Here is a 57,671-nt window from a genome sequence, read left to right on the forward strand (position 1 = left end):
GAAATCTTAATATCTTTAAAGATATTAAGATTCATCAGGAAGTACGGAAACGGAGGGATTCGAACCCTCGCGCCGCTCTCGCGACCTACACCCTTAGCAGGGGCGCCTCTTCAGCCAACTTGAGTACGTTTCCATGGCTCCACAGGTAGGACTCGAACCTACGACCGATCGGTTAACAGCCGATAGCTCTACCACTGAGCTACTGTGGAATAATTATTAATTTTTTCGAGCACAAGTATTATTATAACAATAGTATGGCATATTTCAAGGATTTTCTTAAAAAAATTAACGGAAAATTTACACTTCCATGATAAAATTCCCGTTAACTTTACAACTTGAATTAAATCTTCATATTATTAAGATTGTAAGATGGAATAATGCGTCAACGCTTCAAATAAATTGAGTTGTGATTTGGAGTAATCAATCGAGTTATCAGGATCGTTCTTCAATAATCTCGCATGTTTATCCATTAAATAGTAGTAATAGATACAGTTCATGTACTGATGTCTCATGCTATGATACGAAATATTAACATTGATTGATTCTAAATTTGAGAAGTAAACTTTGCATTTAGCCCCTTTTAATGGCTTAATGTCTTCGAGATAATGGATATTAATCCATGTGTTTTCAAATGAGCGGTCTGAATGTGTAGGAAAGAAATAAGTAGGAAATAATGGCGTTAATAAGATTGGGGTTTTGTTCGAAATTTCAGTGAGCCGTTTCGTCTGCATTTTACGACCTAGATATGTGTCACCATAAAATTTGCACGATCGTTCAATAATACGTCTCACTCTCGAATCAACGATTTCATGGTGCTTAGAGTAGCGCATCACTTCTGTTTGATGACTTGGTATATGCCCGATAAACACTGGCCGTACAACCATATCCCCACGCCGAATAATATAGCCCATGGGTATTCGCCCTCCTTTCGAAAAGACTCGAATATAAAAAGGTACAGCCACATACACCCTTTTATATTCTAATTTAATTTTATAATCAAATTAAATAAAGTCAAGCGAAACTTTTAGTGTTATATTACAACTTAAATATTCGAAATGTCAGAATATTCATTGATTTTAGAATATAGCGCTTGTATAATATCAATAAATAAAGAAAGGAGCTTTTGCTAATGAATCACGAAACCAATGTTAAATATAATACGCTAGAAACCTTTGTCACAACGATAAACGATTTAGGGGTTGAACTTATCATCGAAGCATCTTTAAAGGAAGTACGTAAGAAGCAATTACGTCAGCTTATCGATGACGCTTTAGTCGAAAAGAACGAGCAAGATTTCAATCGTTATACAAATGAATACAAGCAATTGGAGGCTACTCAAATTGGATAACTCATGCTCGATTTCCAAATTATAAAAGGTCTATTCACTGACGACTTACAAGTGAATAGACCTTAATTTATTATGATATCAATTCAATAATCTCGTCGCGATCGATATCCCCAAAGTAATGGTATAAATCATAAGACTGCCATGCTTGTTTAATATCTTGATATGAATGTGGCACTTCAATTAATGCTTCCTCAAGATCATTGACATCTTGTTCACCAAAGAAGTCACCAAATATCTTCGCATGTTTAATTTTACCTTTCTGTACATCAAGTTTCACTTGTAAAAAGCCCTTCTCAAACTTATGTGCACGCTCGAAATTGTATTTCGGATTCTTACCATAATTCCAATCCCAATTACGATACTTTTCATTACTTAAAGCTTCAATTTGAGCCCAATCTTCTTTCGTAAGCTGATACGTCTCAACTTCACGCTCGCCGAAAATCGTCTTGATAATGATTGCTTTGAAGTCATCGATTGTAATTGGTTCTTCTAGAAAATCTACAATATTCGCGACACGTTTTCGAACAGACTTAATCCCCTTAGATTTAATCTTCGCTGGGTTTACAGTTAACGCTCTTGAAACTTCATCAAGATTACTGTTTAACATTAAAGTCCCGTGACTAAACATACGTTTCTTTACCTTTACCATCGCATTACCAGATATCTTCTGATCGCCAACTTGAATATCATTGCGACCTGTAAGTTCCGCTTCTACACCAAGCTCATTCAATGCCGTTACAATAGGCTCTGTAAACTTCTTAAAGTTATGGAAGCTGTTACCATCATCATCTGTAATAAAACTAAAATTTAGATTACCGAAATCGTGATACACAGCGCCGCCACCTGAAATACGACGCACAACATCAATACCATGTTCTTTAATATATGCTTGATTAACCTCTTCAATCGTATTTTGGTTCTTACCAATTATAATTGATGGTCGGTTAATGTAGAACAAGAAATAGTCATGGTCACTTGGTAAATGTTTAAGCACGTATTCTTCCATAGCTAAATTTAGCGTTGGATCTGTTATATTTTCGTTATCGATGAATTTCATCTTGACCACTCCTTTATAAGTCTTACTTCTATTTATGACTCAAATCCCTTAAAAAAGCCAATTTTAAACATTCACATTTGACAAATCTTTAAAAATCTGATTTTAAGGTGTAAAAAAGACGGATTATAGTTTATTTACCAGAACTTTTTTAGTACAATATAGATTAGTTATAAATTTTAGGAGGACGCAAAATGACGATTGCAGAAGTTGGAAATATTGTAGAATTTTATGATGGTTTAAGAGGTCGTGTTGAAAAGATCAATGATAACTCAGTTATAGTAGACTTAACAATTATGGATAATTTCAATGATTTAGAGCTACCAGAGAAAACTGTAATTAATCATAAGCGTTATAAAATTGTAGAACAAGAAGGATAATTACATGAAGCACATCACAAAACCATTGATTTGGTTTATCGTAAGTTTTATCATTTTTCATATTATATTAATGTTGATGCACGGTGAACACAAAGTATATTGGTTCTTGTATACCGGCATCATGTTAATCGTTGGTATTAGTTACATTTTCTATCAACGTGATATTAACTCGAAACGCCTACTACCTTCAATTGGCGTCGGGTTTCTAGCAAGTATAGCGTTAATTCTATTACAAGTTATACTATCATTTATCACGAAATATTTGAGTTATAATTCACTTATCAAAACGTTAGCTTCTACTGGCGTCATTTATAAATGGCAACTTTTAATTACGCTATTATTTGCGATTCCATGTCATGAATTATACATGCGCACAGTACTTCAAAAGGAGCTTATCAAGATTATTCCAAACAAATGGATCATTATGGTCATTGTAGCCATAGCTTCAAGTTCATTATTCATCTATTTAGATAAATGGTGGCTTGTGCTATTTATCTTCGTGTCACAACTACTGTTAGCGTTTAGCTATCATTACACACGTCGCATTATCACAACAGTTATCGCTCAAGTTGTGTCCGTAATACTTATCCTGATGATCCATGGATTATAGTATGTCATTCACACGAAACTTTCTCTTTTTTGAAAAGCCATTTCAAATAAACAAATCTTAAAGCATTCAAATATGTCTTCTATTCATGAAAAGTCCTTGCGTTAAAATGATACATACGCAAGGGCTTCGTTTTATATCTAAAGCTTTAATTAAGGTACAAAGTTCATTCAGTGAGGTAATTATTATAGATAATACAATTCCTAAACAGCTGACTCCTAGACATTTATTAAACAAAGTAGCATTGCTACTTTGTAAGTCCAACTAACAAACTGAAGTTTGAGTTGGACTAAACAGGAAAGCAAGCTATTTAATGAAATTGGTTAATATCTTATAGGGCTTTTCAAAAAGGGGGACGCTACTCAACTTATATAAAGCATTCTGACTTAAGCGTTTCCTTAATTAACTCAGGCATTGACTTCTTGCCATGCTCATGAATCACATGGTCCTGGAATAAATGCGCGTAATTACGATAACAATAATCCGTCATACTGATACGGTAGTGATGATCCAGATTAATATTCTTCAGCGTCACGCGGTTAAACATCGGTTTATCGAGGTCGACATCATACGTTACGCCTTCGAAGAACGGAAATAGCGTCGTATCCATATGATTCAGCACAACCTTGCCTGCCTCGTTCTCTTCAATATGCGACACAGCATACTCAAGCATTGTTAGAATGCTCTGACCGCTAATCGTAATATCAAGCGGCTTATCAGGATGTGGATACGAATTATAAATATCCTCATTCGTAAGCTTACCTGACAGGCCCTTCACGTTTGAGTTTGCGACGTGAACGCATGTAATATTACGGTCGAATTGACGACGCATACTCTTATGAAGCAGCTGAATGAATGCATGCGACGATTTAAACAGGGCATCAAAGTCATCTACACTAAAGTTAATATGATTCATCGTGACATATTCCTGAGACCAGTGGCGAACCGCTTTACGATCAAAGTACGTTAGGTCCAACAACGTTTCGTCCTCTTCATACGCATTTAAATCGACAATTTTCGGCTTTACTTCAACGAGTTCAATTGAATTCGTACGTTTCTTAAATAGGATTTCGACGTGAATAAGATGTTCGGCATTCTGACCCGCTTGTACATAAACAGTGCCTTGGTCTTCACCAATCGTTGTTTCGTGTTGATTGCCGGTGATAATCAAGTCGATAACACCTATTTGATGCATGAGCTTCTCAGCTTCGTTAATCTTACGTTCGCGCTCCGTGTCGTGTCGACGCATCTTATATAGGCCACCGTGATACAAGACAATCATGTAATCCGGTTCTTCTTTCTCATGAATATAGCGTAACCATTGCTTCGCGATAAACATCGTCTTCTCAATCTTAACGTCTTCCACCATTTCGGCATATTCTTTCTCCATTAAACCATCAGACGTTAAGCCAACTATAGCGACCTTAATGCCGTCAAAATTTTTAATCGTATAAGGTGTCGAGAAGTATGGTTCTTTCGTTACGCGATATTCAATATTCGCAGACAACCAAGGAAAGCGTGATAACGCAACAGAACGATTTAAATATGTAAGCCCGAATTTAAATTCCTTAGCACTAATGCCACTTGCATCGTACTCAAGCGCGTTCATCAACTTAATCATCGGGTGTCTCTTATAAGGCTTCACAATGGCATAGTAGAATGCAGTTAACGTACCAGCTAAACTACCCCCGCTATCGAGTAATAACACATTGCGATTGTGGTGTCTCACTTCTTTCACGTAAGTGCCAGCTCTATAGATATTTGAACCAAATTCCCCATTCAGTACGTGACTATGTATATCCGATGTCGCTAAAACGTTCACTTTAACATACTCATTTAAATTCACGTCAAATCCCCCTTTCATAACATTTTAACATGGGCACATGATTCAAGTACACGAGACCTATCTTACTTTTTGAAAAGCCCTATCCAAGCACGATCAGTTGATGGCAAGATGTTAATTCAAGCGAGGACTTTCGAAAATTTATCCTCGTTCACCTCATAAAAAAAAGCGCTCTTAAAGTTAAAATCAACTTTAAGAGACGCTTCAACGTCATCAAATAGCTTAACCAATTTGAATGCGTTCTTTCGGATAATGGAATTTATCTGCTTCTCTATGACCACTCAACATAATAATAAATGCGATTAAGCCTACACGACCGATAAGCATTAGTATCATCAGAATGGCTTTAGAACCGTTCTCTAAATCAGGTGTGATACCCATCGATAAACCACATGTACCGAAGGCCGACATCACTTCAAAGAATACTTTGATTAAGTCATGTTCTTGACCTTCCATTGCCATAATTAAAAATACGCTTGTGAACGTTAAGATAATCGCTACAGTTACCACTGCGAATGAACGTAATACGTCCGTGCCGTAAATTTCACGATTAAACACTTTAATCGATAAGTTATCTGTATTCGTACGATAGTTAATTAAGAATAAAATCAGTATCGCGAACGTAGTTGTTCGAATACCCCCACCTACTGAGTTAGGTGAAGAACCGATAAACATAAGACCACTCATAAACATATTCGTTGCTTCTGAGAAATGGTTTTGATCAATCGTTTGTAAACCAGCACTACGCGATGTCGTAGATTGGAATAAAGCATAGAATAATGACTTATGCCATGACATACCACTAAAGGCATGATTATGTTCGACGATCAAGATGACGAGCGTTCCTAATACAAACAGAATCAGATACGTTATCGTCGTGACTTTTGCGAAAAGAGAGAACCTAAAATTAGGCACTTTGTTCTTGATATAAGCTTTAATCTCCATAAGTACTGGGAAACCAATAGACCCGAGTATGATTAAGAACATCACGATAGTTTGAACGAAGTAATCATTCGAATATGGTACAAGTGAATTTCCTGTGATATCTAAACCACCGTTTGTTGTCGCTGAGATAGATACGAAGATGCCTTGTATAATCGCTTCTTTAAGATCTGGCTTATCCATATAGAAATAAAATGTTAATAAGCTCGCACCTACTGCCTCGATAATTAATATCGCTCTTACAATTTCAATAATCAGCTTGACTGTACCACTCATGATATTTCGATTATTATCAAGCATGATTAGTTGTCGCTCTCTGATACCGATATGTTTACCAAGTAACACCCATAGAATCGTACCGATAGCCATAACACCGATACCACCAATGTTTAAGATGATTAGTATAATGAAATGGCCGAAAGTTGAATATGTATCTAATATCGTAACTGGGGTGAGCCCGGTCACACTAATACCTGATACCGCAACAAACAATGTATCGATAGGATCTACCTTGACGCCAGGTTTATGGACGAAAGGTAAATTCAGCATGAGAAATGCGATAATAATAGCGAATATATAGAATAATACAATACCTTGCTGAGGCGTCATTTTTCGAAAGAATTGTTTAATTACTGGCAAGCGTGTCACCTCAACCTATTTAAATTTAAGGTTAATATTTTTTTCATTACCTTCCCTTATTACTAATACTTTAACAGATTTTTTCTTATTTTTGTGTGCAAATAATAATTGTTTATATTTCAAACTATTTTGAACGCGTTGATCATCGACCTTAACAATAACATCGTTGACTTTTAAGCCCGCTTCGTCACCGGGTTCGCCTGCTTTGACATCACGTATGATGACGCCGTGTGTCATATTTTTAGACAGTTTTAATTTTTCCTTTTCAGAAGGTGCGAGTTCTACGACGTTCTGTAATTGTATACCCGTATTCGGATATTTTACGTCTTCACCCTCCTCAAGGTGCTTAGCAACTTCTAACGCGTGCTCGATTGGTATCGCGAATGACATCCCTTCAACATTTGGCATCGTGACCTTTACGGTGGAAATACCGATAAGCTTACCAGATTGGTCGACAACTGCCCCACCAGAGTTACCTGGGTTTACTGCCGCGTCCACTTGAAAGGCGTTTAATAAGACATCATACGTTTGATCTTTATCAACATCAAGAGGTACGTCACGATTAAGCCCTGAAATGATACCTTCTGAAACAGAACGATTGAAGTCCTGACCTAATGGATTTCCGATTACAAGAATTGGTTCAGCGAGTACAGGATGGTTCTTCGTATCCGCATCGATAACCGTTAACGCATCCGTTTGTTCGATACGTACAACCGCTAAATCTTGATTCGCATCAACCCCAAGAACGCGACCTTTAACTTGCTCATTACCATAGCGTACTTGAACATCCTTCGCTTTACCAACTACATGCGAATTTGTCAGCACATAAAAAAAGCCGTCTACTTCTTTGTAGACGACTCCAGAACCAATTTCATTGTTAGGACTTACTGTAGGTGCTCCGTTATCTTGACCAAGTTGTTCTACAGTAACGACTGAGTGAATGGCTTTATTCGCAACTTCCATTGATTTTGTGACATGTTTATTGGTACTGATTTGATTTTTGTTATCTTTTAAGGACGTTTGTACATCCGGCTTCGTTTCTTTATCTTTGACGCTTTGAAAGATTGAGAAAATCAATAATAATACTAATAATGCTGCGGCAATGACTAATAATTTACCCCAATGCTTCTTAATAAAGTCTAAAACTTTATCAATGAAATCTTGATGATGTTTTTTATCTGTATCATAAGATGTTGGATGATCTTTAGTTTCATGTGCTTCATTGTCTAAACCTTGTTGATGGTTGTTATGCGCTTTTGTCTCTTCTACTTGTTGTTCTTTCTCTCGATTATATTCTTCAACGATAGATGAATTCGCTGTTTGATTACGTAACCCGTTTCGATGGTGAATACGTTTATGCTTTCGTTTACCATCTTTATGTTCATCATGTGTAAGCTTTTCAACGCGTGCTTTTTGTAAGTTATCCTTCACACGCTCTTCATTATTTCGTATTTGAGCTTGTTCTTTTTGTTTTTGAATTTGATGTTGTTCTTGCTCTTCTTTAATACGCGCTTCACGTTCTTCATTATGAAAGAACTCTCGACGTTTTCTGCGGTATCGAGATTTAGGAATTGTTTGTTTATCCTTTTTATCCATCACGTACCCTCCTATTCAATTAATCCTTACGTCTATTATGCCATATCATTATAAAAATTTCTTGTTAATATACAAATCGTTCACAACAAATTGGCACCTCTTTTTAGCGTACCCTTTTATAAGATTATAATGATATCTATGAATGATTTTTTGCCCTGTTTAGAGGCACTTTTATTTAAGTATCCCCTTCTTGAAAAGCCCTTTAGAAAATTCATCGTATTAAAATAACTTAATTTTTTTAAACAGCTGACTCAGAGGGCGGGGCCCCGGCAAAGAAATTTGCGCTAGCAAATTAACAAGCTAAGGAAGCCGGGGCTTAAGCGTGGTACAAAGTAGCATTGCTACTTTGTAAGTCCAACTAACAAACTGAAAGTTTGAGTTGGGCTTTAGAGACTACAGGCTCCAGCCACGCCCCAGGAAAGCATGCTGTTTAGGAAATTAAAATGTAACTAAACCTACTGCATATAAAAAGAACTTCTGAACTCAGGTAAATCATATACTTTTCAATGAAGATTATAAATGGCTTTTAAAGAAACTATCACGATAGGGCTTTTGACAAAGAAAAAAAGAGACAATGCTAAACATTGCCTCTTTAAGCGCTTTAAGAATTGGATTTCTTCTTGTTTTTAGCAACTGATGTGAACCAACCAATTGCAACAAGTCCAAGCATAACTGCCCAGAAGATGATTTGCCATAATGTAGAGTGTGGGAATTCGTGTGGAATAATGCCAACTTGCTCGTGTGCGAGAACAAGTAATACAAGCTTAATTCCGACCCAACCTACGATTGCGAAGGCAGCACCTTCAAGTCCTGGATATTTCTTGAGGATATTAACAAACCATGATGCAGCGAAACGCATTAAGATAACACCAATCATACCTGCAACGAACATAACACCAAATTGACCAGCGTCCATACCACCTAGTTTGAAACCAAGTTCTGGTAATGTTTTAGCGATAGCCATTGCAGCTAAGATAGAGTCGATTGCGAATGCGATGTCGGCAAATTCGACTTTAAGTACTGTAAGCCAGAACTCTTTGTTGCTGACTTTCTTCTCGTTACCATCTGCGTCGTAATGTTCTGATTCATCATCGTCAACTTGTTGCTCGTCGTGACCATGGTCTTTAGCTTTAAAGAAATCATAGAGATTCTTAATAGACATAAAGATAAGATACGCAGCACCAAGTGCTTGAATCCACCAGAATTTAACTAAGATACTGATTGCGAATAGTGATAAGAATCTAAATATAAATGCACCAATCAAACCATAGAACAGTGCTTTCTTACGTTGTGTTGGCGGTAAATGTTTAACCATTACAGCCATAACTACAGCGTTATCAGCTGCAAGTAAACCTTCTAAAAATACTAACACGAGTATTACCCAACCATAGGATAACAGTAAACTCGGATCCATAATTCCAACTCCTTAAAAGTAGATGACATAATTAAAGAGACCCATGCTAAATCATAGCAAAGGTCTCACTTAACATGAATATATGTCCGCTTTACCGGAAGTTTGACTTCGTAATGACGATAAAGCGTTATAGTGTATGGTTATGTACACTATACAAGTTACTCCCCCTTGACGTTCGCGTCATAGGTATTCAATTATGTTGATTATATTATACCCATATATCGAGATTTAAACAAAAAATTTCGATTTCACAACATAATTTTGATCGTTACAGAAGACTATATAATTTGATGTCTGGGAATTTTTCTTCAAACCATCTTGTCGCAAAATCATTTTCAAATAAGAAGACTAAGTTATCATAGCGGTCTTTAACGAGAATTGAACGACTTGAACTCATCTTATCCGTTACATCTTCCTCGTTCTCAATCCAACGCGCAATCTTCTTACCAACCGGTTCCATCACAACATCAACGTTATATTCGTTGTTCATACGATGTTCGAAGACTTCAAATTGTAATTGCCCCACTGCACCTAGAATAACTTGGTTCGTGTGTAGTGTTTTATAATACTGAATCGCACCTTCTTGAACGAGCTGTTCAATACCTTTATGGAAGTGCTTTTGCTTCATAACGTTCTTCGCCGACACCTTCATGAAAAGCTCTGGCGTAAACTGAGGTAAATCTAAGAATTCAAATTTCTGATTAGATCCCACTAACGTATCGCCGATTTGATAGTTACCTGTATCGTATAATCCGATGATATCGCCTGATACGGCTTGGTTAACCGTTTCTTTATCATCAGCCATAAATGATGTAGAGCGTGTTATCTTTTGCTTCTTCTTCGTACGTTGTAACGTCACGTTCATACCGCGTTCAAAGGCACCACTGACAACACGCATAAATGCGATTCTATCGCGGTGTTTCGGGTCCATGTTAGCTTGAATTTTAAAGATAAAGCCTGAGAAGTCTGTATCGAAAGGACTCACTTCAACTTCTTCTTTCGTTTGTCTAGGGTGCGGCATTGGTGCGTGATCGACATACGCATTTAAGAAGTTTTGAACACCAAAGTTTGCGAGCGCAGAACCAAAGAATACTGGCGTGAGCTCACCTTTTAGAAGCGCTTCTTCATCAAAGTCTTCACCCGCTTCAGATACAAGCATCAGTTCTTCTATCGCTTGAGCAAAAGCCGTGTCGTCTTTAATGTCATGATCTTCTTCTAATTCATAATCCTCATTTAAATGTAGAATATTGTCTTCATCGCGGAATGGCTCAATGGTCTTTTCATTACGGTCAATGATACCAAAGAAGTTTTGACCCATACCGATTGGCCAGTTCATTGGATACGTATCGATATTTAATGTTTCTTCAATTTCATCAAGTAATTCGAACGGTTCCTTACCGACACGGTCCAATTTGTTGATAAACGTGAAGATTGGAATGCCTCGCATCTTACAAACTTTGAATAGTTTTAACGTTTGAGGCTCGATACCTTTCGCACAGTCGATAACCATCACGGCACTATCGACAGCCATAAGCGTACGGTACGTATCTTCAGAGAAGTCTTCGTGTCCTGGTGTATCTAAGATATTGATTTTATAGTCGTCATAATCAAATTGCATCACGGAACTCGTTACAGAGATACCACGTTCTTGTTCAACTTTCATCCAATCACTTGTCGCGAATTTCCCAGTTTTTTTACCCTTTACAGTACCTGCTTCTCGGATGGCACCACTGAAAAAGAGTAACTTCTCAGTAAGCGTCGTCTTACCGGCATCGGGGTGGGAAATAATCGCAAATGTTTTACGAGATTGTACTTCTTCCTTTAAGTTCATTAAATTGCTCCTATCTATTCGTTCTACATCCTATAAATATACCACTTATACTTCTTGTAACCAATGCGTAATTCGTAATGCTAAGACTTCAGCTTCTTCTTCATCCACCACATTGAAAAGATGCATCACTAAGTGTTCGGTTAATGCTTCACCGTATAAGTCTTCATTGATTTGAAGTGACCAGTATAAGTCAGGAATGGATACAACAAAGAATCCTTCTTTTTTATTTTCATAAATGAACACGCGCGCTGAATAGTTCTCGCTTGTACTTTGTCTAATCTTCAACAGGGCCACCTCCATATTTCTGATAAGCAGCTTCTAAGCCGATTAAGTCGTCACGATGTGGCACTTTAACATGACCTGGCATGATTTGATAAGGTTCACGGCCTTTTGAAGCAAGGACCACAGTATCGCCTGGTTCTGAAACTTCAATTGCGTGACGGATACCCTCTGCACGGTCTGTAAATTCGACATAATTATCGTGTGTCGCACCCTTCGCAAGTTCTGACGTTAATTTCTTAGGATCGTCATTAGCTGGGTTATCAGGCGTATAAATAACGTAATCCGCTTCACAAGCGACGCGTCCCATTTCAGGCGTCTTCGTCATGTCGCGCTCGCCTGCCATACCGATTAAGAAGATCATCTTACCTTTAACAAATGGTTTAACAGCTTCAATGAGTTTCTTCATACCGTCAGCTGTGTGGGCGTAGTCGATGATAAGGTCGATTGGTAATTCTGGATCTAGGACTTCAAGTCGCCCTTCAACAGGTTCTAACTGTGATACGACCTCAACGATTTCTTCCATTGTCGCACCTTTACACCATACACCAAGCATAGCTGCCATAATGTTTGAGATATTGAAACGTCCAACGTATGGTGATTGAACTTGGTACGTACCAAATGGTGTTTCGAAATCAAACGTTACACCTTGTAGTGATTCGTTGATGTTCGTTGCTTTAAATGATGCCTCGTTATCAACCGCGTATGTTAACACCTCGAATGGAGTGACTGTTGCGAGTTCTTTTGAAAATGGGTCATCATTATTTAATATAGCGTATTTATCCTTAGATAAGTCTTGTCCAAGCTGGCTAAATAATAATGATTTCGCGTGACCATAGTTCGCCATCGTGCCATGGAAATCAAGATGATCTTGCGTTAAGTTTGAAAATATCGCAACATCAAATTCGACACCACTTAAACGTCCTAAGCTTAATCCGTGACTCGAAACTTCTAACGTCATTGCTTTTGCACCTTTATCAACTGCTTCTTGCATCTTCTTCGTTAGAACGACGGTTTCAGGCGTTGTATTCTCACCTTTCGTCTTTGTTTCATTAATTTGAAAGCCGTTTGTTCCTAAATATGCACTGCCATGACCAAGCTTTCTATAGATATGATGAATCATTGTAGCAATTGATGTTTTTCCATTTGTACCTGTTACACCAATTGTTGTGAGTTTATGACTTGGGTAGTCGTATAATTTATGTATGAGATGACTTGCTACATTTAACGTGTTCGGTACAATAACTTGCGTCACGTCTCCATTTAATTCTTGTTTACGATTTACGACGATAACTTCGCAACCTTTATCTACCACATCTTGGCAAAATTTGTGACTGTCTACTGTATAACCTTTAGAAGCAACAAAAATACTGCCCGCTTCAGCAGTTCTTGAATCAGTCGTAATATCTGTAATGTCTCTATCTAAATGACCTTCAACTTGCTTGATTTTAATCGTTTCAAATAACGTATCGGCTTTCATCTCAATCGCTCCTTTATATACAATATAACTATTATACATGATTACTTATAATTTTAAAAAAAGACTATTGAGACTTCAATAATTTAACAATTTATCGAAAGTGGCACATAAATATTTTAAAATTGCTTTCATGAGCGATAAAATTGGGTAAAGCCTTAACGTAGGAACGAATTTGCCTTCTTGTTCTTTTCCTCATAGGCCATAAGATGTATTGAGAATTAATGAATTTAAAGTTAATATAAAGTTAATATTGTGTTATGATTTTGTAATAACTCTAAATTCCCCTTTAAAATATAATATCAAATAAGTTAAACTAAGCTTGAAATAAAAAATACATGGAGGGTGGCTTCTTATGGTTACTCAAAACAAAAAAATTCTGATTATCACTGGATCGTTTGGTAATGGACATTTGCAAGTTACAAATAGCATTGTCGAACAATTAAACACATTAAATCTAGATCATCTTTCTGTGATAGAACACGACTTATTTTTAGAAGCTCACCCGATACTCACTTCGATGTTAAAAAAATGGTACATCAATAGTTTTAAATACTTCAGAAATATGTACAAAATGTTTTATTATAGTCGTCCGGATGCGGTAAATAGCTGTTTCTACAAATACTACGGCTTAAATAAACTTTTAAACCTTCTTATGAAAGAAAAGCCTGACTTAATACTTTTAACTTTCCCAACACCAGTTATTTCAGTATTAATGGAACAGTTTAATATTAATATTCCTATCGCGACGGTTATTACGGACTATCGTCTACATAAGAACTGGGTGACACCAGATATTGAGCGCTATTATGTAGCGACTAAAGAACTTAAAGAAGAATTCCATCAAGTTGGTATTCCGCAAGATAACATTAAAGTTACAGGTATTCCTATTTCTGAAAAGTTCGAACAAGATATTGATACGCGTCAATGGTTAAAAGACCATAAGTTAGACCCAGATCGTGAGACAGTATTGATGTCTGCCGGGGCTTTTGGCGTATCAAAAGGTTTCGATGAAATGATTACTTCTATCCTAAGAGATAGTGAAAACTCTCAAGTGGTGATGATTTGCGGTAACAATAAAGAACTTAAGCGTTCTCTACGCGCTTCATTTGCGGGTTGCCACCGTGTCTTAATCTTAGGTTTCACGAAGCATATGAATGAGTGGATGGCTTCGAGTAATCTGATGATTACTAAACCAGGTGGTATCACGATTTCAGAAGCGTTAACACGTAAGTTACCACTCATTTTCCTAAATCCAGCGCCAGGGCAAGAACTTGAAAATGCGTACTACTTCACGGATAAAGGGTACGGCAAAATTGCTCAAACGCCTAAAGAGGCTATTGACATCGTGACATACTTAACGAACCATCCTAAACAATTAGCTCAAATGACAGATAAAATGGCTGAAAATCGTATCTCTTACCCAACGCAACGTTTATGTAATGATTTATTATCTTTGTTAAGTAAATCATCACAACATGATGAAATGTATGGAAAGGTTCCGCTTTATGCCAAAATCTTACTCAAGTAATTCCGGTAACAAAATTTTAAATCGTAATTTTGTAATACTTCTGATTATTTTGTTCTTAATGGAATTAGCACGCGGTATGTATGTGTTAAGTTATTTATCGCTGTTGCCGAACTACGCTAAGATTTCAATTGGTTTAACGGCAACTGCAATATCATTACATTTTATCGCTGATGCGATTACGAATTTTGTGATTGGCTTTATCCTAAAACGTGTAGGTCCTAAATGGGTATTAACGATAGGATTTGCACTTGCATTCTTAAGTTTATTCTTAGTCATTTGGTTCCCTACTTCTCCTGTTGTATTGATTATCAGTGCATTAATTCTAGGGATTGCCGTTAGTCCTATTTGGGTTATCATGCTTGCTAGTGTGAACGAGGAAAGCCGTGGTAAGCAAATGGGCTATGTATATTTCGGATGGTTAGCTGGTTTAATGATTGGTATGATTTCAATGAACTTACTGTTTAAAGTTAAACCGCTTGGCTTTAATTTCTTAATGCCACTTTGTGTACTCATTTCATGGGTGCTCTATTACTTCGTAACTGTTAAGTTAACGGATTATAATACGAAGAAAGTTGGCGAGCAGCTTAAACAAATCTTTGAAGTTACGAAACGTCATTTAATTTTATTTCCTGGTATTGTCTTACAAGGTGTTGCGATTAGCGCATTAATTCCGATTTTACCTAAGTATGCGAAGGAAGTTATGAAAGTTTCGACTTTAGAGTACACGCTAGCGCTTATTATAGGTGGTATTGGCTGTACGTTCTCAATGTTAGTACTTTCTAAAATTATCGATAATAATAGTCGTAAGTTTATGTACTTGGTTATCTTTATCGGTTTCTTAATCTACGGTAGTAGTATTTTAAGTCTATCGTTCTTATCAAATGTTATTATCGCAGGAATCTTAGCCTTATTTATTGGTTTAGTTTACGGGTTCTTATTACCTGCTTGGAATACATTTATGGCAAGTTTCATTTTATCTCACGAACAAGAAGAAACATGGGGCGTATTCAACAGTCTTCAAGGTATCGGTGCTATGATTGGACCTATGGTAGGCGGTTGGATTACGGAATTCACGCACAACGTGATGTTCGCCTTTTACTTCGCTGGATTTACGATCTTGTTCTTAGCCGTATTCTACGGTTCATATTTCATGAAGCAGATATGGGGTTCTAAAGAAGCTTCGTAAAATTTTATAATTTTTTAAATGAGGGTCACCATCGAAAGCTGACATGGCTTTTCGATGGTGTTCTTTTTTTGGGGAATTTGAGGTATGGATTGATGGTGGCTGTCGGCGGTGGTTAGTTTCAGGGATAGTGGGATCTTGGATTAGGTTGTTGTATGACGACAGTTAATCAATTTGATGTGGTTACGGTAAATCGTCTCTCGTTATAGTTATGTATAAAAGCGGCCTGTGTGGTATAGTGAATGTGAGAAAATCATAATTTGGTTTCGCCGAGGTAGATTACCTAGGGTAGTTGGCGATTATCACGTTTTCGATTTCTTGATAAACTGAAGCCCTCTGATTATCACGTTTTCAGTTTCTTGATAAACTAAAGCCCTTTGGTTATCACGTTTTCAGTTTCTTGATAAACTAAAGCCCTTTGGTTATCACGTTTTCGATTTCTTGATAAACAAACACTCTCTGGTTATCACGTTTGTGATTTCTTGATAAACTGATGCCCTTTGGTTATCACGTTTTCGATTTCTTGATAAACTGAAGCCCTCTGATTATCACGTCTTCACTTTCTTGATAAACTAAAGCCCTTTCGTTATCACGTTTTCGATTTCTTGATAAACAAACACCCTCTGGTTATCACGTTTTCGATTTCTTGATAAACTAAAGCCCTTTGGTTATCACGTTTTCGATTTCTTGATAAACTAAAGCCCTTTCGTTATCACGTTTTCACTTTCTTGATAAACAAACACCCTCTGGTTATCACGTTTTCGATTTCTTGATAAACTGAAGCCTTTGGTTATCACGTTTTCACTTTCTTGATAAACTGAAGCCCTCTGATTATCACGTTTTCACTTTCTTGATAAATTAGCACTACCCTGTGACGTTTATGATCGATAATTACTACTGCATCTCCCTCATCAAGACCTATTATTCGAGCCACCGATACAATTAACCTCAACTGACATAGATTCTAAAGGTCTTTTCAAGAATTAAGATAAGTTCATACTAGAGTCTAATAGTTTCTGCCACCCCCCCTTCAATTAACCAGACTAATCCGGCCCAAATTCGTTCTTAGTGTATACGACTAAGTCATCACCTAACCAAAACCTCAAAATCCCTCATCCAGCCAAACCTAAAAAAGCCCATTCAACCGAAGTCGAATGGACTGTATATGCAAACAAAGTATGGGATGAACGTACCCAACAGCTTATGCAATTGGAAGACGTCTCATCAAGTGATTAGTTTAATTTAAATGTTTCTTGTTCAACCCATTTTTCTTTTTCGTCGTCGTAACGCATTAAAGAAAGTTGGTCGATTGTTTCTTTGTGTTCCACGCCAGCTAATTTAACTTGGCCGTAAATATCTTCGAACTCTTGGCTAGATAAACCTTGAGCGATTGTGAAGTGTGGAACAAATGGGTGTTCTGGTTTACCAAAGAAGCTACCATCGTTAAATTCGTTGAATAGTTCTTCTAATACATCTGTCTTATCAACTTTGAAGTAAATAACGTTAGTTGTAGGTGCGAAGCTTGAAGCTTTTGTAACGTGAATTTCAACAGGCTTTTTGTCTTGAAGTTTTGATTCAATGTCGCCTTTGATTTTATCAAGCTCGTCTTCAGATGCTTCGAATTCACCTTTAATCGTGATATGTGGTGCAATTAAAGCAAAATGAGTATCATAACGTTTACGGTATGCGTTTACTTCATCTTGCAATTCTTTTGATGGAATTAATGCTAAACCTAATTTCATTGATATTCCTCCTTTGTTTATCCCTATGTACAATTATAACAAAATTTCTGAAAATTAGTTAGTTAAAAAGTACATTAATAATTCATCAATTTTATTTTTCCAAGTTTTCCAATTGTGACCACCATCGAGTTCTTCGTAGTGATACGTCATATCGGTTTGATTGATAAGGTCTTTTAAATGACGGTTCGGTGTGAGGAAATTAGCAGGTTTACCGTTCGTAGGTAATTTGAAATCCTCTTCTTCAAGACCTATCGTATGCCAAACGTTAAGCTCGCTTTTGAACTGACAACGGTCTAATAATGTTTCGACAACTTCATCAGAATGTGGACTCATCATGCCAACCTGACTGAATACGCGCGGATAAGACAGTCCTGTTAAGAATGCGATACTGCCTGCTAAGCTATCACCTAGTAATAGACGCGCATTCCCGACTTTGTATGTTGGGAAGTTTGAATCTATGAAAGGCAATAACTCATTCGCTACCGCTTGAACAGTTTTAGAAGCGCGCTCGCCTTGCGGATGGAATTCTTCACGTCTTTTCTGAACGCTTTCGTAATGAAAGCCTATGAATATGGCACGTGAAACTTTGTCTTCTTGTCTTAGCTTTTCATAAGATCGATGAATTTGACCGAACTGGAAGAAGTCTCGGCCGTCGAAACAAATAACAACTTTACTCTTAAATAAATCACTATAGTCTTTCGGGAGATAAATCGATAGTGTTACTTCTCTATCTAATATCTCACTTTGAAAAGGCACTCTAGTGATTTCGCCTACTTTTAAATCTTCTAACACAATAATGCGCCCCCTAATACTGTTAACCCCATTGTATCAAGAGACGCACTAAATTTTAAGCTTAATGCTATTTATTCAATTTAAGATTGATTTTCTTCAAATTTTTCTTTTCGTAAACGCTCTGGGTAATCTTTTAACCAGAATGTCGCGTTTGGTAATTCATTTGGATCAGGTTTATAAATGGCATAGCGACCTGAACCTTTGGCTTTCTTTTGTTGCTCGTAGTCTTTTAAAGCATTCATAGCTGGCTTAAAGAGGATCCAAATTGCTATGATGTTTAACCACGCCATTAAACCTACTCCTAAGTCACCCATGCTCCATGCTAAGTCTGCTGAGTTAATTGCACCATATACCGTAGCAAGGATTAATACTACTCGAGCTACGTTGAAGCAAATCTTCGTGAAGCCTTTGTTACGATTTTGTGTAAGGTAAGACACGTTTGTCTCGGCAATATAGTAATACGCTAAGATTGTTGTGAAAGCAAAGAAGAATAACGCAATGGCAATAAAGTATGAACCGAAACCTGAGAATGCTGGATCGAATTGATAATTATCGCCTTTTAATGCTTTATCAATACCTGCTTGAACATACATGGCTGTACCTGAGTAGTCTTTAGAACCGTCAGCTGCTTGCATGTATACGTCGCCTTCTTTGATTAAGCCTGGTGCCCCGCCTTTATCTGTGCTACCGTCAGTCGTGTTGTATGTACCTGAGATAAGGATAATTAAAGCTGTCGCAGTACATACGAATAATGTATATACGTAAACTGAGAAACTTTGAACTAAACCTTGTTTAGCTGGGTGTGAAACTTCTGCAGCAGCTGCTGCGTGAGGGCCCGTACCTTGACCAGCCTCGTTAGAGTATAAACCACGTTTTACACCGATTTCGATCATTGCACCGATGATACCACCAAAAGCTTGTTCCATACCGAATGCTGATTTAAAGATTAAAGCAAACATAGCTGGAACTTCTTGGATATGCATCACTAAGATAACAACCGCTAATAAGATGTACAGAATCGCCATAAATGGAACAATTGCTGTTGCAACATTCGCTATCCATTTAACCCCACCGAAAATAACAAGACCTAAAATAATTGCGAGTACAATAGCAATAACGTAAGTCGGAATACCGAATGCATTTTTCATAGAGTTCGCAATCGCATTAGATTGGATACCTGGTAATAAGAAGCTAAGTGATAGAACCGTTACAACCGCGAACACGATACCATAGATTTTACCGACTTTACCTTTGATACCTGCTTCTATGTAATAAGCTGGTCCCCCACGGTATTCACCTTTATCTTCCTTCTTAAATATTTGACCGAGTGTAGATTCAATGAACGCTGTACTCGCGCCTAAAAACGCTGTAACCCACATCCAAAATACGGCACCTGGACCACCGATGAAGATAGCCGTTGATACACCGACGATATTACCTGTACCTACACGACCTGCTAAAGATAAAGCAATCGCTTGGAAACTCGAGATACCCGTAGGTGACTTTTCACCCTGGAACATTAAACGAATCATTTCTTTAAAATGACGAACTTGTACAAACCTTAACATTAATGAAAATAAAATACCTGTTATTAACAGACCATAAACTAACGGTTTACTCCAAATGATGTCGAGTAAACTGTTGACCACATTTTCAAGCATTAGCATTCCCCCTAAATAACCTCACTTAAAGATTATTAATTTTCTGATAATTCTCATTATTCAGTATACACATTTAATTTGTTCCGTGCAATGTAATTTTTATTAAAATTAATAGAGTATCAAATGTTTTGAAACAATGTAAATTTGTGATATGAGTTTCTTCGAATCGCTTTAATTCTTTTCGTAATGGGGTATATGATTTATAATGAATGAAATTACATATATAGGAGGATTGTAGTATGGTAAACAAAGTATGGTTCCGTACAGGCATAATGTTACTCATCCTGTTCCTACTTATTAAACTGTTTATGCAGATTCAATCTGTATTCATGCCTGTGGTCATCATCATTCAATCTGTACTCTTGCCATTATTGTTAAGTGGATTCTTATTCTACATATGTCTCCCTTTTCAAAAGTTACTCGAGAAACGACGCATACCGCGTTGGGGAAGTATAACGATTATTGTACTCGGATTAGTACTTATTATAGGTGTATTCTTCTTAATAGTTGGTCCACTTGTCGCATCTCAAATCGAGAATTTAATTACACAAATTCCAGCTATTCAACATGAAGTTCAACGTTTAGTTAACTTCGCGCTAGATCAAATGAATCGTCTTCCAGCTGACGTAACGAACAAGATTAACGAAATCATTTCTAAGGCTGGTTCAACAGTAACTCAGTTACTTTCAAATTCATTATCTTATTTAACAACTTTTGTCTCTACATTATTCTTATTAATTATGGTACCGTTCTTCTTAATCTATATGTTAAAAGACCATGAACGCTTTATCCCAGCGATTGCAGGTATCTTTTCAGGAGAGCGCAAGATCTTCGTCGTTAATTTATTAAAGGACATCAACCATACATTAATGAGCTACATCCAAGGTCAAGTGCTCGTAAGTTTAATCCTAGGTGCAATACTTTACTTAGGTTATTCAATCATTGGATTAAAATATTCATTATTACTTGTGTTATTCGCCATTTTAGCAAACATGATTCCATTCTTAGGTCCATGGATGGCATTCTTACCAGCAGGTATTATGGGTATTATCCAAAGCCCTACTACATTCTTATGGGTATGTATCATCACGTTAATCGCACAACAACTTGAAGGTAACGTGATTACACCAAACATCATGGGTAAATCATTAAACATTCACCCACTTACAATCATCGTTGTTATCTTAGCAGCCGGTAACTTAGGCGGCTTCGCATTGATTCTTGTGGCGGTTCCATTATATGCCGTACTTAAGACAATTGTTCGTCATATCTTCAGATATAGACAACAAATTATGTTGAAAGCTAACAGCGATGTGAAGGATTAATTGGTAAGTTAAAGGCTATGAAGTGATTTCGAAAAGAGTCACTTCATAGTCTTTTTGAATTTTAGACTCGTCAAATTTACAAGACTTTAGAAACGTGTAATTCAAATGCCTCTTGATTTACAAGACTTCGGAAACGCGTAAAACAAAGCCCCTCTAATTTACAAGACTTCGAAAACGTGTAAAACAAAGCCTCTCTAATTTACAAGACTTTAGAAACGTGTAAACCTAAGCCCCTCTATTTTACAAGACTTCGAAAACGTGTAAAACAAAGCCTCTCAAAATTACAAGACTGCAAAAACGTGTAATTCAAAGCCTCTCTAATTTACAAGACTTCGAAAACGTGTAAAACAAAGCCTCTCTAATTTACAAGACTTTAGAAACGTGTAAACCTAAGCCCCTCTATTTTACAAGACTTTAGAAACGTGTAATTCAAATGCCCCTAGATTTACAAGACTTCGAAAACGTGTAATTAAAAGCCCCTCTAATTTACAAGACTCTAAAAACGTGTAAACCAAGCCCCATTAAATTTACAAGACAATAAAAACGTGTAAACCTATTGCTGTTTGATTAACTAAACTGACTAACCCCCTTGTTCTGCTACACCACATAAATCCTATATAACCACAAAAAAAGCCGAAGCCCTTAGGCCTCGACTTTTCAAAAAGGAAACGCGCAAGTAATTTCAACTGGCAACGCTTAACTAATTATTTATAAACATATGGTTTACACGATGAGCTAACTCGATCAACTAAACGCAAACGTCTCACGCGCGATTAAACGTACTCGAACCACGCGATCCGACTCTACGCGCTCAAGTACTACTAAACCCTACTACTTAATAGCGTGGTAACCAGCGTCAACGTGAATGATCTCGCCAGTAACACCGCTTGATAAATCGCTTAATAAGTAAGCTGCAGTCTTACCAACTTCTTCCTGATCCACGTTTCTTTGAAGTGGTGCACGGCTTTCGATTTCTTTTAAGATTGTGTTGAAACCGCCGATACCTTTCGCACTTAATGTACGGATAGGACCTGCAGAAATCGTATTCACACGGATATTGTCTTTACCTAAGTCTTGCGCAAGGTAACGCACATTTGCTTCTAAACTTGCTTTCGCAACACCCATCACGTTGTAGTTTTGAACAGCGAATTCGCCGCCGATGTAAGATGTCGCAACGATACTACCCGCTTCGTTCATAATTTTAGCCGCTTCACGCGCAACAATTGTTAGTGAATAAGAACTAATATCTTGCGCTAATAAGAAACCGTCGCGTGACGTATCTGAATAACGGCCACGTAATTCTTCAATATTACCGAACGCGATTGAGTGGTACACGCCGTCGATTTTACCTACTTCTTGTCCAATCTTTTCAAAACCATTGATAACGTCATCATCGCTTTGAACGTCAATTTGGTACATACGTTTTTCTGATTGGTTTAAAGTGTCAAGTAGCTTATCAAGTTCTTTCGCACTACGCTCTTTACGGTACGTAAATACAAGCTTCGCGCCTAATTCGTCAAGCACTTTAGCCACACCAAATCCAATACTTCTCTTATTCGCAATCCCCATGATTACATACGTTTTTCCTTCTAAATTTAACATTCAAACGACTCCTTTTATATAAAATATATAGATTAATTTTAGTTTAACATTAATTTTACGATAGCACAATTTATAGGTACGCCAACTGACATATACATCGACCCTATTACTTATAGCGGTTTTTCGTTTCACGCTTCCCCTCCTTGAAAAGCCCTTCACGATCCGCTACGCATTTATAAGTAAATGACGCCTTAAACCTAGTTGCCCTCGAGTCCCATGTAATATCATCGGACATACACCCTAAAACTAAAAAAACGCCGGATCTAGGACTAAATACTACAATTCTCTTTAACAGCATGCTTTCCTGTAAAGTCCAACTCAAACTTTAAGTTTGTTAGTTGGACTTACAAAGTAGCGACGCTACTTTGTTCATGAGAAAGAGTCCCAGTTTGCATAGCTTGATAATTTGCTTGCGCAAATTTCTGTGCTGGGGCCCCGCCCTCTGAGTCAACTGTTTTGAGAATTGTATGAAATAAAGCTTAAATGCTCTATTTCAAGATTAATGTCCTATACCCGACATTTAATATTTAACGTAATTCTAATTCACGTTTTAATTGGTCTACGTATTCTTTTGAACCAGTCACGATTAAACGGTCTTGGAAGTGTAACTGTGTATCACCGTGCGGCACGATAGATTCATTATTACGTATAATACGTACGAAGATAATATCGCCACCAAACGGGAAGTTACGTAATTCCATTTGATCGTACTGATAATTTAACATTGTAATTTCGTATAGTGACGTTTCAACATTACTTAAGATGTTTAACATGTTAGGTGTTTCAATTAAACCTTTAAGTAACGTTTTATTACTTAAGAAACTACTGAATATTTCTACATCTTGTTCTTTTAACTCAGCTACATTTTCACCAGATTCTAAACGACAAATTACACGCTTAACACCTTTTTCTTTAGCCATTAAAGCAACTTTGCGGTTAATGTCGTCTTCATTAGTTGAACAAACGACAATTTCATTCTTAAATAAGCCGAGATAGTCTAGCATCTCTTCATCATAATCCGAAATTTCCATCATCGCGATACCTTCATCTAACGTACGATTATCGGAACAATCCTTGCGATAGAACAAAGAGATATCATATAAAGATGAATGTAAATTCTGAGCTACTGGAATCGACAATTGGTTCTTACCGATAATCGCGACGCGGATATTTCGCGACATTTCATCGGGTATTGGAAAGGTCTTTTTAAATACGATCGGAACGAACACGCATGTGATGACCGCACTTAAGATTAAGATACCTGAAATCTCAGGGGTAATCGTATTTAACTTCTCCGCTATTTTAGCCGCAGCGATAACAAGTGATAACGTTGACGTTAATAAGAACCCTGCGGATAACGTTGTCTTGAAATCGAACCATTTACGAATCAAAGCAACCGGAATTAATTTCGATACTAGAAATGACAGAATTAAGATCGGAATAATAATGAGTAGCGCTGGTTCTTTAATTAAGGAAGGAATGTTTAAATCTACCCCAACCATAATAAAGAATATCGGTATGAAGAAGCCATATCCAAATGAATCAAGCTTTTCAACCATGTCTTGTTCAGGACCAAGTAGCGATACAACACAACCTGCTAAGAAGGCACCTAAAATATTTTCAGCCCCTACACCTTCAGCTAAGGCAACTAAAAGAATGATTAACGCAAATACAGCTCTGATACCTATTTGAGTCGTACCATCCATCAACTTGTGTAATAACGGCGAACGTTTAAAGTAACCGCCAAGTAAGTAAAACAGTATCGTGAATACAACAAGGATACCGATTAACCATAACGTACCGCCGCCTTTCGCATGCAAGGTACCGTACACAGTTAGGAGTAACATCGTACCTAAGTCAGCTAACACAGCAACCAGTAACATAAACTGACCAATTGTCGTACGCATGATGTTCATTTCTTTTAAAGTAGGCACCACGACGCCAAGTGAAATGGTCGAAATGATAATGACCATTAATAAGACGTCATCAATTAAGCCGAGCCATTTAAAACCGTAAGCGAGTACGATTGACACGATCATAATCAACATAAAAATGATTAGCGCGAGTTTGAGATGTCCAGGACCTTGTTTATCCTTGTCATCATTACTTTTCTTAAAAGCATTAAAATCAATTTCTAAACCACTCAAGAACATTAAGAAGATGAAACCTAATGTCGATAAAATATTGAGCATGTCGTCTCTATGTACTAAGTCGAGTACTGAACTACCGATTAAAATACCCATTAGAATTTCGGCTACAACAACCGGTAAAAAATTGATCTTTAATCTATTTACAATGATAGGCGTTATAAATGCGACAAGTACAACGACTACTAATGAGACAAATTCCATATTGTTCCCCCTAATGGATTAGGTAATCCATAAATGTGGTAGCTAATCCAAAGTAAATCAGCATACTTACTATATCGTTAATCGTTGTAATAAATGGACCACTTGCAACAGCAGGGTCAATATTGAGTTTATTCATTACTAACGGTACCAAAGAACCTACTAACGTACCGACTGTCATGGCAATCGTTAAACTGCCGCCAACAATCAAGCCTAAAATAGGTGTTTGGTATAACAATACAATAATCATAAACAAAGCAGTCGCACAAATCAATCCGGTTAAGAAACCACTACCGGATTCTCTTAAAGCAATCTTAAATTTACTTTGTTCATCAATTTCACCTGTAGAAATATTACGTACCGATACCGCAAGTGATTGTGTACCAGAGTTACCGGACATACCACTAATAATCGGAATAAACGCAGCAAGTAGCGCCACTTTTTCTAGAGTTGCCTCAAACGACCCTAGAATAGACGCAGTAATCATACCTAAGAACGTTAAAATAATGAGCCACGGTAAACGTTTCATCGCAGTCTTCACAATAGAATCATTTGTAGAGTCAACATCTGATACCCCGGCTAAGCGAGAGTAGTCTTCTGTTGCCTCTTCGTCCATAACGTCTAAGATATCATCGATGGTGATAATACCGAGCAGATGATTTTGATAGTCAACTACAGGTACTGCGATAAAGTCGTAGTCTTTCATCGTCTGCATAACATCTTCTTGGTCTTCTGCAACGTTCGCACTTACAACACGTTCATTCATGATATCTTCTATGTAAGCATCATTTTCTGCAGAAATTAAGTCACGTAGTGATAAGACACCTACAAGTTGTTTGTCTTCATTTTCAACGAAGATGACATAAATCGTCTCTGCTTGTGGTGCTTGTTCTTTAACGTGCATTAACGCTTCTTTAACTGGCGTCGTCTCTAATAGTGAAATATACTCGGTTGTCATCAGACCACCGGCAGTATCCTCTTCATAATGAAGTAAGGCCTTAATTTCACCAGCATCTTCGCGATTCATAAGCGTTAATAAACTCGCTATCTTCGTACGCGATAAGTTATTTAAAATATCAACCGCGTTATCGTAAGACATGCTTTCTAAAACCTTACTCGCATAAGTCGCGTTCATATTATCAAATAACGATTCATATTCTTCGTCATCAAATTCTAAATTATCAAAAAAGCCAGCTACTTCTTCAGGAGATAAGAATTCATAGATTTTTTGGCGTAGTTCATCTGTGCTATCTTCAAAGTATTCACTTTGTTCGTAATTATGCATAGATAGAAATTCTTCACGAAATCGGTCTATATCACCTTTTTCAAGTAAATCATCGAGTAACGCGCTATCATAAACGTGTTCTTCTTTGTAATCATTAAGTTCTTTGTCCACAGACATCTATCTCACCCTCCCATAATCATTATAATGCATTAAACCGATTTCTGATATCTGAAAATTGGTCGACAATATCGAGCTTTTCAAGTGTTATCGGGTGTGTGAAAAGGATTCTTTCGGCGTGAAGCATATGATATTGAAATTGGTCTGTTTGACCACCATATAAACCGTCACCAAGTAGCGGATGGCCAATTGCTTTAAAATGTACTCTAATTTGATGTGTACGTCCTGTATGTATCCTAACGTCACATAAGCTCACACCATGCTTATATCCTAGTCGCTTAAACGACGTATGCGCGTACTTACCATCTGGGTGCACCATGCGTTCTATAATACTGTCCGGATGACGCATAATCGGTTTGATAATGTCACCTTCAAGCGACGTTTCCCCTTCACATAAACAAACGTAATTCTTATGCATCGGCGCTTCTGATAACAAGTGGTGTATGTGCCGTGACTTCGCAAAGACGACAATACCTGACGTGTTTCGATCTAAACGGGTTACAATATGTGGTATACCCGTTTCATTTTGATTATTCATGTGGTTCAAAGCCTGTTCAACTAAACTTTCATGAGGGTGTTCCCGTGACGGCGCACTATTTTGCATAGGTGCTTTCGAAACAATTAATATGAAATCATCTTCAAATAATATGTTAAGTGGCTTTTCAAAGGGGATTAAATTCGGGCTCGGCAGTTCACGCGGTAATCGAACTTCTAAACAGTCTCCCGGACTCAGTTGATAACGAACCGTGGCATGCGCGTTATTTACAAGTAAAGCGCCATCTTGTTTTATGGCGCTAATTGTCTTCTTTGAAAAGTCATGTCGATATAAGAACGACTTTAACAATTCATCCTCTTCAATTGTATATGTGAAAATCATGCTTCATCATCACTTGAAATAAATGAATCATGCACACGTTTCCAGAACGGAAACGGTCTAAAGCGTGCGAAACGGATTTTCTCATTAGCGACACGATATTGTACCGCTTTAACATTACGATGTTTCGCACTCACGTGGTCAATCGTTGTTAAAATCGTATCATGGTTTACAGGGGTTACATGGCATGTATGGTGTTTCGGTAACACGAGCGGTGACCCGACCGTACGGAACACACGGTTATTAATTGACGCAATTTCTGTTACTTGAATCGCTTCTAAAGATGGATGAATCAACGCACCGCCTAATGCCTTGTTGTAAGCAGTAGAACCTGATGGCGTTGAAATACATAACCCATCACCTCTGAAGCGTTCAAAATGTTTACCTCGGATATCAATGTCTACCACAAGCGTGGTACCATTTTCAGTTTTAAGCGTTGCTTCATTTAATGCAAGATATCGCGTTTCATAACCGTTATCATTATATCTTACGACAATTTCAAGTAACGGATATTCAATCTCTTGGAATTCAGAGTTATTGATTTCAATAATTAGTTTCTCAACTTCATGCGGTAACCAGTCCGCATAAAACCCTAAATGCCCAGTATGTACACCGACAAACGCACAGTCTGATAAACGGTGACTATACTTATGGAACGCTTGTAATAGCGTACCGTCACCGCCTACAGATATCACGATCTCAGGATTTTCATCATCTTCAATCATTTTAAAATCTTGCATATGATTCATCATCTTGTACTTTAACGCATTTGATTTAGAATCCCCTTTAGAAAGAATCGTATAACGCATCATGCCACCCCATTAATTTTCATGTTTTTTCGCACGTTTCTTAGAGTAATATTTCTGAGCCTCTTGAATTTCTTCTTTAATTTCAGACATTTCTTCATCGAGTAAATACGCCGCTTCAGCAGCGCGTTCTAAGCGGTTCTGAATTTCAGGCGGATAATCGCCGTCATATTTATAACGTAACGTGTGTTCAATAGTTGCCCAGAAATTCATCGCTAACGTGCGAATTTGAATTTCAGCTAGAATATCTTTTTGACCACTTAACGTTTCGATTGGATATGAAATAATAACATGATACGAACGATAGCCACTTTCCTTCATATTATTAATATAGTCACGTTCTTCAATCACTTTGAAATCCTTACGTTGTCTCAGTAATTCAACAACCACATCAATATCATCAACAAACTGACACATCATACGTAAGCCAGCAATGTCATACATTTCCTCATGTAATCGGTCAAATTGAATATCACGCTTATTCGCCTTTTCGATAATACTCGTTATCGGCTTAACACGCCCTGTCACAAATTCAATTGGAGAAGCGTGCTCTATGAGTTCATATTGTTTACGAAGCCCCTTTAATTTAATTTTTAATTCCTCAACAGCTTGTTGGTAAGGTGTTAAAAATTGATCCCATTGATTCATCGTTCCTCACTTCGCTTTCATACACATAAATTATTCTAATTCAAAGGCCTCTTCAACTTCTTTAACAAAGTCCTTGCCGTAATTAGAATTACCTTCGATGTTTTCTAATAAGTAGTCAAGTTCATCCCAGAATTGTTTAAGTTCTAAATCATCATTTATAATTAAACGCTTACCGCGATGATTATGTATCATAGACCAAGTTTCTTGAACAAAGTTAAGATAAGAGAATGCTTGTCCATCGTCAAGTAACGCAACGAACGCATAATTATCACTATCTACTAAAACTTGATTCCCTTCTTCATAACCTTCAGTAGGCTTATCTGTATAGCAAAGAATGCTATCCTCTTCAATTTTTATTTCTGTAACATAAATTCGCATAATAGAACCTCCTTATTCATATCATAGTTTAACATAATTTAAATCTCATCGCCCACTGCAAACACCGTCTCAAGACATCGTGTAAATTGTGTATTATCAAGGCTTTGATTCACTTTCCCCTTCTTTGAAAAGCCCTTTTCGATAGGTAATACTTTAATTTTTAGATTCAAATACGTCATAATATAAGTAAAGGAGTGATAAGATGGCTATCGAAAAAGAAATCGAGTATAAACAGCTTTTAAATGAAGACGAATACAACCAATTGTTAGCGGCCTACTTTTCAGACGAAACGTCATTCACACAAGTTAACTATTATATCGATACGGAGAACTTAGATTTATTAAATCAGTTATTAGCACTTCGCATCCGTGAAAAGAACGGTAATTACGAAATGACATTAAAAGTACCTGCAGAAGTTGGTTTAACAGAATTTAACTTTAGAGTCGATGAGAAACCGGAAATTGATGCAGCTATTTCTGAAGATCAGTTGCCAAAAGATATCTCTAACAAACTTAAAGCGCATGACATCGATTTGTCTGCTTTAAAAGTCCTAGGTTCACTCGAAACAAAGCGTTATGAAACACGCCATCAAGATAACTTAATCGTATTAGATCAAAGTACGTATCTTGATCAACAAGATTTCGAACTTGAATACGAAGTGGTTGATGCTGTTAAAGGCTATGAGGCTTTTCAAGCGATACTAAAAGCATTCGATATTACGCACGAAATACCTGATAACAAAGTAAAACGTTTCTTCGACCGCAAGAAAGCACTCCTAAAATAGGTCATTTCAATCGGTCATAAGTCTTATTACTTCCAAATGAAATTATACATGTTATATTAGTATATATATTAAATTGAATACGGTGATAACATGCAAAAGACACCATATGAAATCATAGGTAAAGAAGCTTTATATAAGATGATTGATCATTTCTACATGTTAGTTGAACAAGATGATCGCATCAATCACCTTTTCCCTGGAGACTTTAAAGAAACGAGCAGAAAGCAAAAGCAGTTTCTCACACAATTTCTCGGTGGCCCAAAGCTATACACTGAAGAACATGGGCATCCTATGCTCAAGTACAAACACTTACCATTCAAAATTACACCACGAGAACGCGATGCATGGTTAGAAAACATGGAACAAGCCATCCATGAAGCAGAATTTCCTCATGGTACGGGTGACTATTTATTCGAGAGATTAAAGATGACAGCTAATCATATGGTTAATTCTGAAATATAATTGTAGGTGAAATTGACATGACTGAAGAATTAAATGCGTTAACAGAAGCACGTCGTGAAGATACAAATCTTTCACCTGTGAGTAAAATTGAAATCTATTCATTCTTTGATCCATTTAGTAAGGATTGCTTCAAACTTTCAGCAATCTTATCTAAATTACGCATCGAATATCATAAATATATAAGAATTAGACATATTCTCAATCCTTCTTTACGTGTATTAACGAAGTGCCAAGCTCAGAGCACGTCTAATTACGACAACGTTGCACTTGTTTATAAAGCGGCAGAGCTTCAAGGTCGTGTACGTGCAGAACGTTTCATCCATTTACTTCAAAATGAGATTATTCCTAAGCGTGATATTGTAACTGAACAAATGGTCGACCATTGCATTGAATGTGCAGGTCTTGATCACGAGGTATTTATGGACGACCTTAGAAACCGTAACTTAACGGAAAGCTTAAAGGTCGACTTACACATCGCACGTGAAATGGATATCAACCTATCACCTTCATTAGTATTCTTTAATGAAGATATTCAAGAAGAAGGGCTTAAAGTTGAAGGGTTGTACCCTTACCACATCTACACATATATTATTAACGAATTAATGGGTACTCAAATCGAAAAAGAATTGCCACCTAAATTAGAAGATTATATCCAACAGCAACACTTAGTAACATTTGAAGAATTACTTACGATTTATGAATGGCCTGAGAAGGTTATGACGAAAGAACTTAAGAAGCTTACCCTTCAGCAAAAGGTTGAAGAAATTCAATATGAAGACGGTTATTTCTGGAGAGCTAAGAACTAATGCGTTATATAATTGGGGTGCTGATCGATAAACACACGTTTATCGGTCTTTTTTTATGCGGGTTGAGGAAGTTTTGGTTGTCGCATACATATATACTTATGAGAATATTTTAAATACATGTGAGCACGTACTTGTTAAATGATAAAGGTAAGGTTAATCGAATAATTATAATCTTATAGATTTAAGGGTCTGAGACATAATACTACAATTCCCTTAAATAGCACGCTTTCCTAGTGAGAACAACTCGAATTTAAATACGTTAGTTGTACTTACAAAGTATCATCGCTACTTTGTACCACGCTCAAGCCCTAGCTTGCATAGCTTGATAATTTGCTTGCGTATAAAGCTCAACCCGAATTTCTAATACATTGGTTGAACTCACAAAGAAGCTTAGGCTTCTTTGTGAGTTAAATTGTGCTAGGCCCTCCTAGGGGGCGCCTGCTTTGAGAATTGTATAAATTAAAGCTTAAATGCTTTATTTCGTGACTTTAATCTCAGACCCTTCATTAATGTTTAAGACTATATATAAATGTCAAAGTTTATTACAATTTTTCTTTAAAGAAAGGAATTAATCCTGACAGTGCTTCATTGACAGGTTTTGGTTGATCGTATAAGTCGTAATGTGAAGCACCTTCTACAATGTGAAGTTTTTTATCTTTAGTATAGGCTTTATCGAATAGTTGATATGCAAAGCGGTATGAACCAAATGCACCCGGAATATTACCTGCCACAATATACAATGGTTGATCTAATAATTGATCAGCTAAATTTAGCGCATCGAACCCTGCAATTTCTCCCGTACTTGTAACACGGAATCTATTTATAGCATTGGGATGACTACCGCGCTCAGTACGATAATAGTCTACAGCTTGCACTACATCTATATCATTAGCTTTCGCCTGTTGTCGTTGTTCTTCTGAATCAGGGATATACTTTGTATATGCTGTATCTGCCCCCGTTGCTTCAGCTTCACGTTGTTTAGCAATCGAATGCAACGTGTTTAAAGCTGCATTAGGCGACAAATCACCTTCTCTTGTTAAAGCACCAAAATCGGCTCCTACTACTGATCCTATAGCTTTAATACGTTTATCTGTTAGACTAGCGTTAACTGCGTAGCCACCACCACCGCAAATTCCTAATATTCCTATTCGAGCATTATCTACCGTATCAAGGGTATTTAAATAATCAATTGCAAACTTTATATCCTCAACTCTATAATAAGGGTTTTCTAAGTAATCGGGTTCTTCAGCAAGCTCACCTTGATGTCCTGCATCAAAAGCGAAAGTTACAAACCCTTCTTCAGTTAACCGCTTAGCATATATACTTGCCGTTTGTTCCTTCACACTACTAATTGGGTGAGCAACAACAATTGTGGGTAGTTTCGTCCCTTCAACATTATCAGGTATTCTTAGTATACCTTTAGTATAAATATTTCTTGTTTTAAATTTTAAATTATTCTCTATCATAAAACTTATACTCCCTTCTAATTTTTAAATCTCTCTAGAAACATAATACTCTTGTGTGTATAATCTTATATTATCAAATACTTTAATAGGAACAATTCTTATGATGTTTTATTTGAGAATTAATACCCACTCTTTAAAAGATGGGTTATAGAATTGGGGGATAATTAACATGGATTTAAGAATAGTTAAAACTAGAAAGTTAATTAATGAAAGCTTTATGCATTTGTTTAATACTCAGGGATTTGAGAAAACTACGATTAAAGACATAACTGAACATGCACAGATAGGTCGTAAAACATTCTATTTACATTATTTAGATAAATACGATTTATTAGATACAATTGTTAAGGGTAAATTTGATGAACTCGAACAAATATGTATTTCCAAACAAGAGTTAGGTTTAAAAGAGGGAACTGTAGTTTGGTTTGATTATTTTAAAGACAACAAGTCATTTTTTAACCAACTGTTTAATATTCAATGTTCTGGCAAATACAAACATCAACTGCAAAAATTTATTGTAAACGAGCTTAATCAATATATTGACGAAGAATACTTAATAGCAAAAAATTTAGATTATCAACTATTTCTTAATTTCTTAGCTAGTGGCATAATTGAATTAATTAATAATTATTTAAAGGATAATAATCAGAAGGAAAATATTGAGGATCAAGTGGTATTTATAATAAAAATGTTTTCTGATCAGTTAAAATAGTACATATGTTCATTATTTGCGATTATTTTAGGGATATAGCATTAAACTTCATTCTCTTTAAACGCGTAAATTTGCCGTAACTGAACTACTTGGCGCCATGTAAATTAAGGTTTTTGCTATTTTTAAATGACCAGTTTCTTCTATTAAAATAAGACATAAAAAAAACGTCGTGTCTGAATACACGACGCTAAACAAAGGGGATGGGAGAAATTTTTCACTTCAAACAAAGGGGTATGTTTGTTATGTGATTAATTTCATGTTCATAATATATCACGTGGATATTAGGGTTTCAACCATAAAATTTAATTAAATGAAATTTGTCACAAACTCGTCATAATGAAAACGGATACATTAACCGTTTGCTTTCATAAGCTTTTCAAAAGCGTCTAATTTCTCTTCAAATACCTGACAAGCTTCTTCAATTGGTTGAGGTGTTGTCATATCTACCCCTGCATTTTTAAGAAGTTCAATTGGATAATTTGAACCACCTTTTTTTAGAAATTCATTAATATAACGTTCTACAGCAGGTTCACCTTCTTCAAGGATTTGCTTACTTAAACTTTGTGCAGCACTGTAACCCGTCGCATATTGATACACATAATAATTCATATAGAAGTGTGGGATACGTGACCATTCTTTACTAATATCGTCACACGTTTCTACTGCGTCACCGAAGTATAAACGGTTTAACTTCGCATATTCTTCATTTAAACGCGCTGAAGTTAACGGTTCACCATTTTCTTCAATAGTATGAATTTTATGTTCGAACTCTGCGAACATTGTTTGACGGAATAATGTAGCACGGAAACGCTCTAATTCTTGGTTCAGAAGTAAAAGTCGTTTGTCGTCGTCTAAGTGCTTGTCCATATAATGACTTAATAACGCTTCATTACAAGTTGATGCTACTTCGGCTACGAAGATCGTATAATCACTTAAGTTTGATGGTTGATATTTACGACTGAAGTAACTATGAATAGAGTGACCAAACTCATGAACGAGTGTATATAAGTCTGAAATTGTGTTTGACCAATTTAATAATATAAATGGGTTGGTATTATGAACACCTGAAGAATAACCGCCTGAACGTTTACCTTTATTTTCATAAACGTCGACCCAACGATTATTTACGCCTTCTTTTACCGCTTCCATATATTCTTCGCCCATTGGTTCAAGTGCTTTTAGCATCCAATCTTTAGCCTCTTCATAAGGCATTTCGAATTTCACATCTTTAACTAATGGTGTATATACGTCATACATTTTTAAGTCGTCGATGCCTAATAACTCTTGGCGTAGTTTCGTATAACGGTGTAATAAATGAAGGTTATCATGAACCGTCTTGATTAAATTATCATAAACTTCTTCAGGAATATGGGTTGTCTTAAGCGCTTCTTCACGCGCAGTTTTATAGCGATGACTACGTGCATTAAACACATGCTTCTTAACTTCACCAGCTAATGTAGCACTTAGCGTATTATTATAAGAGCCATAAGCCTTATATACATTTTTAAATGCAGATGCTCTTAATTCACGGTCGTCAGATTCTAAATATTTGATAAATGTACCTTGTGTTAATGGATGTTTATTGCCATCCTTATCAACTGCATCCTCAAATGTTAAATCTGCGTTATCGAACATACTAAAGACATTACCGGCAGTAGATAGTGCATCTTGTGCTTCTGTTAATAATTTTTCTGTGTCTGCATCTAACACATGTGGTCTTTGTTTGTTAATGAGTTCTAAGTCGAACTTAAATTGTTGTAACCCTTCATGGGAAGCAACAAACTCATTAATCTTAGATTCATCAATTTGTAGTAATTCAGGCACCATGAAACTCCAACTTGAAATAAATTTAATAATGAGTTGATGCGCACGTGCTTCATAGCCTGTGTATTTATCATTGCTTGTATCTTGGTCTTGCTTTAAGTGTGCATAGACATAAACTTGTTCGAGTTCATTTTGGATCTCATTCTCCGTGTTAAGTGCATCAAATAATGTTTCAGCATTATCACCTAAGTGACCTTTGAATTTTTCTTCCACACCTAACTTATTTTCCACTTCTTTGAACGCCGCTTCAAAAGCCTCATCGTTCTCAAAAATAGTAGTTAGATCCCATGTATACTCAGGATATTTACGTTCTTGTTCTTCTCTAGTTAACTGTTGACTCATCCTAGTAAACCTCCTTAAATTTCGATTATATATATTTTCTCATTTAATTAAGGAATTTGCACGTTTGAGTGTCTGTTTAAGCATGTTTAAATACGCTTGCGCGAGTTTTGACGCAATTTCGCCCTTTTTAGGTCTTTTCATATAAAAATCACGAAACCTCAAGAATTTAATGAAAGCATACATATCGAAGCGATCCTCTTGATGTAATTTATAAACAAATAATTGCCAGGTCACCGGGTGCGTTCTAATATAGATTTGTTCTGGGAATATGTAGCCACAGTGCTTAACGACTGCTTTGTCACTGAGACGCGCTTGGTACATGAGTGATAGATTCTCTTCCCTTACGTCGTTCTTTCTCCTACACGTCTTAATCAAGTTTAATATTTCATTTGAACTCAGTTTATAGGTATCTGAATGAGGTGTTTCTTCCGACTTCAATATATGCTTCAACGGAACGGCTTGACGATGACCGATAAACTTCCGACCACCGATGTGTTGAAGATGCTCGTAGGCTATTATTTCACGACTTTCAAGTGAGAATGCATATAATTTCAAAGATTTTGGATTAATAAACGCACTTTCAAACGTAGATAAATTGATAATAGGCCCCTTTTTGTTACAAAGTTTTATTAACCAAATCACATTTAGACCGAGTTTATGATAATCACGCGTACGTTCTTGAATCGTGGAAATTGGGACCTTGGAATATTGCACTTCGAGGACAGTATGGCTTTCAATCAGTAAGTCTGGATAACGATTTATCGGCTTTAAGTATGGTTCGATTTGATACGACAAATTAGCTTTATGGCACATGTCACCTAAAATTAACTTTGAATCTTGATGCGCAATCGTTTCAATTGGGTTACATAGTTTTAAACTTTCATGCGCAAAGTGCCAGGCTTTCTGACTACCTTGCTTTAATTTAACTTTATGATGGCAATAGGGACAAAAATATGAATGGCTTTTAATACCGTGACTTGCATGGATGAGTACTTCATTAGAATCTTTTGCTACAAACATTGTTTTACTCCTTCATACATATATACGCCCGTTATTGCCAAATTGCTTTTAAAAAAAATCCCTTCAACACATCTAAAAATGCATTGAAGGGATTAAAATGTAGCCTATCTATATTAAGCTTTAAAGTAACGCTTTACTTGTTCAGTCACGTTATAACTCATAATAATTTTACCATAGTCGTCTAAATAATATTGAGAGCGGTCAGTAGGATTTGCGAATTCAAGTAGTTGACCGTAGAAGTCATTAATAACGTCTTCGTCTACACGATCATCGAATTGAACGAAATAGTAGTACGTATTATCAATCATATATAATAAATCTTCAAAAGCTTCAACTTTTAAGTCATGATGATGCGCATAATTAATGACTGATTCTAAATCATCGAACTTCACAACAATAGCACGTGAAACTGGACGTTTCTTTTTAGTTTGTTGTGCTTGATCTTCGTTCGCTTGACGCTCACCTTGTTGGAACATATTGTCTAGACGTTCTTCAGAGTCCATAGATTGTGAAAGTAACTCATTAACTTGATACTCAAGCTGTTCATTCGTTGAATCTTCAGCCATGTTCATAATATCTTCGTTTTTAGATTTAGAAATAGTTACTTCAACACCCTTTTCAAAGGCATGAACTTGAATCCATAACGGACCTTCAACAACGAAGTCTTCTTCTTCATTAATTTCTTCCATCATTGTCCAGAAGAATTCCTCGCCACGCTTACGGTTCGTCCATAAATCTTCACGCTTGAAACCTCTAGACTCGATATCGCCATAAGTTATAAAAAGCTTGACCGTTGTTTCATCTATACGTTCTATTCTCATATCATCTCACTCCTTACAGTCGATGAATAGTACCCACATTGTATTAAATCAAATAGAAAATTACAATCTATTTGTTTCCTTCGTATTTAAATCATAATTCTAACATATTTTGCAAGGATTATACATAGTTGCTGACAAATCATCATATGCCTTAATCATGATATGTATATCTTTATTATACCATTATTTATAGAAAAAGACGGTACTTGACCTATGTCTAAGGTCAAATACCGTCATGTGATCGATTTCAAGGATTAAATTACTATTTAATCAGATTTTTAATTTAGTCTACCATGCGTTGCGCTTCTTGTAATTGGAAAGTACGAACTTTTCTTGGTAAGAAACGACGAATTTCGTCTTCGTTATAACCAACTTGTAAGCGTTTTTCGTCTAAGATAATAGGACGACGTAAAAGTCCTGGGTTATCTTGGATAATTGTGTATAATTCTTGAAGTGGTAATGCATCAATATCTACGTCTAATTTTTGATAAGTTTTAGAACGCGTAGAAATAATTTCATCAGTTCCATCTTCAGTCATTTTTAAAATTTGTTTAATTTCATCAATTGTTAAATGTTCAGAAAAAATATTACGCTCCGTATACGGAATGTCATGTTCTTGTAACCATGCTTTCGCTTTACGGCAAGATGTGCAACTTGGTGAAGTAAATAATGTTACCATACATCTCACTCTCCTATTAGTTAATGAATAAATTCATTGAATTACTTAGTTAAAAACTCAATCTTATGTAGTCAAAATCTCGAAAGGTTCGTGTATTAACTAAATTTTCAATCTTTTAACTTTACATAAGCTATTATATACACTAAAGATTAAAATTAAATGAGAATATCGTGATAATTTAGTGATTTTTCAGTAAATATAAAAAGATACCTCAATCCCTTGTGCGCGTATACAATTAAATTATATCATACCTTACATTTAAGTGAAATACTGTTACAATAGAAAATGAACTATTCTAAAGAAAGTAGGCGTAATTTAAATGGAAACATTATTTTCAGGCATTCAGCCAAGTGGTATTCCTACGATTGGTAATTATATTGGTGCTTTAAAGCAGTTTACTGATATTCAAGATGAATACGATTGCTATTTTTGTATCGTTGACCAACATGCTATTACAGTACCACAAGATCGCTTAAAACTACGTAAACAAACAAGACAACTAGCAGCTATATATCTTGCTTCTGGTTTAAATCCAGATAAGGTTACTTTATTTATTCAATCAGAAGTACCTGCTCATGCTCAAGCTGGTTGGATGTTAACTACGATTTCGTCTATTGGTGAACTTGAACGTATGACTCAATTCAAAGATAAAGCCTCTAAACAAAACGATGGTATACCTGCAGGGCTTTTAACATATCCACCACTAATGGCAGCAGACATTGTCTTATATAACACAAACATTGTGCCAGTTGGTGAAGACCAAAAGCAACATATGGAATTAACACGTAACTTAGTTGAACGTTTCAATTCAAGATATAATGATATCTTAACTAAACCTGAAGTTAAAATGCCTAAAGTTGGCGGCCGCGTGATGAGTCTTCAAGATCCTACGCGCAAAATGAGTAAAAGTGATGATAATCAAAAGAACTTTATCTCATTACTTGATGAACCTAGATTAGCGGCTAAGAAAATTAGAAGTGCCGTGACTGATTCTGACGGCATCATTAAATTTGATAAAGAAAACAAGCCAGGTATTTCTAACTTATTAACAATCTATTCTAGTTTAACTGATGAAACTATTGAAGCTTTAGAAGCGAAATATGCGGATTCAGGCTATGGTCAATTTAAAGGTGATTTAGCAGAGATTGTTGAGCAATTCTTAACGGATTTCCAAGAGAAATATAATCAATTCTATGAATCAGAAGAACTTGATGAAATCTTAGATAATGGTCGCGATAAAGCGCAATTTGTTGCTAATAAAACGTTAACTAAGATGGAACGTGCAATGGGATTAGGTCGTAAGAGAAAGCGATAAAAGTTATCCTCTTATTCAACGATTTTAAATGTATATTTTTAATACATTGATTTTCGAATATCAATAAAGCCTGCTAACTAAGTTAGCAGGCTTTATGCATTATTTTACTTCTACTTCTTTAAGTGCGTAATCTCCACTTAATTTAAGAGGAGTCCAATTTTTAATGTCTTTTTTAATTAACTGAGCTAAACCTCTTTGATACATAGGGACAATAACACCATCTTCAAGCAAGCTACTTTCAGATTTTTGAAGTAATTCATAACGTTTTTGAGGATCTTTTAACATCTTATCTGAGTCAGCTTCTTTTAATGCTTGATCGTAATCAGGGTTTGAATATCCAGTTTGGTTGTGCGGATTATTTGTTGTAAATAAGCTAATATAAGTTGTTGGGTCTGGATAGTCAGGACCCCAACCTGCATAAGATATATCATAGTCTTTATCAGTTTCAACCTTTAATTTCTGTTTGAAAGGAAGTTGCTTAATCTTAAATTTAACGCCTGGTAAATTCTTCTCAATTTGACCCTTGATAAATTCAGCGTCTGTAATAGATGTATCTTTATCGTAAGTTAAAAACTCAATTTCAAATTTATCTTTACCTAATTCTTTCTTAGCAGCTTCGTAATATTTTTGAGCTTCTTTAACATCAAAATTAACTTCTGATTTAACACCGTCTGTGTAGTCTTTGCCATTTTCCATCTTAATAAAGTCTTTTGCTGTTAAAATATCAGTAGCTTTTGAACCATTATTTAAGTTCGTCTTTACAAAAGTATCTTTATCTATAGCTTTAGATATTGCTAAGCGAAGGTTTTTATTGGCTAAATCTTTATTCTTAGTTTGGTTAATTCTTAAGAAAAATACTGTTGGTTCAGCAAGTGTTTTATATGCTTCATGATCTTTATACTTATCAATCGACTCAGGTGGAATACTGCGTACAACATCTACATCACCTGTTTCAAACATATTTAAACCTGTTTGTGCTTCTTTAACCACTTTGTATTTAACTTTATCCAATTTTACTTTATCTTTATCATGGTACTTGTCATTTTTTACAAGTTCCCATGAGTCTTCATTTTTCCAATTTTCAAGTTTAAAAGGACCATTCGCTAATGTAGCCTTGGCTGTAGTACCAAACTTCTTACCGTGCTCTTTAACGAACTTCTCATTTTCAGGTAAAAAGCTACCAAAAGCTAATAAAGATTGCATATAAGGTAAATCTTTCTCTAATTCAATTACTAGAGTATGTTTGTCTTTAGCTTTAACCCCTAATTCTTCAGGCTTTAATTTTCTTTCTGTAATTTGAGAAGCATTTTTAATATTTTCGAACATATAAGCGTATTCAGCTGCTGTTTCAGGGTTAACTGTTCGTCTCCATGAGAATACAAAGTCATCTGCAGTTACTGGGTCTCCATTAGCCCATTTAGCATCATCACGTAATTCTATAGTCCACGTTTTACCATCTTTGGACTTTTTAGGTTCGCCTTTAGCAACCCCAGGTACTGGTTTGTTATCTTTATCAAATACATAAAGACCTTCGTAAACTTGATTAAACTGAGTAAATGATACGGCATCTGTAGCTAAAGATGGATCCATCGTTGGTATATCAGCAGATTCCATAAGCTTTAATTCATTTCCTGAACTTTTAGATCCCCCACTTCCACTACAAGCACTTAAAACTAAAGTAGATGCTAACAGCATTGAAAATAATTTTCTTTTCTTCGCCATAATTTTGACCTCATTTCGTTATAGGATATATATTAAATTTAATTTAATATCTGAATATTAAGAAAACTTTTGTTGTAAATTACGAGCTTTTTCCTCTGTACACAATACAGAATGGTTTAGAGAAATATAATTTAGAGAAAGATTCTCTTCATTTTTGAACCCATCAATATTAGCGTCATAACTAAACCTCTTTCTATTTCTTTCAATTTGAGGATGTGCTATTGGAATTGCAGATAATAGTGACTGAGTGTATGGGTGTAAGGGCTTCTTATAAATATTATCAGCCTCACCAATTTCAACTATTTTACCTTTATACATTACACCAATAGTATCTGAAATGTATCTGACCATCGCTAAGTCATGAGCTATAAATAAAATAGTTAATCCTTTTTTCCGTTGTATCTCAAGTAATAAATTAACTATTTGAGCTTGAATAGATACATCCAATGCCGATATTGGTTCATCAGCTATAATGATTTCAGGTTCGACAGCTAGTGCTCTTGCTATTCCTATTCTTTGTCTTTGTCCGCCTGAAAACTCATGCGGGAATCTATTAGCGTTCTCTGCACTTAAACCAACTAATTCAAGAAGTTCATAAACTTTGTTCCTAATCTCCTCTTTAGATTTTAATTTCTTTTGTACTTTAATCCCTTCGCTAATAATATCCATGACCTTAAACCTAGGATTTAGAGAGGCATAGGGATCTTGAAAGATCATTTGAACCTTATTATTTAAAAAAGTTTTTCTTTTAGACTTACTTAGCTCAAGGATATTTTGACCATCAATTATTATCTCTCCATCCGTGGGAGAGTATAAATTAATAATTGTTCTTCCTAAAGTTGACTTACCACACCCTGATTCCCCAACTAATCCAAAAGTTTCACCTTTTTTTATTGTAAAACTTACATCGTTTACAGCTTTCACTTCAGTGGATTTATTCTTATTAAAGATTTTCGAAAGACCTTTAATTTCTAATACATTGTTTACCAATTAATCGTCCCCCTTCTTAAGAATTACTTGATGTCTTATCAAAGTATTTTGATAGATCTTTAATAATCTTTGGTGGTTCTGCTTTAGGCGCATCCTCATGATATAACCAAGACTTAACACTATGAGTTTCAGAAAATCTATAAGTAGGTGGTGGTAATTCTAAATCAATTTTTAAAGCGTATTCGCTACGTAATGCAAACGCATCACCTTTAGGTGGAAACATCAAGTCAGGGGGTGATCCAGGTATAGATGATAATTTTACTTCTTTACTAGTATCTAAACTAGGCATCGATCCAATTAGTCCCTATGTATACGGATGTTTAGAATTATAAAATATTTCATCAACCGTACCTCTTTCAATTATTTCACCTGCATACATTACAGCTACTCTATCAGCTATGTTAGCTACTACTCCCAAATCATGTGTTATGAAGATAATTGAAGTTTTAAATTCTTGTTTTAATTTTTTAAATAACTCTAATACCTGTGCTTGAACCGAAACATCTAAAGCCGTAGTTGGTTCGTCAGCAATTATTATCTTAGGTTCTAAAATTAGAGACATAGCCACAACAATTCTTTGACGCTGACCTCCAGAAAACTGATGGGGATAATAATTAAATCGCCTACTAGCATTAGGAATACCAACCACTTCTAACATTTTAATCGTTTTTTCTTTCGCTAAAAATTTAGACATCTTTTTCTTTATTACGAGTTGTTCCATAATTTGCTTACCTACTTTCATAGTAGGATTTAGCGAAGTCATAGGGTCTTGAAATATCATGCTAATTTCATTTCCTCGAATTTCTTGCATTTCCCTTGAATTTAATTTAGCTAAGTCCTTACCATTGAGCCTTGAATATTCACTCGTTATTTCAGTTATTTTAGGAGGTAATAGATTAGTTAACGACTTAGTTAGAACTGATTTCCCTGAACCTGATTCTCCCACAATAGCTAGTACTTCACCTTCTTTTAAGTTAAAAGAAACATCTCTAACAGCATGAACTACACCATTATCAAGGTTAAATTTTACGTTAAGTTTTTTTACTTCTAATAAATATTTCTCCAATTAAATCCACCCACCTATTTAATTTGATTTCGGATCAAAGGCATCTCTAATTCCATCACTAAACAAATAGAAAAATAGAATTAATAAGCTTAGAACTATTGCCGGTATGAATAATTGATGTGGATAAATTAATAAAAACTTTCTGCCATGGTTTACTAAAGAACCTAATGACGCTTGTGGAGCTGGAATACCTAATCCAATAAAGCTTAGAAAAGCTTCAAAGAAAATAGCATGTGGTACCGTGAACATAGAGGTTACAATTATCGCCCCGGTAGTATTAGGTAAAATATGCTTGAAAATTATACTCCAATTCGACACACCTAAAGTTCTTGCAGCCAGTACAAATTCTTCATTCTTAATTTTTAAGAACTGTCCTCTGACTACTCGACTCATACTTATCCACCCCGTTACAGTCATCGCTAAAATGATAGTCCATAAAGATGGTTCAAATATTAAAACAAATAATATTAAAATTATTAAGCTAGGGATAGAACTTAGAATTTCAATTATTCTTTGTAATATGTCGTCTACTCTACCACCGATAAAACCCGATATAGCACCGTAAACAACACCAATAAAAATATCAAGTATAGCAGCGACGATTCCTATAAAAATAGAAATTTGCGTACCTTTCCATGTTCTAGCCCATATATCTCTACCTAATTGATCGGTTCCGAACCAATGATATTCACTGACATTTTTCTCCTTGTAGAGGTCCCTTCCATTTTTGTCCTTACCATCAAACGGTAGAATCTCTATCGATTCAAGTAGTTGAATTTTAGGAGGCAAGTTTACTTTATGTACGTGTTGTTCATCATACTTATATTGACTCAAAGTAGGTGCTATTACTGCAAACATTAGTAATACAATTAAGCCTACTAAACCAACAATTGACATCCTATTTTTACTAGTGCGTAACCATAAATTTTTTATAAAAGAGAATTGCTCTCTTTTATTTTCTTCTAATACTTGTCCCAATTTAGCATACTCAAATGGTGAATCTATAGAATTAATTTGTTTATTTAAGTTTTCTTTTGTCATTCATTTCTACCACCTTGCGTTCTTATTCTTGGATCAATTAGACCATATAAAATATCTACTAAAAAAATGGATACAATAAATAAGAAACTAAAAAGTAATGTTAAAGCCATTATCACAGGATAGTCATTCGTTTGAATTGATCTAACGAATTGATCTCCTAAACCTGGAATCGCAAATATATTTTCTATCGTTAAGGTCCCGGTTAAAATGCTAGCTAACATTGGGATTATAATAGTAATAAGTGGTATTAATGTATTTCTTAACGCGTGTTTAAAAATTAAGTTACGCATCGGTAACCCTTTAGATTTAACTAATAATATGTAATCTGAACTTAAAACTTCAATCATTTCTGATCGTATATATCTCGCTACCGTGGCTGTGACACTTAAACCTAGAGCTAATGTAGGTAATACTGCTGAAGATAAACCATGCCAACCTCCCACGGGGAATATTTGATACTTTACTGCAAGAAAATATTGTAACATTACAGCTAAAACAAACGATGGAACTGAAATGGCTATAACTGATATAACTGTAGATGAATAATCAATATAACTATTCTTTCGAATCGCTGAAATAACACCTAATATTATCCCTGTGATAACACCGAATATCATAGCGTATGCTCCAATTTCGAAAGATGGTATTAACCTAGGCTCAATTAGAGACCATACCTCTCGGTTATCATATTGGAATGAGACTCCAAAATCTCCTTGGGTTAAGTTCTTTAAATATATAAAATACTGATTCGGCAAAGACTCATTTAAACCATACTTTTCACTAACTATTGCTTTTTGAGTTTCACTTAACTTTTCGTCATTAAAGGGCGACCCTGGCATTAATTTCATTAGAAAAAAAGTGATAGTCATAGTTACAAATAAAGTAATAAACATATAAATAACCCTTTTGATTAAGTATTTAATCAATAAAATTCCCTCCCCCTAAACTTTTATTGTGTTTAACACATTATATAACTATATTTAGTTAGATACAACTATATTTATAATTTAACCGATAATTCAATTGTTTTATTTTATTTGTGCAGGTTAGAAAAAGACCCACCAGAAGTACATTTACTCCTAGTGGGTCAATCGTTATAAAATTGATTTATTTATCTTTTTTCTTACCTGTTTCCTTGTCGATACTTTTATCAATATAGACATGTTTTAATGTCGTGCTACCACCCATTGAATGGTTTACTCGGCCTTTTACTTGTGGATTTTCTAGATAGGTCGAGCCCTTTTGATATATTGGTGCAATAGGTGCTTCTTTTAGCATTAATTCTTCTGCCTCACGTAGAGCTGCTTCACGTTCTTTTGGTCTTTGCAGCAACTTACCATTCGCATCTTTCACAAGTTGATCATAACGCTTACTCGACCAACCGGTATTATTATTTGGGTGATCTTTCGTCATGATATCCATATAAGAAATCGGGTCTGGATAGTCCGGATTCCACAATGATATCGAACTTTCATAATTCATCGTAAGCTCATTATTCCATCTTTGTTTAAATGGTAATTGCTTAATTTTAACAGTTACGCCAGGTAGATTTTTCTCAATCTCGCCTTTGATGTATTCTGCAGCAAGTTTGGTATCAGGTGTATCTTCTGTGTTTAAACTAAACGTAAACGCATCCTTGCCTAATGCTTTCTTGGCCTTTTCCAAATGGGCTTTAGCTGCCTTCGGATTATATTTAAGTGGCGAATCAACAGTATCTGCGAAATCTTGACCATCAACTGTTTCAGCCGTCTTCTTAGCCGTAAATGCATTATTCACCGTGGATCCATCGTTTTTAACAGTATCTACAAACCCTTCCTTATCTATTGATTTCGCAATCGCGAGTCTAAAGTCTTTGTTTCTAAAGGCTGGTACCTTCTTCTGGTTCATCTTGATATAAGCAGATGATACAAGCAAACGACTTTTCAAACCAGGATTATCTTTATATTTATCAACCTGTTCAGCTACAATACCGGCAGAATCGACGGAATCCGTATCATACAACGCCGCGCCAGCTTGCGGGTCTTTGATTACTTTATACTTCACTTTGTCCAAGTGAACCGCTTCCTTATCCCAATATTGCTCATTCTTCGCTAAGATAATTTTATCCTCAGGTTTCCATTCCTCCAATTTAAAAGGCCCATTGTATACTGCTTTATCACCCGTAGTGGCGTACTTATCACCAAATTTCTTAGAAACCTTTTCATTTTGAGGGAAGAATGTCGGAAACGCAAGCATGCTCGTAAAGTAAGGAATTGGTTTCTCAAGTTCAATTCTAAGCGTATAATCATCTATCGCTTTGACGCCCAATTTATCGAGCGCTTTCTTACTTTCATTCACGTCCTTACCGTTTTTAATATCATACATAATAAATGCATATTCACTCGCATTCTTAGGATCAACTACTTTACGCCAAGCATAAACGAAGTCGTGTGCCGTTACATCATCTCCATTAGACCATTTGCCATGTTGCTTAAGCTTAACTGTATAGGTTTTACCGTCATTCGTAACTTTAGGCATGCCCTTTGCCAAAGCAGGCTTAGGTTTATCATTTTTATCAAATCGATATAACCCTTCGAAGACTTGGTTAAATTGGTTAAAGGAAACTTGATCTGATGCTTTCGTAGTATCAAGTGAGTGCATATCACTACCCATTACAGTTCGATAAACTTGTCCTTTCGAGTCGTACAAACTTTCCTTATTACCGCAAGCAGTCATCAACATCATTATAATTATGAAAGTACTAAACCATTTATAATATTTCATATTTTCTCCCCTTTTTTAAGAAAGAGACACTTCAATGTGAAGTGCCTCAATAATGATTTATTTCTTTTTTTCGCCTGTTTCACGGTCAATACTTTTATCAAAATATGCGTACTTGTAAGAATATTCGCCACCGATTTGGTTGTAGATAATACCTTTTAGTTGAGGGTTAATTAATTCTGCTTGTCCTTTTTGGTAGATAGGTGCTACGGGAGCGTCATTAAGCATCATTTCTTCAGCCTTTTTCATAGCTGCTTGTCGCTCCTTAGGTTTAGTAAGCAATTTACCATTCGCATCTTTAACGAGCTGATCATATTCTTTATTCGACCAACCAGTATTATTATTCGAGTTACCAGTCGTCATGATATTCAGGAATGTTAGTGGGTCTGGATAATCTGGCCCCCAACCAGATAGTGATGCTTCATAAGTTTCATTTTGTTCTAATGTTAATCGTTGTTTAAATGGCATTTGTTTAACTTTCAAAGTAACACCAGGAAGATTTTTCTCAACTTGTGCTTTGATAAACTCAGCAGAAATTTTAGCATCTGGCGTATCTTCAGTATTCATTGAAAAGACAATCTTATCTTTACCTAGCTGTTTTTTAGCCTTTTCTAAATGTTGTTGAGCTTCTTTAGGACTATACTTCAATGGCGATTTTATAGTAGAAGAAAAGTCCTTCCCATTAGGTGAATCAGCGGTTTTTTTAGCTGTAAAGACATCTACTGGTTCAGAACCATCATTTTTAACCGAATCTACATAACCTTTCTTATTAATTGATTTTGCAATTGCTTTTCTAAATTCTTCGTTCTTAAATGCAGGAACTGTTTTCTGGTTCATCTTAATGTAGAAAGTACTTGATAATAAACGTTTGTTCAGAGCCGGGCTATCTTCATATTTTTCTACTTGTTCAGCTACAATTTTAGTTATATCTACTGAATTAGTATCAAATAACGATGCTCCAGCTTGCTGATCTTTAAGAACCTTAAAGTTTACTCTATCAAGTTTAACAACGTCTTTATCCCAATAATTGTTGTTCTTGACAAGTTGAATACGGTCTTCAACCTTCCAATTTTTAACCTCAAATGGTCCGTTATAAACTACATTATCTGCTTTTAAACCATATTCTTTACCATACTTCTTAACTACCTTCTCGTTTTGAGGCATATAAGTTCCGAACGATGTTAATTCTTTGAAATATGGAATCGCTTTATTAAGCTCTACTTTTAAAGTATGGTCATCTAAAGCTTTTACACCAACGCTGTCTAACGGTTTCTTACCTAAGTTGGCTGCTTCAGCATTTTTAATATCATACATAATATAAGCATATTGAGATGCTGTGTCAGGATCTAATACACGCTTCCATGCAAATTCAAAATCATGAGCTGTTACTGGGTCACCGTTTGACCATTTAGCATCTTTTCGCAATTTAAATGTATACGTTTTACCGTCATTCGTTACTTTAGGCTCACCTTTAGCAACGCCTGGTACTGCTTTATCATCACTATCAAGAGAATACAAACCCTCATAAACTTGTTTATATACAGAGAAACTTACCGTATCTGTCACAGCTGCAGAATCAAGTGATGTCATATCTGAAGCAATGACTTTACGTAAAGTTTGACCTTTATCGCTATATAAGCCTTCAGAGTTTCCACATGCACTTAATAAAAGCACGATTCCTAAAAATATGCCTAATAATCTAAAGCTTTTTGATTTCATCGTTTTACCCCCTTACACCGTACTACTAAATTGTTGTCTGATGTCCCCAATTTCTTGATCGGTTGCGTGAACATAATGCCCTTCAAAGCATTCTTGCAACGTACGTTCATTTTTTAAGCTCGCATCTTCCTGATATGTAACACGTTTACGTGTACGTTCGCTCTCAGGATCTGGTTGAGGTACGGCAGACAATAAAGATTTCGTGTAAGGATGCAACGGACGATTATAAATATCATCCGCAGAACCAAGCTCTACAATCTTACCAAAGTGCATGACAGCAATGCGGTCTGATATGTACTTAACCATAGACAAGTCATGTGCAATAAACAAGAATGTGATACCGTGCTCACGCTGAAGCTTTTGTAGCAAGTTTACAACTTGTGCTTGAATAGAAACATCTAATGCTGAAATCGGTTCATCCGCAATGATGAATTCTGGTTCAACTGCTAAGGCTCTGGCGATACCGATACGTTGACGTTGGCCACCTGAGAATTCGTGTGGATATCGGTTCGCATGGTCTTTACGTAAACCTACAGTTTCAAGTAAATCATAGACACGTTTTTTACGATCTCGCTTACTTTCTACTAATCTGTGAATGTCGATTCCTTCAGCCACAATATCCATAACTTTTAAACGTGGATTTAATGATGCGTATGGATCTTGGAATATCATTTGCATCTTCTTATTAAATTTAAGTGATGCTTTGCGGCTCTTAATGTCGTTGATATTAACGCCGTTATATAGCACTTCGCCTGCCGTGGCATGGTTAAGTTTAATTAAAGCTTTTCCTGTAGTTGACTTACCACAACCAGACTCACCAACTAAACCTAACGTTTCCCCTTTATAAATCTTAAACGATACATCGTCTACAGCACGCACTTCATTAGGTTTACCTACGTTAAAATATTGCTTTAAATTTTTAACTTCTAATAAAACATTATCTTCATGATTCATTTAAAGCCACCCTTTCTACACGTTCTGGTTTGTCGAAATTGTTCGGCATCGGTCGTTGCTTAAGCTTAACCATCTGTGGCGGTTCAACTTTAGGTGCACGTTCATCTAATAACCAAGATTTAACAAAGTGCGTAGGCGATACTTTAAACCATGGAGGTGCCTCTTTAAAATCTACCTCTAATGCATAGTCACTACGTCTCGCGAATGCATCTCCCGTTGGTGGGTGTAATAAATCAGGAGGCGTCCCTGGAATCGCAAGTAATTCAGTATCATTATTTGTTTCTAAATCAGGCATTGATGATAATAATCCCCATGTATACGGATGTTGTGGGTCATAAAAGATTTCTTCTACATTACCGCGTTCAATCATCTGTCCGCCGTACATAACAGCTACACGGTCTGCCACGTTCGCGACCACACCTAAGTCGTGTGTTATGAATATAATCGACGTATCAATCTTTTGTTGAAGCTCTTTCATTAAGTCTAAGATTTGAGCTTGCATAGTTACGTCTAAAGCAGTTGTAGGTTCATCCGCAATCAATACTTTAGGTTCACATGCAAGTGCTGTTGCGATAACAATACGTTGTCTTTGCCCACCCGAGAATTGGTGTGGATATGCATTAAAGCGTTTCTTGGCATTAGGTAATCCAACCATTTCTAAAATTTCGATTGCGCGCTTTTTTGCATCTGCTTTATTAAATCCTCTATGCTTAATTAATGGTTCCATAACTTGCTTTCCAATCTTCATCGTTGGATTAAGTGATGTCATCGGGTCCTGAAATATCATTGAGATATCTTTACCTCTCAATTTCATAAGTTCCTTTTCACTCTTTTTAGTCAAGTCTTCACCGTTAAATAAGACTTCTCCTTTTTTAATACGTCCTGTATTTCCTTGGAAAAGTTTCGTCAAAGCCTTAGTCGTAACTGACTTACCAGATCCAGATTCACCTACAATCGCAAGTGTTTCCCCTTTATGAAGCAAGAAATCTACACCTCGTACCGCTTGAACTTCACCTCCAGTGATATCAAACGATACATGCAAATCATTGACCTCTAGCACACGTTCTCTCATTTTTAAAAGCCCCCTTTATTTACGCATTTTTGGATCAAATGCATCTCGTAAACCATCACTAAATAGATAGAAGAATAAAATTAATAAACTTAATACAACGGCTGGAATAAATAATTCATGTGGGTGAATTAATAGTAATTGTCGACCATCATTTACGAGTGAACCAAGTGACGTTTTAGGTGCTGGAACACCGATACCAATGAAGCTTAGAAACGCCTCGAAGAATATCGCATTAGGTACCGTAAACATTGAGGTAACAATGATCGCGCCTAATGTATTAGGTAAGATGTGTTTAAAAATTAATTTTCCTTTTGAAGCACCTAATGTTTTAGATGCCATAACGAATTCTTGTCCTTTAAGTTTTAAGAACTCACCTCGAACAACACGACTCATACCAATCCAACCGGTAATCGTCATTGCAAGGATGATTGTCCAAATAGACGGTTCAAAAATTAATACGAATAAAATAACAACAATTAGAATCGGAATTGAAGCAATTATTTCGATAATACGTTGCATAATATCATCGACTCGACCGCCGAAAAATCCTGATATAGCGCCATATACGACACCGATAAATACATCGAGTAATGCAGCAACTACACCTATAAATAATGAGATTTGAGCACCCTGCCAAGTACGTGACCATAAGTCACGACCTAATTGGTCAGTCCCAAACCAAAAGTTCTCTTTAACATTTGCTTCTTCATATGCATTCTTACCATCTTCACCTTCGCCATCAAATGGTAATAATGGTACATGTTCTAAAACTGGAACTTTAGGTGGTAAGTTACGTCTATCTATATCTTGTTCAGCATAACTATGACTATTGAGCATAGGTCCTATAAGTGCTAACAAGATAATTATGATTAAACCAATCATGCCGACGATTGCAAGTTTATTTTGTTTGAGTTGACTCCATGCGTCTTGCCAGAAAGTTCGGCTTTCACGTTTAATTTCATTATCATTCACACGTTCTCTTGTTGATTGAACGAAGTCAGAATCCATAATGCCTTCAGAAGTATGTGTCATTGTAGCGTTTGAGTGATCATCATGTGGTTTGTTAGTATTATCAATTCGCATTATTTTTTCCCTCCTTGTAATCTAATTCGTGGGTCTATTAAACCGTATAATATATCAACTATGAAAATTGATACGATAAATAAGAAACTAAATAATAAGGAGAGCGCCATAATAACCGAAAAGTCGTTCGTTTGGATAGATCGTACGAATTGATCCCCTAATCCTGGTACACCGAAGATATTCTCAATGGTTAAGGTACCAGTTAAGATACTCGCTAACATAGGAACTAATATTGTGATTACTGGAATTAATGCATTACGTAACGCATGCCCAAATAATACACGAGCCATAGAGTTACCTTTTGCTCTTGCAAGTAAGATGTAGTCTGAGCTAAGCACTTCAATCATTTCTGCCCTTATGTAACGTGCCACTGTCGCAATAACTACTGCAGATAGTGCTAATGACGGCAAGACAACTGTAGATACGCCTTCCCAACCTGCCACTGGAAACCATTGAAGTCGTACTGAGAATACATATTGTAATAATACAGCTAATACGAATGATGGTACTGAGATTGCAATTACTGAAATAAATGTCGCTGTATAGTCCACCCAAGTATTTTGCTTAACTGCAGCTATTACGCCTAAAATTACGCCTATAACAACACCAATAATCATAGCGATTAGTCCCATTTCAAGTGATGGTAACAATCGTGGCTGAATTAAATCCCAAACAGGCTGGTTATGATATTGAAATGAGTTACCAAAGTCCCCCGTTAACGTATTTTTTAGATAGTTTAAGTATTGAACTGGTACAGGATCGTTTAATCCGTACTTTTCATTTAAGATTTGTTTTTGTTCCTCACTTAATTTTTGGTCGTTAAATGGTGACCCTGGCATTAATTTCATTAAGAAAAAAGTGATTGTCATTACAACAAATAATGACACCACCATGTATAACAACCGTTTTAAAGTATACCTAAGCATTTTCAATCCCCCTTTAAGATTTCAAAAAATTCTCCCTTTCAAAATTTTCTGAATTCAACTATTTCAATTATACTCAAATTTTTATATTAAATGCAATATTGTTTTACTTTAAAAGAATAAAGTACTTTATTTTTAAATTTATCTAATGTGTCGTATTAACCTAATTTTAAAGAATTTTCAGAAATAAATATTTTCTTATAAAAGCATTTGAGATACAATAAGAATAACTTTAATTAAAGAAGGTAATGGCATGAGAAATTTAAAAACTTGTATCATATTTGTTATCGGCATACCAATGTTGAGTTTATTAATTTGGTTGTTTAATTCACATACTTTAGCGGTTTTTAATAATGTGTTTTTTTCAGTTAGTATTTTGACTACTTGTGGATTATTTATAGTCTTAATTGTCCAAGAAGGTGTGTTTGATGCGACAAGTTATGGGTTTAGACGACTACGTTATCAGCTTTCTCCAAAAAAGAAACGACTTGAATGGGAGAATGATGATTTTATGAACCCTAAATCTCCTAAGAAAGCATTTTATATTGTTAAGCCTTGGGTTAAAATCGGTTTAATTATTAGCGTCATTTATGTCATTAATTCGATTATCATAAGCTTAACGTTCTAAAGACGTATGTCCACCTGAAATATACATATATTTATAAAAAAAGAGTTTAGGCATGTTCATTAAGAACATCCTAAACTCTTTAATTTATATCTAATTACTCATCATATTTTTTAAGAATAAGTACTGCATTGTGACCACCAAATCCTAAGCTGTTACTCATCGCATAAGTGATGTCGTGGTCAATTGCTTCATTACCAACAATATCAATATCGATTTCTGGATCTGGATTGTCAGAATGAATAGTTGGCGCAATTTTCTTATCACGAATTGATAGCGCTGAGAAAATTGTTTCAATTGCGCCTGTAGCACCTAATAAGTGACCTGTCATAGATTTTGTAGAATTAATCTTAAGGTCTTTTACTGCATCGCCAAACGTATTCTTAATCGCTTGAACTTCGTATAAGTCACCAACTGGCGTACTTGTACCGTGCGCGTTTAAGTATTGGATATCTTTAGGTTCAATACCTGCATCTTCCATCGCTGCTTCCATAGCACGAGAACCGCCTTCACCTTCAGGCGCTGGCGCTGTAATGTGGTAGGCATCACCTGTTGAACCGTAACCTACTAACTCAGCGTAGATATGTGCACCACGCGCTTTAGCTGATTCAAGTGATTCAAGCACTACTACACCTGCACCTTCACCCATTACAAAGCCATCACGGCCTTCTTGGAATGGGCGGCAAGCTGTTTCTCTATCTTTATTTGTAGATAAGGCACGGCTTGCACTGAATCCAGCAATTGCCATGTATGTGATTGGTGCTTCAGTACCACCAGTAATCATCGCATCAGCGTCACCACGTTGAATAACTTTAAAAGCGTCACCAATAGAGTTTGTACCAGTAGCACAAGCAGTTACAGTTGCGCCGTTTGGACCTTTAGCACCTAAGTCAATTGATACTTGGCCTGTAGCCATATCAGGAATTAACATTGGTACGAAGAACGGACTAACACGTCTAGGACCTTTTTCTAAAAGTTGGTTATGTGCATATTCGAAAGTTTCCATACCGCCGATACCTGAACCGATCCAAACACCAACACGGCTACTATTTTGGTCTGTGATTTCAAGTTTCGCATCTTTAACCGCTTCACGAGCAGCTACAACCGCATATTGTGTAAAACGCGCCATTTTACGCGCATCTTTTTTCTCGATGTGATCATGAATGTCAAAGTCTTTTAATTCACCAGCTAGGTTAACATTAAATTTAGACATATCAATGCGTGTAACTTCATCGATACCATTAACACCTTTTAATGCATTATCCCAAGTTGTTTTTACATCGTTACCAAGTGGTGATAAAGCACCTAATCCTGTAATAACAACACGTTGTTTTTTACTCATATGTTAATCCTCCTATTTACCCCATCGGATAGTAACTGCGCCCCATGTGAGACCGCCGCCAAAACCGACTAGAACTAATACATCATCATCTTTGATTTTACCATTTTCTAATTCTTGACCGATACTTAACGGAATAGAAGCCGTTGAAGTATTACCATATTTGTTCACGGAAACACTCATCTTCTCTTTAGGAAGATTTAAACGCTCACGAGCTGTTTCCATAATTCGAATGTTCGCTTGGTGTGGAAAGAACATACTAATATCATCAGGTGTAAGGTTTGCTTTTTCAACAATACGTTTAGAAGCATCACCCATGATTCTTACTGCAAATTTAAATACTTCACGACCATTCATTTTAATCGTATTCATATCTAAATCTTGATATAAGTATTGACCGCCGATGCCATCTGAACCAAGTTCATAACTTAGTATGCCGCGTCCTTCTGATACTGGTCCTAATACTGCTGCACCAGCACCATCACCAAATAAAATAGCTGTTGAACGATCATTTTTATCTGTAATCTTAGATAACTTTTCAGCACCGACAACTAAAACGTTTGTATAGTCGCCTGATTCGATAAAATGCTTCGCAGTTATCATTGAATACATAAAGCCTGAACATGCTGCGAGTTGATCCATTGAAGCGACCTTACGTAGACCTAAGCGCTTTTGTAAAATGTTTGCTACGGATGGAAATGGATAATCTCCTGTAGCTGTACCTACGATGACCATATCAATATCTTCAGGTTCTAAACCAGCGTCTTTAATCGCTTTTTTAGAAGCCTCATATGCTAAATCAGAAGTATCTTCATCTTCACGAGCCCAACGACGTTCTTTGATACCTGTCATTTTTGAAATCCATTCATCAGACGTATCAAGATATGATTCAAAATAGGCATTATCGATAACACGTTCAGGAACGTGTACACCAAAACCTTTGATTCCTACATCCATGACTGTACACCTTCTTAAAATAATTTTAATACCAGGTATTAATTTAACATAAGCTTGTTTTTAAATACAAGTCTCCACCATTATATAATATTTGTAAGACTATACAAATTGATTTCTATTCATTATACTTAAAGAAAGATTAAATTATGGAGGCTTGTGTCATGAGATACGTCATTACATTTATTTGGGCACTGCTTTTAATGCAAATGATCAACTTTGTATTAAATAGTCTTGCTGGTGGTGGCAGCCTTAACTTCTTCACACCAATCGTTATGGCTGTTATAATCGTGATCGTTATCGCTATCTTAGATGCTATTATGAAACCATCGAAACGCGATTCACATGCTAAATCTGAAGTTTCACATCAAAGATAATTTTATAAAAATTGGGTCAGAGACGTTATTGATTTCTCAATACGTTACTCTGACCCTTTTTCATTATGATTCAACTTCGAAATTAAGTGATTCGTCTTCAAGCGAAACTTTAATTGTAGTACCTTCATCAAAGTTCTCTTTAATCATCAGACGCGCTATAGGTGTCTCAATGTGCTTTTGCACGAAACGTTTTAACGGACGTGCACCAAATTGCGGTTCATATGCAGTGCGACCCATCCACACTTTCGCTTCTTTAGATACATCGAGTTGAATACCTTGATCCATTAATCTGATATTTAAGTTTGTGATAATACGGTCTATAATCATTTCCATATCTTCAACCGTTAATGGTTTAAATAATACAATGTCATCCATACGGTTCAAGATTTCAGGTTTGAAATAATCATGTAAGCGTGACATGACTGATTTCTCAGTTGATTCCTGAATATCACCAGTTGATTGAACGTTATCAAGAAGAATGTCAGAACCGATATTACTTGTCATGATAATGATCGTATTCTTAAAGTCGACGCTACGACCTTTAGAGTCTGTTAAACGACCATCGTCTAGAATTTGAAGTAACACGTTAAAGACATCTGAATGTGCCTTCTCAATCTCATCAAGTAAGATGACTGAGTAAGGATTACGTCTTACTGCTTCTGTTAATTGACCGCCTTCGTCATGACCGACATAGCCTGGAGGTGCACCAATTAAACGTGACACAGCATGTTTCTCCATATACTCACTCATGTCGATACGTATCATGTGCTTTTCAGAATCGAATAATGTAGAAGCGAGTGATTTCGCAAGTTCTGTCTTACCGACACCAGTTGGACCTAAGAATAAGAAACTACCGATTGGTCGATTAGGATCCTTAATGCCTGCACGTGCTCTTACAACCGCATCAGACACAAGATCAACTGCTTTATCTTGTCCAACCACACGTTCATGTAAGATATCACTTAAGTTGAGTAACTTTTCACGTTCTGTTTCAACGAGTTTGGAAACTGGAATGCCTGTCCATTGACTCACGATATCGCCAATTTCTTCGTCAGATACCATTTCTCTAATGATGTGATCGTTTTTATTTCCATCCGCTTCTTGGAATTGTTC

50 protein-coding genes, 2 tRNA genes and 1 pseudogene (1 of these 53 running past the window's edge) are annotated in these 57,671 nt (G+C 36.0%); 13 read left to right on the plus strand and 40 right to left on the minus strand.

Going from position 1 to position 57,671, the window contains the following annotated elements; genetic code table 11:
• Window positions 1-44: 44 nt before the first annotated feature.
• The 3 genes from A33S_RS0104805 to A33S_RS0104815 all read right to left on the minus strand — a co-directional run bounded on the left by A33S_RS0104805 (window position 45) and on the right by A33S_RS0104815 (window position 911).
• A tRNA-Ser gene (locus A33S_RS0104805) sits at window positions 45-133 on the minus strand.
• 1 nt (window position 134) lies between these two features.
• Window positions 135-209, minus strand: a tRNA-Asn gene (locus A33S_RS0104810).
• 147 nt (window positions 210-356) lie between these two features.
• Window positions 357-911: a competence protein ComK gene (locus A33S_RS0104815; RefSeq protein WP_009383578.1), complete on the minus strand. Its 555-nt coding sequence runs from the start codon at window positions 909-911 to the stop codon at window positions 357-359.
• A 218-nt stretch (window positions 912-1,129) separates the two neighbouring features.
• Here A33S_RS0104815 and A33S_RS0104820 point away from each other — a divergent pair, with 218 nt between their 5' ends.
• Complete coding sequence (locus A33S_RS0104820; RefSeq protein ID WP_009383577.1) at window positions 1,130-1,348, plus strand: IDEAL domain-containing protein; 219 nt, start codon at window positions 1,130-1,132, stop codon at window positions 1,346-1,348.
• A 70-nt stretch (window positions 1,349-1,418) separates the two neighbouring features.
• Here A33S_RS0104820 and A33S_RS0104825 read toward each other — a convergent pair whose 3' ends face one another.
• Window positions 1,419-2,405, minus strand: coding sequence for a lipoate--protein ligase (locus A33S_RS0104825; protein ID WP_009383576.1), 987 nt, complete (start codon window positions 2,403-2,405; stop codon window positions 1,419-1,421).
• A 191-nt stretch (window positions 2,406-2,596) separates the two neighbouring features.
• On the opposite strand from A33S_RS0104825, the gene A33S_RS0104830 reads away from it, so the two are divergent.
• Together A33S_RS0104830 and A33S_RS0104835 are read left to right on the plus strand one after the other, a co-directional pair.
• Window positions 2,597-2,782 (plus strand): YkvS family protein, encoded by a 186-nt coding sequence (locus tag A33S_RS0104830; protein ID WP_009383575.1) that lies wholly within the window; start codon window positions 2,597-2,599, stop codon window positions 2,780-2,782.
• A 4-nt stretch (window positions 2,783-2,786) separates the two neighbouring features.
• The gene (locus tag A33S_RS0104835; RefSeq protein ID WP_009383574.1) at window positions 2,787-3,392 is read left to right on the plus strand and encodes a CPBP family glutamic-type intramembrane protease; all 606 of its coding nucleotides are present in this window, start codon (window positions 2,787-2,789) and stop codon (window positions 3,390-3,392) included.
• Between the two features lie 364 nt (window positions 3,393-3,756).
• Here A33S_RS0104835 and A33S_RS0104840 read toward each other — a convergent pair whose 3' ends face one another.
• The 7 genes from A33S_RS0104840 to A33S_RS0104870 all read right to left on the minus strand — a co-directional run bounded on the left by A33S_RS0104840 (window position 3,757) and on the right by A33S_RS0104870 (window position 13,413).
• A complete protein-coding gene (locus A33S_RS0104840; RefSeq protein ID WP_017176617.1) occupies window positions 3,757-5,235 on the minus strand; it encodes a bifunctional metallophosphatase/5'-nucleotidase in 1,479 nt (492 codons plus the stop codon).
• Between the two features lie 219 nt (window positions 5,236-5,454).
• Window positions 5,455-6,783 carry a TrkH family potassium uptake protein gene (locus tag A33S_RS0104845; protein WP_193765456.1) on the minus strand — a complete coding sequence of 443 codons (1,329 nt, stop codon included), beginning with the start codon at window positions 6,781-6,783 and terminating at the stop codon, window positions 5,455-5,457.
• Between the two features lie 45 nt (window positions 6,784-6,828).
• Window positions 6,829-8,409: a S1C family serine protease gene (locus A33S_RS0104850; RefSeq protein ID WP_009383571.1), complete on the minus strand. Its 1,581-nt coding sequence runs from the start codon at window positions 8,407-8,409 to the stop codon at window positions 6,829-6,831.
• Between the two features lie 601 nt (window positions 8,410-9,010).
• Window positions 9,011-9,823 carry a TerC family protein gene (locus tag A33S_RS0104855; RefSeq protein ID WP_009383570.1) on the minus strand — a complete coding sequence of 271 codons (813 nt, stop codon included), beginning with the start codon at window positions 9,821-9,823 and terminating at the stop codon, window positions 9,011-9,013.
• A 268-nt stretch (window positions 9,824-10,091) separates the two neighbouring features.
• Complete coding sequence (locus A33S_RS0104860; protein ID WP_009383568.1) at window positions 10,092-11,654, minus strand: peptide chain release factor 3; 1,563 nt, start codon at window positions 11,652-11,654, stop codon at window positions 10,092-10,094.
• 45 nt (window positions 11,655-11,699) lie between these two features.
• Window positions 11,700-11,939 (minus strand): YueH family protein, encoded by a 240-nt coding sequence (locus A33S_RS0104865; protein ID WP_009383566.1) that lies wholly within the window; start codon window positions 11,937-11,939, stop codon window positions 11,700-11,702.
• The gene (locus A33S_RS0104870; RefSeq protein ID WP_009383564.1) at window positions 11,929-13,413 is read right to left on the minus strand and encodes a UDP-N-acetylmuramoyl-L-alanyl-D-glutamate--L-lysine ligase; all 1,485 of its coding nucleotides are present in this window, start codon (window positions 13,411-13,413) and stop codon (window positions 11,929-11,931) included. The genes A33S_RS0104865 and A33S_RS0104870 overlap by 11 nt, the downstream gene beginning before the upstream one ends.
• A gap of 352 nt (window positions 13,414-13,765) precedes the next feature.
• Here A33S_RS0104870 and A33S_RS0104875 point away from each other — a divergent pair, with 352 nt between their 5' ends.
• Window positions 13,766-14,941: a diglucosyl diacylglycerol synthase gene (locus A33S_RS0104875; RefSeq protein ID WP_009383561.1), complete on the plus strand. Its 1,176-nt coding sequence runs from the start codon at window positions 13,766-13,768 to the stop codon at window positions 14,939-14,941.
• The gene (ltaA, locus tag A33S_RS0104880; RefSeq protein WP_009383559.1) at window positions 14,919-16,127 is read left to right on the plus strand and encodes a lipoteichoic acid biosynthesis MFS flippase LtaA; all 1,209 of its coding nucleotides are present in this window, start codon (window positions 14,919-14,921) and stop codon (window positions 16,125-16,127) included. The genes A33S_RS0104875 and ltaA overlap by 23 nt, the downstream gene beginning before the upstream one ends.
• A gap of 1,229 nt (window positions 16,128-17,356) precedes the next feature.
• On the opposite strand, the gene A33S_RS0104890 is transcribed toward ltaA, so the two are convergent.
• The 3 genes from A33S_RS0104890 to A33S_RS0104900 form a co-directional block, all read right to left on the minus strand.
• The gene (locus A33S_RS0104890; protein WP_009383557.1) at window positions 17,357-17,866 is read right to left on the minus strand and encodes a YjcG family protein; all 510 of its coding nucleotides are present in this window, start codon (window positions 17,864-17,866) and stop codon (window positions 17,357-17,359) included.
• A gap of 54 nt (window positions 17,867-17,920) precedes the next feature.
• The gene (locus tag A33S_RS0104895; protein ID WP_009383556.1) at window positions 17,921-18,658 is read right to left on the minus strand and encodes an alpha/beta hydrolase-fold protein; all 738 of its coding nucleotides are present in this window, start codon (window positions 18,656-18,658) and stop codon (window positions 17,921-17,923) included.
• 80 nt (window positions 18,659-18,738) lie between these two features.
• A complete protein-coding gene (locus tag A33S_RS0104900; protein WP_017176619.1) occupies window positions 18,739-20,319 on the minus strand; it encodes an alanine/glycine:cation symporter family protein in 1,581 nt (526 codons plus the stop codon).
• 239 nt (window positions 20,320-20,558) lie between these two features.
• Here A33S_RS0104900 and cozEa point away from each other — a divergent pair, with 239 nt between their 5' ends.
• Complete coding sequence (gene cozEa, locus A33S_RS0104905) at window positions 20,559-21,644, plus strand: lipoteichoic acid biosynthesis protein CozEa (protein ID WP_009383554.1); 1,086 nt, start codon at window positions 20,559-20,561, stop codon at window positions 21,642-21,644.
• Between the two features lie 831 nt (window positions 21,645-22,475).
• Here the strand turns inward: cozEa and fabI are convergent.
• From fabI to A33S_RS0104945, 7 genes are all read right to left on the minus strand, one after another.
• Window positions 22,476-23,246, minus strand: coding sequence for an enoyl-ACP reductase FabI (fabI, locus tag A33S_RS0104910; protein WP_009383553.1), 771 nt, complete (start codon window positions 23,244-23,246; stop codon window positions 22,476-22,478).
• Between the two features lie 527 nt (window positions 23,247-23,773).
• Window positions 23,774-25,597, minus strand: a complete 1,824-nt coding sequence (locus tag A33S_RS0104920) for a monovalent cation:proton antiporter family protein (RefSeq protein ID WP_009383552.1) — start codon at window positions 25,595-25,597, stop codon at window positions 23,774-23,776.
• Between the two features lie 10 nt (window positions 25,598-25,607).
• A complete protein-coding gene (gene mgtE / locus A33S_RS0104925; RefSeq protein ID WP_009383551.1) occupies window positions 25,608-26,996 on the minus strand; it encodes a magnesium transporter in 1,389 nt (462 codons plus the stop codon).
• Between the two features lie 22 nt (window positions 26,997-27,018).
• On the minus strand, window positions 27,019-27,873 hold the full coding sequence (locus A33S_RS0104930; RefSeq protein WP_009383550.1) for an RluA family pseudouridine synthase: 855 nt from the start codon (window positions 27,871-27,873) through the stop codon (window positions 27,019-27,021).
• The gene (locus tag A33S_RS0104935) at window positions 27,870-28,679 is read right to left on the minus strand and encodes an NAD kinase (protein WP_009383548.1); all 810 of its coding nucleotides are present in this window, start codon (window positions 28,677-28,679) and stop codon (window positions 27,870-27,872) included. The genes A33S_RS0104930 and A33S_RS0104935 overlap by 4 nt, the downstream gene beginning before the upstream one ends.
• Before the next feature lie 12 nt (window positions 28,680-28,691).
• Window positions 28,692-29,324, minus strand: coding sequence for a GTP diphosphokinase (gene yjbM / locus A33S_RS0104940; protein WP_009383545.1), 633 nt, complete (start codon window positions 29,322-29,324; stop codon window positions 28,692-28,694).
• A 30-nt stretch (window positions 29,325-29,354) separates the two neighbouring features.
• Window positions 29,355-29,702: a UPF0738 family protein gene (locus A33S_RS0104945; protein WP_009383542.1), complete on the minus strand. Its 348-nt coding sequence runs from the start codon at window positions 29,700-29,702 to the stop codon at window positions 29,355-29,357.
• A gap of 202 nt (window positions 29,703-29,904) precedes the next feature.
• Here A33S_RS0104945 and A33S_RS0104950 point away from each other — a divergent pair, with 202 nt between their 5' ends.
• The 3 genes from A33S_RS0104950 to yjbH all read left to right on the plus strand — a co-directional run bounded on the left by A33S_RS0104950 (window position 29,905) and on the right by yjbH (window position 31,754).
• Window positions 29,905-30,486 (plus strand): CYTH domain-containing protein, encoded by a 582-nt coding sequence (locus A33S_RS0104950; protein ID WP_009383540.1) that lies wholly within the window; start codon window positions 29,905-29,907, stop codon window positions 30,484-30,486.
• A gap of 90 nt (window positions 30,487-30,576) precedes the next feature.
• Complete coding sequence (locus A33S_RS0104955; RefSeq protein ID WP_009383538.1) at window positions 30,577-30,948, plus strand: truncated hemoglobin YjbI; 372 nt, start codon at window positions 30,577-30,579, stop codon at window positions 30,946-30,948.
• 17 nt (window positions 30,949-30,965) lie between these two features.
• Window positions 30,966-31,754, plus strand: a complete 789-nt coding sequence (yjbH, locus tag A33S_RS0104960; protein WP_009383536.1) for a protease adaptor protein YjbH — start codon at window positions 30,966-30,968, stop codon at window positions 31,752-31,754.
• 542 nt (window positions 31,755-32,296) lie between these two features.
• Here the strand turns inward: yjbH and A33S_RS0104965 are convergent.
• Entirely contained in the window at window positions 32,297-33,220 is a 924-nt protein-coding gene (locus tag A33S_RS0104965) for an alpha/beta hydrolase (protein ID WP_009383535.1), read from the minus strand.
• Window positions 33,221-33,389: 169 nt separating this feature from the next.
• Here A33S_RS0104965 and A33S_RS0104970 point away from each other — a divergent pair, with 169 nt between their 5' ends.
• Window positions 33,390-33,932, plus strand: a complete 543-nt coding sequence (locus A33S_RS0104970; RefSeq protein ID WP_009383533.1) for a TetR family transcriptional regulator — start codon at window positions 33,390-33,392, stop codon at window positions 33,930-33,932.
• A 351-nt stretch (window positions 33,933-34,283) separates the two neighbouring features.
• On the opposite strand, the gene pepF is transcribed toward A33S_RS0104970, so the two are convergent.
• The 4 genes from pepF to spxA all read right to left on the minus strand — a co-directional run bounded on the left by pepF (window position 34,284) and on the right by spxA (window position 38,618).
• Complete coding sequence (pepF, locus tag A33S_RS0104975) at window positions 34,284-36,098, minus strand: oligoendopeptidase F (protein ID WP_017176621.1); 1,815 nt, start codon at window positions 36,096-36,098, stop codon at window positions 34,284-34,286.
• A 39-nt stretch (window positions 36,099-36,137) separates the two neighbouring features.
• Window positions 36,138-37,118: a competence protein CoiA gene (locus A33S_RS0104980; protein ID WP_009383530.1), complete on the minus strand. Its 981-nt coding sequence runs from the start codon at window positions 37,116-37,118 to the stop codon at window positions 36,138-36,140.
• Window positions 37,119-37,231: 113 nt separating this feature from the next.
• Window positions 37,232-37,939, minus strand: a complete 708-nt coding sequence (mecA, locus tag A33S_RS0104985; RefSeq protein WP_009383528.1) for an adaptor protein MecA — start codon at window positions 37,937-37,939, stop codon at window positions 37,232-37,234.
• Window positions 37,940-38,222: 283 nt separating this feature from the next.
• Complete coding sequence (gene spxA / locus A33S_RS0104990; RefSeq protein WP_009383526.1) at window positions 38,223-38,618, minus strand: transcriptional regulator SpxA; 396 nt, start codon at window positions 38,616-38,618, stop codon at window positions 38,223-38,225.
• Window positions 38,619-38,937: 319 nt separating this feature from the next.
• On the opposite strand from spxA, the gene trpS reads away from it, so the two are divergent.
• A complete protein-coding gene (gene trpS, locus A33S_RS0104995; protein ID WP_009383524.1) occupies window positions 38,938-39,933 on the plus strand; it encodes a tryptophan--tRNA ligase in 996 nt (331 codons plus the stop codon).
• 99 nt (window positions 39,934-40,032) lie between these two features.
• Here trpS and A33S_RS0105000 read toward each other — a convergent pair whose 3' ends face one another.
• From A33S_RS0105000 to opp3b (A33S_RS0105050), 11 genes and pseudogenes are all read right to left on the minus strand, one after another.
• Window positions 40,033-41,655 carry a peptide ABC transporter substrate-binding protein gene (locus A33S_RS0105000; protein ID WP_009383523.1) on the minus strand — a complete coding sequence of 541 codons (1,623 nt, stop codon included), beginning with the start codon at window positions 41,653-41,655 and terminating at the stop codon, window positions 40,033-40,035.
• 57 nt (window positions 41,656-41,712) lie between these two features.
• Entirely contained in the window at window positions 41,713-42,645 is a 933-nt protein-coding gene (locus A33S_RS0105005; protein ID WP_009383522.1) for an ABC transporter ATP-binding protein, read from the minus strand.
• A gap of 16 nt (window positions 42,646-42,661) precedes the next feature.
• Window positions 42,662-43,711 (minus strand): annotated as a pseudogene (locus A33S_RS11625) (ABC transporter ATP-binding protein).
• A gap of 18 nt (window positions 43,712-43,729) precedes the next feature.
• A complete protein-coding gene (opp3C, locus tag A33S_RS0105015; RefSeq protein WP_009383519.1) occupies window positions 43,730-44,752 on the minus strand; it encodes an oligopeptide ABC transporter permease in 1,023 nt (340 codons plus the stop codon).
• Window positions 44,749-45,678: an oligopeptide ABC transporter permease gene (opp3b, locus tag A33S_RS0105020; protein ID WP_009383518.1), complete on the minus strand. Its 930-nt coding sequence runs from the start codon at window positions 45,676-45,678 to the stop codon at window positions 44,749-44,751. Before opp3b (A33S_RS0105020) ends, opp3C (A33S_RS0105015) begins: the two co-directional genes overlap by 4 nt.
• A gap of 181 nt (window positions 45,679-45,859) precedes the next feature.
• A complete protein-coding gene (locus tag A33S_RS0105025; protein ID WP_009383517.1) occupies window positions 45,860-47,515 on the minus strand; it encodes a peptide ABC transporter substrate-binding protein in 1,656 nt (551 codons plus the stop codon).
• A gap of 57 nt (window positions 47,516-47,572) precedes the next feature.
• A complete protein-coding gene (locus A33S_RS0105030; protein WP_009383516.1) occupies window positions 47,573-49,231 on the minus strand; it encodes a peptide ABC transporter substrate-binding protein in 1,659 nt (552 codons plus the stop codon).
• 12 nt (window positions 49,232-49,243) lie between these two features.
• Window positions 49,244-50,185 (minus strand): ABC transporter ATP-binding protein, encoded by a 942-nt coding sequence (locus A33S_RS0105035; RefSeq protein WP_009383515.1) that lies wholly within the window; start codon window positions 50,183-50,185, stop codon window positions 49,244-49,246.
• Window positions 50,175-51,257 carry an ABC transporter ATP-binding protein gene (locus A33S_RS0105040; RefSeq protein WP_009383513.1) on the minus strand — a complete coding sequence of 361 codons (1,083 nt, stop codon included), beginning with the start codon at window positions 51,255-51,257 and terminating at the stop codon, window positions 50,175-50,177. The genes A33S_RS0105035 and A33S_RS0105040 overlap by 11 nt, the downstream gene beginning before the upstream one ends.
• Before the next feature lie 15 nt (window positions 51,258-51,272).
• Window positions 51,273-52,340, minus strand: a complete 1,068-nt coding sequence (gene opp3C, locus A33S_RS0105045) for an oligopeptide ABC transporter permease (protein WP_009383512.1) — start codon at window positions 52,338-52,340, stop codon at window positions 51,273-51,275.
• Window positions 52,340-53,266 carry an oligopeptide ABC transporter permease gene (gene opp3b / locus A33S_RS0105050; RefSeq protein WP_009383511.1) on the minus strand — a complete coding sequence of 309 codons (927 nt, stop codon included), beginning with the start codon at window positions 53,264-53,266 and terminating at the stop codon, window positions 52,340-52,342. The genes opp3C (A33S_RS0105045) and opp3b (A33S_RS0105050) overlap by 1 nt, the downstream gene beginning before the upstream one ends.
• A 250-nt stretch (window positions 53,267-53,516) precedes the next feature.
• On the opposite strand from opp3b (A33S_RS0105050), the gene A33S_RS0105055 reads away from it, so the two are divergent.
• Window positions 53,517-53,891, plus strand: coding sequence for a DUF3899 domain-containing protein (locus A33S_RS0105055; protein ID WP_009383509.1), 375 nt, complete (start codon window positions 53,517-53,519; stop codon window positions 53,889-53,891).
• A 94-nt stretch (window positions 53,892-53,985) separates the two neighbouring features.
• On the opposite strand, the gene fabF is transcribed toward A33S_RS0105055, so the two are convergent.
• Window positions 53,986-55,230 (minus strand): beta-ketoacyl-ACP synthase II, encoded by a 1,245-nt coding sequence (fabF, locus tag A33S_RS0105065; RefSeq protein WP_009383507.1) that lies wholly within the window; start codon window positions 55,228-55,230, stop codon window positions 53,986-53,988.
• Window positions 55,231-55,242: 12 nt separating this feature from the next.
• A complete protein-coding gene (locus A33S_RS0105070) occupies window positions 55,243-56,184 on the minus strand; it encodes a beta-ketoacyl-ACP synthase III (RefSeq protein WP_009383505.1) in 942 nt (313 codons plus the stop codon).
• 161 nt (window positions 56,185-56,345) lie between these two features.
• On the opposite strand from A33S_RS0105070, the gene A33S_RS0105075 reads away from it, so the two are divergent.
• On the plus strand, window positions 56,346-56,558 hold the full coding sequence (locus tag A33S_RS0105075; protein WP_009383503.1) for a DUF2929 family protein: 213 nt from the start codon (window positions 56,346-56,348) through the stop codon (window positions 56,556-56,558).
• Window positions 56,559-56,621: 63 nt separating this feature from the next.
• Here A33S_RS0105075 and clpB read toward each other — a convergent pair whose 3' ends face one another.
• On the minus strand, window positions 56,622-57,671 hold the final stretch of the coding sequence (clpB, locus tag A33S_RS0105080) for an ATP-dependent chaperone ClpB (RefSeq protein WP_009383501.1). Its footprint extends 1,548 nt past the window's final position; only the last 1,050 of its 2,598 coding nucleotides appear in the window; its start codon lies off the right edge, out of view; its stop codon occupies window positions 56,622-56,624.

Origin of the sequence: Staphylococcus massiliensis CCUG 55927 (assembly GCF_000298075.1) — a bacterium.
In the GTDB taxonomy this organism is placed as follows: domain Bacteria; phylum Bacillota; class Bacilli; order Staphylococcales; family Staphylococcaceae; genus Staphylococcus; species Staphylococcus massiliensis.

Coding starts and splice junctions, on each gene's coding strand:
- A33S_RS0105055 (WP_009383509.1), top strand. CDS start 53,517: ATGAGAAATTTAAAAACTTGTATCATATTTGTTATCGGCATACCAATG.
- opp3b (WP_009383511.1), bottom strand. CDS start 53,266: ATGCTTAGGTATACTTTAAAACGGTTGTTATACATGGTGGTGTCATTA.
- A33S_RS0104955 (WP_009383538.1), top strand. CDS start 30,577: ATGCAAAAGACACCATATGAAATCATAGGTAAAGAAGCTTTATATAAG.
- A33S_RS0104850 (WP_009383571.1), bottom strand. CDS start 8,409: ATGGATAAAAAGGATAAACAAACAATTCCTAAATCTCGATACCGCAGA.
- A33S_RS0104930 (WP_009383550.1), bottom strand. CDS start 27,873: ATGATTTTCACATATACAATTGAAGAGGATGAATTGTTAAAGTCGTTC.
- opp3C (WP_009383519.1), bottom strand. CDS start 44,752: ATGACAAAAGAAAACTTAAATAAACAAATTAATTCTATAGATTCACCA.
- A33S_RS0104815 (WP_009383578.1), bottom strand. CDS start 911: ATGGGCTATATTATTCGGCGTGGGGATATGGTTGTACGGCCAGTGTTT.
- A33S_RS0104965 (WP_009383535.1), bottom strand. CDS start 33,220: ATGATAGAGAATAATTTAAAATTTAAAACAAGAAATATTTATACTAAA.
- A33S_RS0105040 (WP_009383513.1), bottom strand. CDS start 51,257: ATGAGAGAACGTGTGCTAGAGGTCAATGATTTGCATGTATCGTTTGAT.
- spxA (WP_009383526.1), bottom strand. CDS start 38,618: ATGGTAACATTATTTACTTCACCAAGTTGCACATCTTGCCGTAAAGCG.
- A33S_RS0105035 (WP_009383515.1), bottom strand. CDS start 50,185: ATGAATCATGAAGATAATGTTTTATTAGAAGTTAAAAATTTAAAGCAA.
- A33S_RS0105025 (WP_009383517.1), bottom strand. CDS start 47,515: ATGAAATATTATAAATGGTTTAGTACTTTCATAATTATAATGATGTTG.
- A33S_RS0104970 (WP_009383533.1), top strand. CDS start 33,390: ATGGATTTAAGAATAGTTAAAACTAGAAAGTTAATTAATGAAAGCTTT.
- A33S_RS0104875 (WP_009383561.1), top strand. CDS start 13,766: ATGGTTACTCAAAACAAAAAAATTCTGATTATCACTGGATCGTTTGGT.
- A33S_RS0105000 (WP_009383523.1), bottom strand. CDS start 41,655: ATGGCGAAGAAAAGAAAATTATTTTCAATGCTGTTAGCATCTACTTTA.
- A33S_RS0105070 (WP_009383505.1), bottom strand. CDS start 56,184: ATGGATGTAGGAATCAAAGGTTTTGGTGTACACGTTCCTGAACGTGTT.
- opp3C (WP_009383512.1), bottom strand. CDS start 52,340: ATGCGAATTGATAATACTAACAAACCACATGATGATCACTCAAACGCT.
- pepF (WP_017176621.1), bottom strand. CDS start 36,098: ATGAGTCAACAGTTAACTAGAGAAGAACAAGAACGTAAATATCCTGAG.
- A33S_RS0104980 (WP_009383530.1), bottom strand. CDS start 37,118: ATGTTTGTAGCAAAAGATTCTAATGAAGTACTCATCCATGCAAGTCAC.
- A33S_RS0104830 (WP_009383575.1), top strand. CDS start 2,597: ATGACGATTGCAGAAGTTGGAAATATTGTAGAATTTTATGATGGTTTA.
- A33S_RS0105075 (WP_009383503.1), top strand. CDS start 56,346: ATGAGATACGTCATTACATTTATTTGGGCACTGCTTTTAATGCAAATG.
- A33S_RS0104820 (WP_009383577.1), top strand. CDS start 1,130: ATGAATCACGAAACCAATGTTAAATATAATACGCTAGAAACCTTTGTC.
- ltaA (WP_009383559.1), top strand. CDS start 14,919: ATGCCAAAATCTTACTCAAGTAATTCCGGTAACAAAATTTTAAATCGT.
- A33S_RS0104845 (WP_193765456.1), bottom strand. CDS start 6,783: ATGACGCCTCAGCAAGGTATTGTATTATTCTATATATTCGCTATTATT.
- A33S_RS0104950 (WP_009383540.1), top strand. CDS start 29,905: ATGGCTATCGAAAAAGAAATCGAGTATAAACAGCTTTTAAATGAAGAC.
- A33S_RS0104900 (WP_017176619.1), bottom strand. CDS start 20,319: ATGCTTGAAAATGTGGTCAACAGTTTACTCGACATCATTTGGAGTAAA.
- A33S_RS0104920 (WP_009383552.1), bottom strand. CDS start 25,597: ATGGAATTTGTCTCATTAGTAGTCGTTGTACTTGTCGCATTTATAACG.
- A33S_RS0104890 (WP_009383557.1), bottom strand. CDS start 17,866: ATGAAATTAGGTTTAGCATTAATTCCATCAAAAGAATTGCAAGATGAA.
- A33S_RS0104935 (WP_009383548.1), bottom strand. CDS start 28,679: ATGCGTTATACGATTCTTTCTAAAGGGGATTCTAAATCAAATGCGTTA.
- A33S_RS0104860 (WP_009383568.1), bottom strand. CDS start 11,654: ATGAACTTAAAGGAAGAAGTACAATCTCGTAAAACATTTGCGATTATT.
- A33S_RS0104945 (WP_009383542.1), bottom strand. CDS start 29,702: ATGCGAATTTATGTTACAGAAATAAAAATTGAAGAGGATAGCATTCTT.
- A33S_RS0104855 (WP_009383570.1), bottom strand. CDS start 9,823: ATGGATCCGAGTTTACTGTTATCCTATGGTTGGGTAATACTCGTGTTA.
- mecA (WP_009383528.1), bottom strand. CDS start 37,939: ATGAGAATAGAACGTATAGATGAAACAACGGTCAAGCTTTTTATAACT.
- yjbH (WP_009383536.1), top strand. CDS start 30,966: ATGACTGAAGAATTAAATGCGTTAACAGAAGCACGTCGTGAAGATACA.
- fabI (WP_009383553.1), bottom strand. CDS start 23,246: ATGTTAAATTTAGAAGGAAAAACGTATGTAATCATGGGGATTGCGAAT.
- A33S_RS0104835 (WP_009383574.1), top strand. CDS start 2,787: ATGAAGCACATCACAAAACCATTGATTTGGTTTATCGTAAGTTTTATC.
- A33S_RS0105030 (WP_009383516.1), bottom strand. CDS start 49,231: ATGAAATCAAAAAGCTTTAGATTATTAGGCATATTTTTAGGAATCGTG.
- fabF (WP_009383507.1), bottom strand. CDS start 55,230: ATGAGTAAAAAACAACGTGTTGTTATTACAGGATTAGGTGCTTTATCA.
- A33S_RS0104870 (WP_009383564.1), bottom strand. CDS start 13,413: ATGAAAGCCGATACGTTATTTGAAACGATTAAAATCAAGCAAGTTGAA.
- yjbM (WP_009383545.1), bottom strand. CDS start 29,324: ATGAATCAATGGGATCAATTTTTAACACCTTACCAACAAGCTGTTGAG.
- trpS (WP_009383524.1), top strand. CDS start 38,938: ATGGAAACATTATTTTCAGGCATTCAGCCAAGTGGTATTCCTACGATT.
- cozEa (WP_009383554.1), top strand. CDS start 20,559: ATGGTAAACAAAGTATGGTTCCGTACAGGCATAATGTTACTCATCCTG.
- mgtE (WP_009383551.1), bottom strand. CDS start 26,996: ATGTCTGTGGACAAAGAACTTAATGATTACAAAGAAGAACACGTTTAT.
- A33S_RS0104825 (WP_009383576.1), bottom strand. CDS start 2,405: ATGAAATTCATCGATAACGAAAATATAACAGATCCAACGCTAAATTTA.